The organism is Bradyrhizobium erythrophlei (assembly GCF_900142985.1).
GTDB lineage: Bacteria > Pseudomonadota > Alphaproteobacteria > Rhizobiales > Xanthobacteraceae > Bradyrhizobium > Bradyrhizobium erythrophlei_B.
Genome location: NZ_LT670849.1, coordinates 6,182,137 through 6,237,232 on the forward strand (window position 1 = coordinate 6,182,137; position 55,096 = coordinate 6,237,232).

Annotated in this window: 60 protein-coding genes and 1 tRNA gene (1 of these 61 cut by a window edge); 50 read left to right on the forward strand and 11 right to left on the reverse strand. The window is 61.9% G+C overall.

The annotated features are described in order from the left end of the window. Positions 1–106 precede the first annotated feature (106 nt). Together BUA38_RS29510 and BUA38_RS29515 are read right to left on the reverse strand one after the other, a co-directional pair. Positions 107–1,282, reverse strand: a complete 1,176-nt coding sequence (locus tag BUA38_RS29510) for a hypothetical protein (protein ID WP_072823521.1) — start codon at positions 1,280–1,282, stop codon at positions 107–109. A gap of 49 nt (positions 1,283–1,331) precedes the next feature. Next, positions 1,332–2,111, reverse strand: a complete 780-nt coding sequence (locus tag BUA38_RS29515; RefSeq protein ID WP_072823523.1) for a hypothetical protein — start codon at positions 2,109–2,111, stop codon at positions 1,332–1,334. A gap of 187 nt (positions 2,112–2,298) precedes the next feature. Here BUA38_RS29515 and BUA38_RS29520 point away from each other — a divergent pair, with 187 nt between their 5' ends. After that, entirely contained in the window at positions 2,299–3,924 is a 1,626-nt protein-coding gene (locus tag BUA38_RS29520) for an MBL fold metallo-hydrolase (protein WP_072823525.1), read from the forward strand. Between the two features lie 66 nt (positions 3,925–3,990). Here the strand turns inward: BUA38_RS29520 and BUA38_RS29525 are convergent, their stop codons facing one another. Then, positions 3,991–4,671, reverse strand: coding sequence for a DUF4272 domain-containing protein (locus BUA38_RS29525; RefSeq protein WP_072823527.1), 681 nt, complete (start codon positions 4,669–4,671; stop codon positions 3,991–3,993). 139 nt (positions 4,672–4,810) lie between these two features. Here BUA38_RS29525 and BUA38_RS29530 point away from each other — a divergent pair, with 139 nt between their 5' ends. Both BUA38_RS29530 and BUA38_RS29535 read left to right on the forward strand, forming a co-directional pair. After that, the gene (locus tag BUA38_RS29530; protein WP_072823528.1) at positions 4,811–5,077 is read left to right on the forward strand and encodes a hypothetical protein; all 267 of its coding nucleotides are present in this window, start codon (positions 4,811–4,813) and stop codon (positions 5,075–5,077) included. Positions 5,078–5,169: 92 nt separating this feature from the next. Beyond that, positions 5,170–6,351 carry a cytochrome P450 gene (locus tag BUA38_RS29535; protein WP_156898797.1) on the forward strand — a complete coding sequence of 394 codons (1,182 nt, stop codon included), beginning with the start codon at positions 5,170–5,172 and terminating at the stop codon, positions 6,349–6,351. Positions 6,352–6,438: 87 nt separating this feature from the next. On the opposite strand, the gene BUA38_RS29540 is transcribed toward BUA38_RS29535, so the two are convergent. The 3 genes from BUA38_RS29540 to BUA38_RS29550 are packed head-to-tail and all read right to left on the reverse strand — an operon-like array spanning position 6,439 to position 8,723. Next, a complete protein-coding gene (locus tag BUA38_RS29540; RefSeq protein WP_072823531.1) occupies positions 6,439–7,053 on the reverse strand; it encodes a hypothetical protein in 615 nt (204 codons plus the stop codon). 19 nt (positions 7,054–7,072) lie between these two features. Next, positions 7,073–7,786 carry a hypothetical protein gene (locus tag BUA38_RS29545; RefSeq protein WP_156898798.1) on the reverse strand — a complete coding sequence of 238 codons (714 nt, stop codon included), beginning with the start codon at positions 7,784–7,786 and terminating at the stop codon, positions 7,073–7,075. 40 nt (positions 7,787–7,826) lie between these two features. Continuing rightward, entirely contained in the window at positions 7,827–8,723 is an 897-nt protein-coding gene (locus BUA38_RS29550) for a MipA/OmpV family protein (RefSeq protein WP_072823535.1), read from the reverse strand. A 321-nt stretch (positions 8,724–9,044) separates the two neighbouring features. Between BUA38_RS29550 and BUA38_RS29555 the strand changes: the two genes are divergently transcribed. Together BUA38_RS29555 and BUA38_RS29560 are read left to right on the forward strand one after the other, a co-directional pair. Next, a complete protein-coding gene (locus tag BUA38_RS29555) occupies positions 9,045–9,725 on the forward strand; it encodes a response regulator transcription factor (RefSeq protein ID WP_072823537.1) in 681 nt (226 codons plus the stop codon). Further along, the gene (locus BUA38_RS29560; protein WP_072823539.1) at positions 9,722–11,095 is read left to right on the forward strand and encodes a sensor histidine kinase; all 1,374 of its coding nucleotides are present in this window, start codon (positions 9,722–9,724) and stop codon (positions 11,093–11,095) included. The genes BUA38_RS29555 and BUA38_RS29560 overlap by 4 nt, the downstream gene beginning before the upstream one ends. A 38-nt stretch (positions 11,096–11,133) precedes the next feature. Here the strand turns inward: BUA38_RS29560 and BUA38_RS29565 are convergent, their stop codons facing one another. Then, positions 11,134–11,919 carry an SDR family NAD(P)-dependent oxidoreductase gene (locus BUA38_RS29565; RefSeq protein ID WP_072823541.1) on the reverse strand — a complete coding sequence of 262 codons (786 nt, stop codon included), beginning with the start codon at positions 11,917–11,919 and terminating at the stop codon, positions 11,134–11,136. A 128-nt stretch (positions 11,920–12,047) separates the two neighbouring features. Here BUA38_RS29565 and BUA38_RS29570 point away from each other — a divergent pair, with 128 nt between their 5' ends. Both BUA38_RS29570 and BUA38_RS29575 read left to right on the forward strand, forming a co-directional pair. Next, the gene (locus tag BUA38_RS29570) at positions 12,048–12,752 is read left to right on the forward strand and encodes a histidine phosphatase family protein (protein ID WP_072823543.1); all 705 of its coding nucleotides are present in this window, start codon (positions 12,048–12,050) and stop codon (positions 12,750–12,752) included. Between the two features lie 54 nt (positions 12,753–12,806). Further along, positions 12,807–13,574 carry an SDR family NAD(P)-dependent oxidoreductase gene (locus BUA38_RS29575; protein ID WP_072823545.1) on the forward strand — a complete coding sequence of 256 codons (768 nt, stop codon included), beginning with the start codon at positions 12,807–12,809 and terminating at the stop codon, positions 13,572–13,574. A gap of 12 nt (positions 13,575–13,586) precedes the next feature. On the opposite strand, the gene BUA38_RS29580 is transcribed toward BUA38_RS29575, so the two are convergent. Continuing rightward, the gene (locus BUA38_RS29580; RefSeq protein WP_072823547.1) at positions 13,587–14,810 is read right to left on the reverse strand and encodes a serine hydrolase domain-containing protein; all 1,224 of its coding nucleotides are present in this window, start codon (positions 14,808–14,810) and stop codon (positions 13,587–13,589) included. Positions 14,811–14,985: 175 nt separating this feature from the next. Between BUA38_RS29580 and BUA38_RS29585 the strand changes: the two genes are divergently transcribed. From BUA38_RS29585 to BUA38_RS29655, 15 genes are all read left to right on the forward strand, one after another. Then, positions 14,986–15,061 (forward strand) — tRNA-Trp (locus tag BUA38_RS29585). Positions 15,062–15,211: 150 nt separating this feature from the next. Beyond that, entirely contained in the window at positions 15,212–16,027 is an 816-nt protein-coding gene (locus BUA38_RS29590; RefSeq protein ID WP_072823549.1) for an IclR family transcriptional regulator, read from the forward strand. A gap of 25 nt (positions 16,028–16,052) precedes the next feature. Continuing rightward, positions 16,053–17,186 (forward strand): ABC transporter substrate-binding protein, encoded by a 1,134-nt coding sequence (locus BUA38_RS29595; RefSeq protein WP_172806113.1) that lies wholly within the window; start codon positions 16,053–16,055, stop codon positions 17,184–17,186. Positions 17,187–17,189: 3 nt separating this feature from the next. Then, positions 17,190–18,056 carry a branched-chain amino acid ABC transporter permease gene (locus BUA38_RS29600; protein ID WP_072823553.1) on the forward strand — a complete coding sequence of 289 codons (867 nt, stop codon included), beginning with the start codon at positions 17,190–17,192 and terminating at the stop codon, positions 18,054–18,056. Beyond that, positions 18,053–19,045: a branched-chain amino acid ABC transporter permease gene (locus BUA38_RS29605; RefSeq protein ID WP_072823554.1), complete on the forward strand. Its 993-nt coding sequence runs from the start codon at positions 18,053–18,055 to the stop codon at positions 19,043–19,045. Before BUA38_RS29600 ends, BUA38_RS29605 begins: the two co-directional genes overlap by 4 nt. Continuing rightward, positions 19,042–19,818, forward strand: a complete 777-nt coding sequence (locus tag BUA38_RS29610; protein ID WP_072823556.1) for an ABC transporter ATP-binding protein — start codon at positions 19,042–19,044, stop codon at positions 19,816–19,818. The genes BUA38_RS29605 and BUA38_RS29610 overlap by 4 nt, the downstream gene beginning before the upstream one ends. Continuing rightward, complete coding sequence (locus tag BUA38_RS29615; protein ID WP_072823558.1) at positions 19,815–20,540, forward strand: ABC transporter ATP-binding protein; 726 nt, start codon at positions 19,815–19,817, stop codon at positions 20,538–20,540. Before BUA38_RS29610 ends, BUA38_RS29615 begins: the two co-directional genes overlap by 4 nt. Before the next feature lie 37 nt (positions 20,541–20,577). Continuing rightward, positions 20,578–21,072, forward strand: a complete 495-nt coding sequence (locus BUA38_RS29620; RefSeq protein WP_072823560.1) for a RidA family protein — start codon at positions 20,578–20,580, stop codon at positions 21,070–21,072. Between the two features lie 48 nt (positions 21,073–21,120). Beyond that, on the forward strand, positions 21,121–21,786 hold the full coding sequence (locus BUA38_RS29625; protein ID WP_072823562.1) for a hypothetical protein: 666 nt from the start codon (positions 21,121–21,123) through the stop codon (positions 21,784–21,786). A gap of 145 nt (positions 21,787–21,931) precedes the next feature. Beyond that, positions 21,932–22,309: a hypothetical protein gene (locus BUA38_RS29630; protein ID WP_072826536.1), complete on the forward strand. Its 378-nt coding sequence runs from the start codon at positions 21,932–21,934 to the stop codon at positions 22,307–22,309. 335 nt (positions 22,310–22,644) lie between these two features. Beyond that, positions 22,645–22,836 (forward strand): preprotein translocase subunit SecE, encoded by a 192-nt coding sequence (gene secE / locus BUA38_RS29635; protein WP_072823564.1) that lies wholly within the window; start codon positions 22,645–22,647, stop codon positions 22,834–22,836. A 23-nt stretch (positions 22,837–22,859) separates the two neighbouring features. Further along, entirely contained in the window at positions 22,860–23,393 is a 534-nt protein-coding gene (gene nusG / locus BUA38_RS29640; RefSeq protein WP_072823565.1) for a transcription termination/antitermination protein NusG, read from the forward strand. A gap of 130 nt (positions 23,394–23,523) precedes the next feature. Then, positions 23,524–23,952, forward strand: a complete 429-nt coding sequence (gene rplK, locus BUA38_RS29645; protein WP_072823567.1) for a 50S ribosomal protein L11 — start codon at positions 23,524–23,526, stop codon at positions 23,950–23,952. Positions 23,953–23,958: 6 nt separating this feature from the next. Then, positions 23,959–24,651 (forward strand): 50S ribosomal protein L1, encoded by a 693-nt coding sequence (gene rplA / locus BUA38_RS29650; RefSeq protein ID WP_072823569.1) that lies wholly within the window; start codon positions 23,959–23,961, stop codon positions 24,649–24,651. Between the two features lie 88 nt (positions 24,652–24,739). Then, on the forward strand, positions 24,740–25,687 hold the full coding sequence (locus BUA38_RS29655; protein ID WP_072823571.1) for a 2-hydroxyacid dehydrogenase: 948 nt from the start codon (positions 24,740–24,742) through the stop codon (positions 25,685–25,687). A gap of 13 nt (positions 25,688–25,700) precedes the next feature. On the opposite strand, the gene sigJ is transcribed toward BUA38_RS29655, so the two are convergent. The 3 genes from sigJ to BUA38_RS29670 are packed head-to-tail and all read right to left on the reverse strand — an operon-like array spanning position 25,701 to position 27,481. Beyond that, positions 25,701–26,588 (reverse strand): RNA polymerase sigma factor SigJ, encoded by an 888-nt coding sequence (sigJ, locus tag BUA38_RS29660; protein WP_072823573.1) that lies wholly within the window; start codon positions 26,586–26,588, stop codon positions 25,701–25,703. Next, complete coding sequence (locus BUA38_RS29665; RefSeq protein WP_072823575.1) at positions 26,566–27,111, reverse strand: hypothetical protein; 546 nt, start codon at positions 27,109–27,111, stop codon at positions 26,566–26,568. The genes sigJ and BUA38_RS29665 overlap by 23 nt, the downstream gene beginning before the upstream one ends. Then, the gene (locus BUA38_RS29670; RefSeq protein ID WP_072823577.1) at positions 27,104–27,481 is read right to left on the reverse strand and encodes a hypothetical protein; all 378 of its coding nucleotides are present in this window, start codon (positions 27,479–27,481) and stop codon (positions 27,104–27,106) included. The genes BUA38_RS29665 and BUA38_RS29670 overlap by 8 nt, the downstream gene beginning before the upstream one ends. Before the next feature lie 618 nt (positions 27,482–28,099). Between BUA38_RS29670 and rplJ the strand changes: the two genes are divergently transcribed. The 28 genes from rplJ to rplR all read left to right on the forward strand — a co-directional run. Then, entirely contained in the window at positions 28,100–28,618 is a 519-nt protein-coding gene (gene rplJ, locus BUA38_RS29675) for a 50S ribosomal protein L10 (protein ID WP_072823579.1), read from the forward strand. A 57-nt stretch (positions 28,619–28,675) separates the two neighbouring features. Continuing rightward, a complete protein-coding gene (rplL, locus tag BUA38_RS29680; RefSeq protein WP_072823581.1) occupies positions 28,676–29,053 on the forward strand; it encodes a 50S ribosomal protein L7/L12 in 378 nt (125 codons plus the stop codon). A gap of 417 nt (positions 29,054–29,470) precedes the next feature. Further along, entirely contained in the window at positions 29,471–33,589 is a 4,119-nt protein-coding gene (gene rpoB, locus BUA38_RS29685) for a DNA-directed RNA polymerase subunit beta (protein ID WP_072823583.1), read from the forward strand. A 129-nt stretch (positions 33,590–33,718) separates the two neighbouring features. Continuing rightward, positions 33,719–37,918 carry a DNA-directed RNA polymerase subunit beta' gene (rpoC, locus tag BUA38_RS29690; protein WP_072823585.1) on the forward strand — a complete coding sequence of 1,400 codons (4,200 nt, stop codon included), beginning with the start codon at positions 33,719–33,721 and terminating at the stop codon, positions 37,916–37,918. Between the two features lie 196 nt (positions 37,919–38,114). Beyond that, positions 38,115–40,169, forward strand: a complete 2,055-nt coding sequence (locus BUA38_RS29695) for an FAD-dependent oxidoreductase (protein WP_072823587.1) — start codon at positions 38,115–38,117, stop codon at positions 40,167–40,169. Positions 40,170–40,336: 167 nt separating this feature from the next. Beyond that, entirely contained in the window at positions 40,337–42,319 is a 1,983-nt protein-coding gene (locus tag BUA38_RS29700; RefSeq protein WP_072826537.1) for an ABC transporter ATP-binding protein, read from the forward strand. A gap of 647 nt (positions 42,320–42,966) precedes the next feature. Continuing rightward, positions 42,967–43,338, forward strand: coding sequence for a 30S ribosomal protein S12 (rpsL, locus tag BUA38_RS29705; RefSeq protein WP_011473880.1), 372 nt, complete (start codon positions 42,967–42,969; stop codon positions 43,336–43,338). Between the two features lie 15 nt (positions 43,339–43,353). Further along, complete coding sequence (rpsG, locus tag BUA38_RS29710) at positions 43,354–43,824, forward strand: 30S ribosomal protein S7 (RefSeq protein WP_072823589.1); 471 nt, start codon at positions 43,354–43,356, stop codon at positions 43,822–43,824. 33 nt (positions 43,825–43,857) lie between these two features. After that, positions 43,858–45,930, forward strand: a complete 2,073-nt coding sequence (fusA, locus tag BUA38_RS29715) for an elongation factor G (protein ID WP_072823591.1) — start codon at positions 43,858–43,860, stop codon at positions 45,928–45,930. Positions 45,931–45,969: 39 nt separating this feature from the next. Further along, a complete protein-coding gene (tuf, locus tag BUA38_RS29720) occupies positions 45,970–47,160 on the forward strand; it encodes an elongation factor Tu (protein WP_072823593.1) in 1,191 nt (396 codons plus the stop codon). 84 nt (positions 47,161–47,244) lie between these two features. Next, positions 47,245–47,553 (forward strand): 30S ribosomal protein S10, encoded by a 309-nt coding sequence (gene rpsJ, locus BUA38_RS29725; protein ID WP_072823595.1) that lies wholly within the window; start codon positions 47,245–47,247, stop codon positions 47,551–47,553. A 54-nt stretch (positions 47,554–47,607) separates the two neighbouring features. Further along, entirely contained in the window at positions 47,608–48,342 is a 735-nt protein-coding gene (gene rplC, locus BUA38_RS29730; protein WP_072823597.1) for a 50S ribosomal protein L3, read from the forward strand. After that, positions 48,342–48,962, forward strand: a complete 621-nt coding sequence (rplD, locus tag BUA38_RS29735; RefSeq protein ID WP_072823599.1) for a 50S ribosomal protein L4 — start codon at positions 48,342–48,344, stop codon at positions 48,960–48,962. The genes rplC and rplD overlap by 1 nt, the downstream gene beginning before the upstream one ends. Continuing rightward, on the forward strand, positions 48,959–49,258 hold the full coding sequence (locus tag BUA38_RS29740; protein WP_072823601.1) for a 50S ribosomal protein L23: 300 nt from the start codon (positions 48,959–48,961) through the stop codon (positions 49,256–49,258). The genes rplD and BUA38_RS29740 overlap by 4 nt, the downstream gene beginning before the upstream one ends. Positions 49,259–49,270: 12 nt before the next feature. After that, complete coding sequence (gene rplB, locus BUA38_RS29745) at positions 49,271–50,104, forward strand: 50S ribosomal protein L2 (RefSeq protein ID WP_072823603.1); 834 nt, start codon at positions 49,271–49,273, stop codon at positions 50,102–50,104. 13 nt (positions 50,105–50,117) lie between these two features. Then, complete coding sequence (gene rpsS / locus BUA38_RS29750) at positions 50,118–50,396, forward strand: 30S ribosomal protein S19 (protein ID WP_027536815.1); 279 nt, start codon at positions 50,118–50,120, stop codon at positions 50,394–50,396. A 10-nt stretch (positions 50,397–50,406) separates the two neighbouring features. After that, positions 50,407–50,787 carry a 50S ribosomal protein L22 gene (rplV, locus tag BUA38_RS29755; protein ID WP_072823605.1) on the forward strand — a complete coding sequence of 127 codons (381 nt, stop codon included), beginning with the start codon at positions 50,407–50,409 and terminating at the stop codon, positions 50,785–50,787. Between the two features lie 17 nt (positions 50,788–50,804). Continuing rightward, a complete protein-coding gene (gene rpsC, locus BUA38_RS29760; protein ID WP_072823607.1) occupies positions 50,805–51,512 on the forward strand; it encodes a 30S ribosomal protein S3 in 708 nt (235 codons plus the stop codon). 31 nt (positions 51,513–51,543) lie between these two features. Next, positions 51,544–51,957, forward strand: a complete 414-nt coding sequence (gene rplP, locus BUA38_RS29765) for a 50S ribosomal protein L16 (protein ID WP_072823608.1) — start codon at positions 51,544–51,546, stop codon at positions 51,955–51,957. A gap of 11 nt (positions 51,958–51,968) precedes the next feature. After that, positions 51,969–52,175 carry a 50S ribosomal protein L29 gene (gene rpmC, locus BUA38_RS29770; protein ID WP_072823610.1) on the forward strand — a complete coding sequence of 69 codons (207 nt, stop codon included), beginning with the start codon at positions 51,969–51,971 and terminating at the stop codon, positions 52,173–52,175. Positions 52,176–52,186: 11 nt separating this feature from the next. Further along, positions 52,187–52,435, forward strand: coding sequence for a 30S ribosomal protein S17 (gene rpsQ, locus BUA38_RS29775; protein ID WP_072823612.1), 249 nt, complete (start codon positions 52,187–52,189; stop codon positions 52,433–52,435). A gap of 90 nt (positions 52,436–52,525) precedes the next feature. Next, the gene (gene rplN, locus BUA38_RS29780) at positions 52,526–52,894 is read left to right on the forward strand and encodes a 50S ribosomal protein L14 (RefSeq protein ID WP_072823614.1); all 369 of its coding nucleotides are present in this window, start codon (positions 52,526–52,528) and stop codon (positions 52,892–52,894) included. After that, complete coding sequence (rplX, locus tag BUA38_RS29785) at positions 52,894–53,208, forward strand: 50S ribosomal protein L24 (RefSeq protein ID WP_072823616.1); 315 nt, start codon at positions 52,894–52,896, stop codon at positions 53,206–53,208. Before rplN ends, rplX begins: the two co-directional genes overlap by 1 nt. Then, positions 53,201–53,758 (forward strand): 50S ribosomal protein L5, encoded by a 558-nt coding sequence (rplE, locus tag BUA38_RS29790; protein ID WP_072823618.1) that lies wholly within the window; start codon positions 53,201–53,203, stop codon positions 53,756–53,758. Before rplX ends, rplE begins: the two co-directional genes overlap by 8 nt. A gap of 45 nt (positions 53,759–53,803) precedes the next feature. Then, entirely contained in the window at positions 53,804–54,109 is a 306-nt protein-coding gene (gene rpsN, locus BUA38_RS29795) for a 30S ribosomal protein S14 (protein ID WP_072823619.1), read from the forward strand. A gap of 13 nt (positions 54,110–54,122) precedes the next feature. Continuing rightward, on the forward strand, positions 54,123–54,521 hold the full coding sequence (gene rpsH, locus BUA38_RS29800; protein WP_072823621.1) for a 30S ribosomal protein S8: 399 nt from the start codon (positions 54,123–54,125) through the stop codon (positions 54,519–54,521). A 10-nt stretch (positions 54,522–54,531) separates the two neighbouring features. Beyond that, positions 54,532–55,065 carry a 50S ribosomal protein L6 gene (gene rplF / locus BUA38_RS29805; RefSeq protein ID WP_072823623.1) on the forward strand — a complete coding sequence of 178 codons (534 nt, stop codon included), beginning with the start codon at positions 54,532–54,534 and terminating at the stop codon, positions 55,063–55,065. An 11-nt stretch (positions 55,066–55,076) separates the two neighbouring features. Next, positions 55,077–55,096, forward strand: partial view of a 50S ribosomal protein L18 gene (gene rplR, locus BUA38_RS29810; protein WP_072823625.1) — the 5' portion only. The gene runs 343 nt beyond the window's last position; 20 of the gene's 363 nt are visible here — the first part of the coding sequence; it begins with the start codon at positions 55,077–55,079; the stop codon falls past the right edge of the window.

Here is a 55,096-nt window from a genome sequence, read left to right on the forward strand (position 1 = left end):
CGTAGTCAGGCTTTCGGAGATTGTGCTCCGGAATGTCGCGGACCAAAAATAACAACTAACTTCCGCTCAAAATATCGTCACCTCTACTCGAAGCTCGCCTGCCTCTTCAGAATAACCGGTCCGACGCTAGTCGGGCGCCTTCTCTCAAAGCGGCGAGCTTCGCCCACACCACATCTTCCGCAACACGTCCAGCACCGGCTGAGGTATCAAAACCGCAATCGGTGCCGGCCATCACGCGCGCGGGATCGCCGAGCACCCTGGCGACCCGCTCGATACGCTCGGCGATCACCTCCGGGTGCTCGACAAAATTCGTCGTTGAATCGATGACGCCGGCGACCACGACCTGGTCGTCGGCGATCGCTTTTCCCTGGAGACAGCGCACTTCGTGCGCGTGGCGGGGATTGGCGAACGGCAACACCAGCGCGCCGACATTCATCCGGACGATCAGGGGCAGGATCGTCTCCAGCGCCACGTCGCGGTCGTGCGGTCCCTCATAGTTGCCCCAGCAGACGTGCATACGGACCCGTTCGCGCGGAATGTTGCGCAAACCATCGTTGATGGCGGCGACCACGCGTTCGACAAAGCCCAGGAAATCGCCGAGCGGCCGGTCCTGAAACGAGATGTGATGTTCCAGCGCAAGATCAGGGCAATCGAGCTGAAGCAGAAAGCCCTGATTTGCAATCGCTTCATATTCGACCTGAAGCGCGCGGCCGACCGCGGCGAGGTAGGCGTCGTCGGTGTCGTAATGCTCGTTCTTGATCGCCGCCACCACGATGCCGGGGGAGGGGGCCGTTAAAAACGCTTCCACGAAACCGCTTTTGCCGTCGCGCTTGCGCGCCTCCAGCGCCTCGCGAAAATCTGTGCATTCGCGTACCGCCTCAGTTGCGCCGACATAGTTGATCTCGCCGATCACTTTCGGCGGCGCAAAATTGCTGACCATTTCCTTAGCCGAGTTTTGCTGCTCGAGCGATCGCTTGAATACCGGATAGCCCTCGACGTCGGCGCGCGGCCAGCGCTTCCACGATCCGCCAAAGCCGGTCATGCGGTGGCGGACATGAAGGAAGAAGCCTTCGCGCTGCTGCTCGCCGTTGTTGCCGATGTCTACCCCGGTATCAATCTGCCTGGACACTATTTCCAGCATCGAGGCGTGACCGGCCTGCTCGATCTCGCTCGCATCGACGCTCTCGCCGCGCGAGCGCATGGCGTAGAGTTTCGTCAGCGCGGGCGGCCGCGGCAGGCTGCCGGTGTGGGTGGTGAGAATGCGGTTCTTGCTGCGTTCCATGATGTCCGTCGCTCCGATGGCTTCTTATTATTGTTGTTATTATTGTTGGCTATTTGACGCCGGTTAATTGCATCCATTCTTCCGGCAATGGTTTTTCCTGCTTCTTCATATCAGCTTCCAGCTCGGCGACGCGCTTGGCAGATGACGTCATGGCCTGTGCCGCGGCGCCGTAGCGCTCGACGGTGCGTTGCAGCGGAAAGATGAACTGTCCGGCAACGACCTTGAACGAACCCAGTTCGCTAGACAGGAATGCGATGTATTTGTCGTAGGCGCTATAATAGTCGGCGCGCGCCGCCAATATGAGCGAGATGGCATTGAGCGCCTTGGCCTGTCGTTGTGTAACACCATCCAGAACCTGGCTGGCGATTTCCTTCGGGACATGAAGCGAGACGGTGGCAGAATCGATCTGAGCGCGCTCGGCCTTGAAGATCGCGGCGTAACGCGGAAGAAACGCCCGCGCATTGGCTTCCGCCGTCTTCAGGTCACGACGGAAGGCGTCGAGCTCGTCACGGGTTACCGAGCCGAAATTCGGTTCCTTCGAAACTCGCGCCGGTTCGATCTGGGCCGCCAACTGATCGATGGCAGCTTTCGTGTCGTTAGTTATCCTGAGTGTCTGCGCCATCAGCTTGAGGAGGCTGTTCGAAGGGTGCTGCTTGAGCGCGCTTTCGAGCTGGCTGGGGTTGCCGATCCCCTGCAACGCCGCCTGGCCCTCCTGGGTCGAAAGGCGCTGCTGGTACTTGCCGAGATCGATCGACAAGGAGGCGGCCACCGTCAGCAGTACCAACAGCGAGATCACAGCTATCAGGATGCGGGCGGAGCGTTGGGACATCGGATCAATCGCCAGGACAAACGAGATTTCTGGTGTCGGTGAAAATACACCTGTTGTTGCGCCGCATCGAACTGCCCAAGAGAGATGGCCAAAGAGGTGACCAGAAAACCTTGCCTGTGATACTGTCGATGTCAGTTTAACTCAACGATAACAAGAGCGCCTGTTCTGCGCCGTACGAGAGAATGCCATGCCTTCCATCATATCGGGTTTTGGACGCGTTGCCGCCGCGGCGCTTGCCGGTTTTCTTGCCGTCGCCGGCATCACGTCCGCCAGCGTCGCCGAGCCTTTGTCGCTGGTGACTGCCGCGATCGAAAAGCAGGGTGGAGCGAAGAAGCTCGCCGAAATCGCCACCTTGTCGATCGCCGGAAAGCACAGGCATTGGGATCCCCAGGAGACGCCGGAGCCGGATATCGGCAACCGGCTCGGCGGGGACTCGCGGTTCACGCTCACGATGGACGTCGCGCACGATCGTGAGCGTTACGACTGGGTTCGGTTTCGTATCGCGCCGATGAAGCGCACCTTCATCTATTCGGAAGTGTTTTCGGACAGGCTCGGTTACGTGCTCGGCGAAGACAACATCGTGCTGTCGAAGCAGGCCAAGGAAACAAATCCCTCCCTGCACACCATGAGCGCGTCGCGGGTGATCGCGAGCCTGCGCGAATTCCACCGGCTGTCGCCGCGGCTTCTGCTGGAGATGAAAGACCATCCCGAGCGGCTCGCAGCGCTGCCGGACGAGACGATCGACGGCAAGGTCCTTTCCGTCGTGTCCTACAAGGCCGACGACGCCGAATGGATCGTGCTGTTCGGCGACGATGGTTTACCGGCCCGCATTCGCACCGTCGATGCGGACGGTGTCTGGGGCGATTGCAACTACGACATGATCCTGTCGGACTGGCGCGAGGTCGATGGCGTCCGGTTCGCGTTCAACCAGTCGTTCACCCTCAACGGCCATGAAATTCAGCACATCACGATCGAAGATATCGTCCTCAATCCCGTGCTTGGTGCGGACCTGTTCCGGATTCCAAAAATCGTGACTGATACGTCCGCGAAGCAGAAAGCGCCCGAGCAGGTCAACTATCAATGGATGCTGCGGCGGGCCAACTGGGGCTCGTTCATCGATTCCGATCAGTTGGCCTTCGATCCCGCGGTGGTGCCGGGAAACATCTGGACCCAGGTCAAACCCGGCATCTGGCACATCACCGGCGGCAGCCACCACACGATGGTGGTCGAGATGAAGGATTATCTCGTGGCGTTCGACGCACCGATCGCTAACGAAATGTCACGCATGACGATCGCAGAAGCCGCTCGAAGGTTTCCAGGCAAGCCATTCAAATATCTGGTGTTGACGCACCACCATATGGACCACGTCAACGGCGCGCGGGTGTTTGCCGCAAAAGGCGCCGATCTCGTCTTCCCGACGGGCGACCGGCAATATTTTGCCGCCCAGATGCAGGCGCCCAATCGGGTGCGCAACGACGAACTGTGGCAGAAGCCGCGCGAGGTCGGCCTGATCGAAGTCAGCGAGAAGACCACGCTGACGGATGGGGTGCGCCGGATCGATCTTTACGCGATCGCGAGTTCTCACGCCAAGAGTTCGCTGATCGCCGTGATTCCGGATGCAGACTTCGGCTGGGTCGTCGATCTCTGGTCGCCGACCCGCGATATTCCCGGTGCGCTCGCCTCGCACCGCGAGTTTGTTGCGGGCCTGCGCAAGTTCGGCGTCATGCCGACGTTGTGGGCCGGCGGTCACGGCACGGGCGCTGCGCCGATCAAGCCGCTCGTGGAGGCACTGGATAAGGCCGACAGGAGATAGGCAGGATTAGGGGCGCTAGGTCCGCCTGGCTTTGAAAGAGAGAATTTTGAAAGAGAGAATGAAGTCTTAGGTGTCAGTCGAGACATCATCCCAAGCTTGTTCCAGGTATCCAATAAGCCAGTTCAAAGCGTAGTGCCTTTCTTCTGTCACGTCAGGGTTAAGAGCTGCCGGTATCTGCTGTCCTTGGAGACGGGCGCTTCTAACAGCCCAGTGGTACCTGTAGATCAGGTCGGCCTGATCAAGAATGTCGGCGATCGGACGAAGTTCGGAGTCTTCGATGAACTGAGAGGTTGTCCTTTCGGTCATCGTCGCTACGGCGAATTTCACGTCGCACATCCGAACCGGTTTGCCCAGTTGGGCCACGAAGCCCAATGCCCAAAGCAGGGTCGAGGCGGCCTCATACCTCCAAATGAATTGAACCCGATCGTGCTGCGAGGGGGAATTGTCGAGGACGAAGGCGAGTTCTTTGGGAGTCAGATGTGGCTGGAGTTCGTATGATTTCAGAACCCGTTCCACTACGTCTTCCTCAAGTCCTTCGCCCTTTGCAGCAACGACAAGTAGACAAAGGGCGCGCAGCGCGACCTCTTCTTTGGACCGATTAAGCACCTCAGCCGTCGTCTCAATAACGGGTAAGGAGGCAAGGACAGGTACGCCCTCGGCTTGAAGGACGGTTTCTGATCTGAGCTTTCGGTCAATAGCTTCCGCTGAGATCTCTCCATTCTCAGCTGACGCGCTTTCACCTGTCACGCCAATCCCCCACGCTTGTCAAACCTACAATATCACGAAGCCTCCTCGGCAGCGACAAGATCGAGCATCCCAATCGCGTCTGTCAGACGACAGGCCCTGCCGCAACGAAGTCAGCGAGAAGACCACGCTGACGGATGGGGTGCGCCGGATCGATCTTTACGTGATCGCGAGTTCGCACGCCAAGAGTTCATTGATCGCCGTGATCCCTGATGCAGACTTCGGCTGGGTCGTCGATCTCTGGTCGCCGACCCGCGATATTGCGGGCGCGCTGGCCTCGCACCGCGAATTCGTCGCGGGCCTGCGCAAGTTCGGCGTCATGCCGACGTTGTGGGCCGGCGGTCACGGCACGGGCGCTGCGCCGATCAAGCCGCTGGTGGAGGCGTTGGAGAAGCTTGATAAGAGATAGGTGCGATCCAGCGGTAGGCCACGATTGAACTGTTTTGCGCAGCCTGCCAGTATCCTCCGGCTCGGTACATGCCAGCTCCAACAGGATCACCCATGTCCGCGACCTTGGCTCCCCTGGATGAGACCATCACGATCGCGGAACTCACGCGCGATCCCTATCCGATCTACCGACGCCTCAGAGGCGAAGCGCCTGTTTTACGGGTTAAATCCGTGGGTCGCACCTTCCTCACCAAGGCGGCCGACACCAAATACGTGAAGGACAATGCGGCGTTGTTCAGCTCCGACGACCCGAACACGCCTATGAAGCGTGCCTTTCTAGCTCATACGTTGATGCGAAAGGACCATGACGAGCACCGGGCCGAACGCATGGCGATGATGCCAGCGCTGATGCCGAAGACGATCGAATCCGTTTGGGCGCCGCTGTACGAGAAACTGGCCGCAGCCTATCTTGACCAGCTGCCGCGCGGTGAGGTGGTCGATCTATTTCCCGCTCTTGCAGGACCGCTTGCCGCGCGGATTCTGGCGCATGCGATGGGCGTTCCCGACGCGAGCGATGCGGACATGCAGCGATGGTCGCAGACGTTGATCGACGGCGCCGGCAATTTTGGCTGGACGCCGGGGCCTTTCGATGCGACCGACATAGCCAATGCGGAGATGGACAAATGTATCCGCGCCAACGCCGAACGCGTGCGGGCCGAGCCGGATTCCTCAGCGCTCTCCTTCATGGTGAACGCGAAGAATCCGATTCCGGAAAGCCAGATGATCGCCAATGTAAAGATCGCGATCGGCGGGGGCATCAACGAGCCGCGCGACGCCCTGCTGACGATCCTCTACGGCCTGCTGACAAATCCAGATCAGCTTGACGCCGTGCGCGCAGGCGAGAAATGGCGCTCCGCCTTTGAGGAAGGGGTGCGGTGGGTGGCGCCGATCCAGGCGAGTTCACGGCTCGTTATGGAGGACACGGAGATTCGCGGCTTCTTGATTCCGAAGGGGGACACCGTGATGACCATCCAGGCTTCGGCCAACCGAGACGAAGACGTCTTCGAAGACGGCGAGAATTTCAATGCGCTCCGCGAGCCCAATCCTCACCAGGCCTTTGGCAACGGCCCGCATCATTGCGCGGGGGCGCACCTGTCGCGGCGAACCGTTGGCGCCATCCTGTTGCCAATGCTGTTCGAGCGCTTCCCGAATATGACCTTGGTTGATCCCGCGAGCGTGCGCTGGCACGGATTCGGATTCCGCGGCCCGCTCAATCTGCCGTTGCTCATGCAATAGAACCAGCGCCAGGGCAGGCATTGGGCTGCCCCAGATCGTCCGCAAGTCCCCCACATGCGACAGCCTCCGGCAAGCGAGGGCCATTCATTATTCACCGCTCCGCCCGCGCTCGTGGCTCGTGAAGGCACCCGCGACAACGTCAAAGCTTCGCATAATTGGCTTCCACACCAACGCCGTCAGATACCGTTTCCTCATTTCCGGCGGCGGCATAGGAGCGGCTGCGGCGCGCTCGGACCAGGCGTCGCCTGGCTGCGGCGCATCTGGAGAGAGACCGCCGCGCTCGGGCACCGCGCGGTTCGGGTCAGGCACGACCGTCGCCACCTGGACCGACCTCGGCGTCACGACCGCGTTGCTCTTCAAAGGGTTCTTGTCGCGCGGGACCAGCCGATGCGCCGCCGGCGAAGCGGGCTTGAAGTACTTCCCAGGAGACGGCGGCGGTCCTGCCTTCTCACCACTGTTCGTATCGGCATCACGGTCGGCGACCGTGGTCGCCGTAACGGTGGCGATGACAACCGACGGAGTCTTGGACGCCACGACACGTTCCGGTGCGCCCTCGGGCCCGGCGCTTGCCGGCTCCGCAGCGACCGGCGCCTTCGCAGGAACTGCGCCCGGGAAATAGTGGTGCGTGACATAAGCGGTAGTGACCGTTGCAACGACAGAAAGGAGAAGGTCCAGCAGAAACTTTGACGCAAATTTCCGCATTGCCGCTCTCCTTTTCGCGTTACGGCTTCTGATTGGTGAGATGCAGATCGCTCAGCGCGTTCGGAAGGCTGCGCATGATGAGATCGACAATCGCGCGGCGCAGATTCTCGTCCTGCTCATCGAAGTCAGCGTCGACGAGCCGGCTCGGGCCGGGCAGCCTGACATTCGATGCGTTGTCGAGCGGCCCGGCGGCAAGTTTTTCGATGATGTCGAATGTCTTGCCATCGACAACCCTGATCTCGTAGAGCGCATGAATCTGGCGATATGAGTCCAGAACCGCGCTGTAGGTAATCAGGCCGAGGCCCTCCACCTTCCGGTTGCCGCCGCCGAAATACGCCTTGGCCTTTGTGATCACGACATAGGCGTCAAGCCCTTGTGGTGAGATCTCGGCCTGAACCAGTTTCTTGAACGGATCGCCGCGAACGAGATTGACGGCAGTGACCGGTGACTCCTGGATCGCCGCGAAGGCGGCGCGGGTGTAGGTGACCTGCTGCACCTGGAAACGGCCGCTCAACGCCGCCGTCACCTGCTGGACGACCAGGTCGTCCAGACCCCATGAGCCGATCGGCACGCTTCGAGGGCTGTTGTCCAGAACCATAAACCCTGCCTTTGCAAAGGTGAATTGATCGCCGATCGCCGAGACGATGCCGACGGTCTTGACCGACTTAAGCTTTGCGTCGCGTGTCTCGAACAACGCAAGCGCGCCGCTCGTCAAGACAAGAAGCATGACCATCGTAAGCCCCGCGTATCGACAGCTGGTGCGCATGGTGTTCCTATTGAATTTTGAAGTCGAAGGAGTAGGACGCGCCGATGCCGACGGTCGTCTGGTTCACCGAACCGCGTGCAGTTACTAGCGGGCTCTTTGCGGCGTCGCCGAGCAGTCGATCGTATTCGATGTAGGAATGCACCTCCCACTGCGGATTGATGCGATACTTGACCTGTGCGCCAGCGCCGGCCGACTGTGCGCCGCCCTTGGCGTCGAACACCGGAAGCCCAGTCGCCATCGCTTGAACGGCGTCGATACCGAAATAGGGCGAGACGGCCTTCGTGCTTTCCAATGTGAAGCGCGGGCCGGCCGAAACGGTTATCGCCCGCGTCACCGGCACGATGAAATCCGCCGAAAAGTCGGAGACCACGCCCTGATGGCCTCCGAAGCCCTCGCGGGTCTCGTTGCGCACGCGAAACCAGCTGACGGGAAAATATTCGATGAAGCCGCCAAGCTCGAACGCAGCCTTGACGTCGCCGAGACCGCTGAGCTCGGAATAGCTGCTAGCCTTTCGCGACGACACGAACTTGCCCACCGCGCCCACGCGCAGATCGCCGAAATCGATCAACGCGATGCTTGCGTTATCGCGTGGGCTACGAAACTGATCCACCGAGCCGGCGCGACGGATGGAGAAGATCGGGACCGGGCTGAACAAGCTGTGGTTTGCTCCCTCAAAGTCCGGGCTGTACTGGCCTTCCGCGCCGATCATGACGGTCCAGTTGCCGGACACCGGTGGTAGCAACGGCAGCTCAAAAGGGGGCGCCGGCAAGGTGAATGCCGTTTGAGCTGATGCGCTGTCGAAGACGGTCACCGTCGCGCTGAAGGCTGCGAACGTTGCAGCGAAAAGGGTGCGCTGCGCGCCGCTTGTGGAAAAGCGGAAGGCGGCTTCGATGGCATACTTCATTTGAGGGGGCCTCAGGCCAGCTGATGTGGATTCGAGCCCGCTCCAAATCGCTGACCAACATTGCCCCAAGATTGCCGACCCGAACGTCCGCCGTTGGCGTCATCGAACCGCAGCCAAACATTGCCCGAACATTGCCCGAGCCGAAGCTAATCGTTTTTCTTTATGCGGGACCGGCAGATATCCAATCTGCCCGCAGCTTGCCTTCGCCAGTCCGCGTGCCGTAAGTGAAAGTGTCCATCCAGCCTGAAGCGCCACAATCGGGCCAAAGAGGGAGTGTCACGATCCTCGGTTCCGCTGCCGCCTCTTGCTAGAAAGACCCATGTGCGCTCACTCGTGATCGAAGACGAACCGCAGATCGGCGCCTATCTCAGCCGCTTGCTGATGCAATTGCACAGCGTGGTCGACACCGTCGGCTCGGTTTCGGATGCGCAGCATGCGCTCAGCAATTTCAAATATGATCTGGCGATCGTCGACCGTATGCTGCCCGACGGCGATGCACTTCAAATCGTCACCGCGTTGAGCCAGCTGCCGGAACGGCCGGCCATCATCATGCTCACCGCGAAAGATACCAAGGAAGACGCGATCGAGGGCCTCAACGGCGGAGCGGACGATTATCTCGGCAAGCCGTTCGAGCCGGACGAATTCATTGCCAGGGTGCGTGCCGTGTTGCGGCGGCCGCGGCTTCTTGTTCCACAGGTGCTGGCGTTCGGAAACGTCGAGCTGCACCTCGGTAGCAATGAGGCCGTCGTTGCCGACAACAAGGTCCTGTTGCGGCGGCGCGAAGCCATGATCCTGGGCGCACTGTTGATGCGGCGCGACCGCGTCGTCACCCGCGCCGCCTTGATCGATGAGATCTACGGCTTCGATGACGAGATCGAGTCTAACACGCTCGAAGCGCAGGTCTCGCGGCTTCGCAAGAAGCTCAGCGAGCTTGGCGGCAACGTCGAGATCCGCAGCATGCGGGGCATCGGCTACATGCTCAGGATGGCTCAGAGCCGATGAGGTCGATCGCCAGGACCTTTGCCGTTTCGCTCGGTTTCGCCGCAACGGCCATCTTCATCGCCACGATCACCATCTCCGTCTGGCAGGTCCAGCTGCGGGAATCCGAGCCGATTGCTTGCAGCGTCGCGGCGGGCATTCTCTACGACGCCGCGGTCGTCGACCCCGGCCGCGCGCTGACGATCCACTCCACACGGCGTGTCGAGGAGCTGAAATCCAACAGCCCGAACCTTTGGTATGTCGTGTCCTACGCGAACCTGACCAGCGAGTTCGAGCGGGAACGCAGACCCGCTTTGCCATTCTCGCTCCCCTATCGAGGGCCGATCGGTTTCTCGGTCCTCAATGCGCTCGACCAAAAAAGCACGTTCTGCCTCGCGGTCATCCGGTGGGGCCCCGGCGATCTGGTGGTGATGATCGGAGAGGCGAAAGTCCGCTTCGGTCAGATTTTGAGATCGTTCGTCTTCCGCAATGTCTTCCCGCTTTCGCTGGTGGCCTTTGCCTTTATCCTGATCGTGACCATCGGCGCGCTGCTGTCGGGGCGTTTCGTGGCCCGCGGCATCGAGCGCGTCACGCGGCGTGCGCTCGCGATCGACCCGGCGGCGCCGCAGGGATCGATTGCACTCGATGAGGTCCCCGTCGAGCTCAAGCCGCTGGTCGAGGCGTTGAACCGCGCCTTCGACGAGATCAGCGCCTACATCAAGATGCAGCGCCGTTTTCTCGGCAATGCGGCCCATCAGCTGCGGACGCCGCTCACTTTGTTGCGTGCCAAGATCGAGGATGTGGCCGAACCTCAATTGAAAGTCGCGCTTGTTCGCGACGTGCGCCGCCTGACGTCGCTGGTCTCGGCCATGCTGGACCTAGCGCGGCTGCAAAATCATGCGATCGAAAAGCAGCCCATTGACCTCGCCGTCGTGACGCTGGACGTGCTTGCCGATTTTAGCCCCTCGGCGCTGGACGCCGGGATCGAATTGTCGCTGGAGCAGCCCGAGGAAGGTGCTGTTGTCGTGCAGGGTGTGGAGGCTGCGATCCGCAGCGCGTTGGCGAATCTGGTTGGCAATGCCTTGATCCACGCGCGGGGTGCCAAGCGTATCACCGCGACGTTGGGTTGCGGCGGCGTGTCGATCCGTGATGACGGGGCTGGAATCGCCCCTCACTCTGACGGCAAGCTGACCGAGCCATTCCGAACCGGCAACCTTGCAAGAGAAGGCGCAGGCCTCGGCCTCTCCATCGTTCAGGAGATCATGGCGGCCCATGGCGGCGAGTTGATCATTACGTCGGCTCCGGGAGGCGGAACGACCGCCAGCCTGCGCTTTCCGGAAGCCGATCGCGAAAGGCCCCACCCGGCAAGATCGCTCGGTGTTGAGGTCAGCTAAATTTGGCGGAGCGCGCGAACTTCAGATCACGACCGGAACTAGATCAGCTTGCCCGCATAGGGCATCGACGCGGTGAGGCCGCCATCGACCGGAAAAGCCTGGCCGTTGACATAGGATGCTTCGTCGCTCAGCAAAAACAGGCCCATCGCCGCCAGTTCATGCGGCTGACCGGCGCGCTTCAACGGATTGAGCTGACCGATCTTGTCCTGCGTGCCGCGCTCTTTGGCGCGGTCGAACACCGGCTTGGTCATGCCGGTCTCGATCAGGCCGGGGCACACCGCATTGATGCGCACGCCGGTGCCGGACAACGAATAGGCGGTGGTTTGCACGAGGCTGATGACCCCGGCCTTGCTCGATGCGTAGGGATGACCGCTGGCGCCGGATTTCAATCCCGCGACCGAAGCCGTGCAGAGGATTGCGCCGTGGCCCTGTTTGATCATGTGCGGGCTTGCGTATTTGATCGCGAGAAACGGCCCGATCAGGTTGATGCGCAGGATTTCCTGCCAGTGTTCCACGGTCTGTTCGGCGATCGGCACCAGCCCGCCGCTGACCCCGGCATTGGCCCAGATCGCATCGAGCTTTCCGTAGGTGGAGATGGCCTTGTCAATGAAGGCGATCACGTCCTTTTCGGAACCTGCGTCCGCAAGAACCGCCTCCGCCGTGCCGCCGGCCTTGCGCACCTGATCGACCGTGTCCTTCACGCCCTCGGAGCGATCGACCGCAATCAGCCTGGCGCCTTCCTTGGTGAAGAGCAGCGAGGCCGCACGTCCGATGCCGCTGCCGGCGCCGGTGATGATGACGGATTTGCCTTCGAGCCGGCCCATGTCGTTTCCTTCAGCTTGTTGAACAGCTTTTCGCCTTGCGGAATTTCTAACAAAGTTTCAAACGTCGAAGTGACTTGAGGCCCGAGGGCTCTCTGACGTACCAACGACATTATGTAAGGGTTTTCACGATGTCCAATGCCGGCAAATCAGGAGTCATTACCACGCGATGGTGGTGGGTTCGCCACGCACCGGTGCGCTCCGACGGCGGCAATATCTATGGCCAGACGGACATCGCCTGTGATACCGGCGATCGCTACGTGTTCGAGGCGGTTGCGAAGGTCTTGCCGCGGAGTGCGGTCTGGGTCGCGAGCAGTTTGATGCGCACGCACCAGACGGCGCAGGCGATCTGGGATACCGGCTTTCCGAAACCGGCGACCATGGCGAAGGAGGTGGCCTTCGCCGAACAGAATCTCGGACGATGGCAGGGGATGAACCGTGCCGCGTTTCACGCCAGCCGCCCCGCCGGCAGTGGCTGGTTTGCCGATATTGCCGAGCCTGCGCCCGGCGGCGAAAGTTTCATGGATCTCTACAATCGTGTCTGTGGTGCGATCGCGCGCATCAATGCCGAACATGCCGGCCAGGACGTGATCGCCGTCGGCCACGGCGGCACGATCAAGGCGGCCATCGGCCTTGCGCTCGGGGGCCAGCCTGAAAAAGGGCTGGCCTTTGATATCGATAATTGTTCGGTAACGCGGCTCGATCACATCGCAAGCCCCGCCGTGAATGTCTGGCGCCTGCCGATGGTCAACCAGCAGCCGTGGATGGCGGAGGCAGCCCACGAGGCGATGCATCCGCCGGCGGGGCCGGAAGTGGCGACAAGCAAGCTTGCCTAACCAGCGAATAACAAGCCGGCGCGAAAAGTCGCCGGATCGTGAGGGGAGTGGAACATGAACTTGTTCGATCTATCGGGAAAAGTCGCCATCATCACCGGCTCGTCGCGCGGTATCGGGCGCGCAATTGCCGAACACATGGCCTATCACGGCGCCAGGGTCGTGATTTCCTCGCGCAAGCAGGCAGCCTGCGACGAGGTCGCGAAAGCCATCAACGACAAGTCCGGCAAGCAGGTCGCGCTTGCAGTTGCCGCCAATATTTCGACCAAGGACGATCTGAAACATCTTGTCGAGGAAACCAACCGCGTCTTCGGACCCATCGATACGCTGGTCTGTAACGCCGCGTCGAATCCCTATTACGGGCCGCAGGCCGGAATTTCGGACGACCAGTTCCGCAAGATTCTCGACAACAACATCGTCGCCAACCACTGGCTGATTTCGCTGGTCGTGCCGCAGATGATCGAGCGCAAGGACGGCTCGATCACCATCATCTCCTCGATCGGCGGCTTGAAAGGATCGACCGTGCTCGGCGCTTACGCGATTTCCAAGGCCGCCGACATGCAGCTCGCTCGCAACCTTGCGTGCGAATATGGCCAGCACAATATCCGCGTCAACTGCATCGCGCCCGGCCTGATCAAGACCGATTTTGCCCGCGCGCTCTGGGAAAATCCGGAGACGTTGAAAGCATCGACCGCGCGTTCACCGCTGCTGCGGATCGGCGAGCCCGACGAGATTGCGGGAGCTGCGGTGTTTCTCGCTTCCCGCGCCGGCACGTTTACGACCGGCCAGACCATCGTGATCGATGGCGGCGCGACGATCAGTTGACGGTGTTTTCCGTCATTCCATCGCCGCGTAGACGAGGTTGCGGACCAGCGTGCGGGTGTAGACGCGCTGGCCGGGGGCCTGCGACATGAAGATGGCAAACAGGTCTTCCTTCGGGTCGATCCAGAAAAACGTGCCGCCCATGCCGCTCCAGAAGAACTGGCCGACCGAGCCCGAAAATGGCGCGATGCCGGATTGGGTGCGGACGCCAAAGCCGAGGCCAAAGCTGTGTCCGGGCTGGGTGAGCGTGCCCTGGATCTTCACGCTTGCGTCGAGGTGATCCGACGCCATGAATTCCAGCGTCTTGCGGCCGATGATCCTGGTGCCGTCGAGTTCGCCGCCATTGAGCAGCATCTGGCAGAAACGCGCATAGTCCATCGTTGTGGAAACCAGCCCGCCGCCGCCGGATTCGATCACCGGTTTTTCGAGCATGCTGAACAACTGCACCTTGTCGCCGGTCCAGGGGTCGGCCGCGAACGGTTCGGCCAGCCGGTGCGCGTTCTCGGCAGCCGTGTAGAAGGCGGTTTCGTTCATTTGCAGCGGCGCCAGGATACGCTCGGTGAGGAATGCGCCGAGCGATTTGCCGCTGACGACTTCGATCAGCCGGCCGAGGATGTCGGTCGAGCGGCTGTAGTTCCATTCGGCGCCGGGCTGGCAGATCAGGGGGAAACTCGCCACCAGCGCCGCATGCTCGGCATTGTCGATCTTCCGGCTGCGCACGCGCGATTGCTGATAGAGCTGTTGGACCAGGCCGTTGCCGGTGTGTTCGTAGGTGATGCCGGAAGTGTGGCGGAGCAGATCCTGGATCGTGATCGCCCGCGCGAGCGGCACCAGTTCGAGCCTGCCGTTGTTCTCGATGCCGACTTTCTGGTTGGCAAATTCCGGAATGAATTTGGGAAGCGGGTCGTCGAGCAGGAACTGGCCTTCCTCGAGCAGCATCATGACGCCGATCGATACGATCGGCTTGGTCATCGAAAAGATGCGGAAGATCGTCTCGCGGGTCATGGCGGCGGACTGCGCCGGGTCCTGCTTGCCGAGTGCGTCGAACCAGCCGATCTGGCCGCCGCGCGCGACCATGATCGTGGCGCCCGGCATGGTTCCCTTGTCGATCTCGCGCTGAAAGACGTCCGACATCCGTTGCAGGCGAGCGGCCGACAGCCCGAGCGACTCAGGTTTGGCCTGCGGCAAGGGCGGGGTTTGCGGGCCAGGGGCCTGGCGGGTCGCGGTCTGCGCGGTCATGACGGTCTCTCTTTATATCTGTGCGGTTGTCGCCTTCGGCAGGCTTTTGGCCTTGGAACGGCCAAGCCCAAGATCAATTCGGGGTTTAAGGATGCCACCGGACGCTTCGCCCTTGCAATCCGCCCCTGCGCTATGCTTGAAACGGCCCGGATCGGACGGCGACGCCGGTCCGTACAGGAGTGTAGCTCAATTGGTAGAGCACCGGTCTCCAAAACCGGGGGTCGCAGGTTCGAGCCCTGCCACTCCTGCCAGCGCGTAAGCGGCTCGCCGACCTTCACAGCTCAAATATCGAACTCGTTCTCCGCAATCTGACGCGAAGCGGCACTTGCGCTCTTGCCGTTGCCAGTTGACCGATCTGCAACCCTGTTGCAGATTGCAATCAGGTTGCAGCGGGTGGGCGAATGCCGGTTACAGCGGTCGATCATGCCATGGCCATTCTGGAACGGCTCGCCGACGAGCCGGGTGGCCTGTCCGTCACCGGCCTCGGCCGGCATATCGGCGTCAATAAAGGCTCGATCGCCCGCGTTCTCATTTCGCTGCAAGGCACCGGCCATGTCGTTCAGGATGCGGTGACCGAGCGGTATTCGCTGTCGCTGAAGACGGTCTCGATTGCGCATCGCTACATGGATCGTCTCGGATTTCCGGCGCTGATTCAGCCGGTGCTGAACGAGCTGTCGGCCGCGACCGGCGAACTTGCGCAACTCTCGGCCTGCGACCGAGATCGGCTCTACGTCATCGCCAAGGCCGAAGGCGAGAACAGGATCCGGATTGAATCGCTGCTGGGCCGCGAAATCGCGCTGCATGCGAGCGCCACCGGCAAAGCGTGGCTGAGCGGCATGGCGCGTGATCAGGCGATCCGAATTCTCAGCACCTCGTCGCTGGTGAAGCTGACGCCGAACACGGTGACCGACCTCGTCAAACTCGAGCGCGAACTCGATAAGACCCGAATACGCGGCTACGCGCTTCAGCGCGAAGAACTGATGGACCATATGTCCGCGCTTGCTCTCCCGGTCTGCCGCACCGCGGAGAAATTTCCGGTAGGCGCGCTGGTGGTTGCCGCGCCGACCTTCCGTTTTCCCGAAACGCGAATCCCTGAAATCCGCGCGCTGGTGCAGGAGGCTGCAGTGCGCATCGGCGCGCTCTGGCCGCCAGGCGCCGTGCACCTGCCGCTCGGCCCGGCCAGCGCGAAGACCGCACCCGATTTTTCGACCGTATAGAATCCTTCAAACCGGAGGTACGATCTTGTTTTCATTTCGCTGTTTGGTGCCCGCTACCATTGCTGCCGTTGCATTGACCTCGCCGGCATTCGCGGCCGACAAGATCCCGCTCGGTCTGGTCGCGCCGACCTCCGGCTCCGTTGCGCTTGATGGCCAACAGCAGGTTGCGGGCGCGAATTTCGCGGTCGACGAGTTCAACAAGGCCGGCGGTCTGGGCGGCAAGCAGGTCGAACTCTTTGTCGAGGACGGCGAATGCAAGCCGGCCTCATCGACGGCGGCTGCGGAAAAGCTCATCACGCGCAACGAAGTGGTGGCGCTTGCGGCCGCGTTTTGCAGTTCGGCGACCAAGGCGGTGCAGCCGATCGCCGAAAAGTATCAAGTGCCGGTCGTCAACGGCATCTCGTCAGACCCGTCGCTGACCGATCCGCTGCGGCCGTGGTTCTTCCGTACCAAAATCCACAACGTCACCCGCGGAAAGTACTACGCGAAATTCATCGCCGAGGATATCAAGCTGAAGAAGCTCGCGGCGATTGCGGTTGACGATGATTTCGGCCGTTCGGCCGTGACCGCTTTCACGCCGGTGCTCAAGCAATACGGCGCCGAGTTCGCGCTGGTCCGCTACTTCAAGCATGGCGAGGTCAATTTCATCTCGCTTCTGAACGCGGCCAAGGAGACCGGCGCCGACGGCCTGTTTCTGGTTGGCGAAGCGCAGGACGGTGCGCTGATCATGAAGCAGTATTATCAGCTCGGGCTGAAATTGCCGGTGGTCGCGCTCGGCTCGTTCAACACGCCGCAATTCTTCGATGCCGCTGGCTCGGCTGCCGAGGGCGTCTACAATGCGGAAGTCTGGGGCGAGGGCGTCGACAATGCCGCGGCCAAGCAGTTCGTGTCGGCATGGCAGGAAAAGAACAAGGGCTATCCCGGCCTTTACGCACTGTCGGGCTATGTCGAGCTGCGAACGCTTCTCGAAGCGATGAAGAAGGCCGGCAGCACCAATCGCACCAAGCTCAAGGAAGCTCTGGAGGGCCTGAGCTGGGACAGCCCGATCGGAACCATCAAGTTCGATGCCAAGCATCAGGCGTTGACGTTGATGTTTGTGACCAGGAACGAGGGCGGCAAGGGCGTCGTGGTCGCGACCTTCGACACCTCGAAGGACTGACCGGTGCTGCAGGATCTCGCCAGCGGGCTGGCGATCGGCCTTGCTTACGCGCTGATAGCGCTCGGTCTGAGCCTGATCTTCGGCGTCCTGCGCATCATCAATTTCGCGCATGGCGAATTCTATATGCTCGGCGGTCTGATGCTCTATTCGCTGACCAGCCGCGGCTTCAGCTTCTTTCCGTCGCTGGCGGGCGCGGTGTTCGGCACCATGGTGGTGGCGATCGTGATCGACTGGTGCGTGCTGAAACCGCTTCGACGATCCGATGAGGTGACGATTGCGCTCGCGACGCTCGGGCTTTCAATTTTTCTCGCCAATGCCGCGCTGGTGATCTGGGGGCCGGTGCCGCACCAAATTCCAAGTCCGTTTTCGATGGATCCTTTGGTATTGCCGGGCGGCGTCTACCTGAGCCGGCTGGAATTGTTCGGAGCCGCTGTGACCCTCGTCATCATGGGCGCCATGCATCTGGTGTTGCAGCACACGTCGGTCGGACGGCAGATGCGGGCGGTGGTGCAGGACCGTGATGCGGCCGCGGTCGTCGGCCTCAATGTCGATCTGATCTACCGCATGACGTTTGCTGTCGGCTGCGGGCTTGCGGCCGTCGCCGGCGGGCTGCTCGGCACGATGTTTCTTGTCTACCCGGCGATGGGCTTGCAGGCCGTCCTGAAAGCCTTCGCGGTCGTGGTGATCGGCGGCATGGGCAGCTTCTCCGGTGCAGTCGCCGGCGGATTGCTGCTTGGGCTCGCCGAGTCTATCGGCGGCGCGTGGCTGCCATCCGGCTACAAGGACATCGTGGCCTTCATCATGATCGTGGCCGTGCTGGCCTTGCGCCCGCAGGGGCTGCTTGGCGCGAGGCAGGTGCGGATTCGATGAACCGGCCGCTCGTGCTCGGATGCGTGGTCGCCGTCGCCGCTTTGGCGGCGGGTTGCGTACTGCCGAGCCTGATCGGACCGTATTTCATGCGGCTTGTAATTTTCTCGCTGATCTATGCGCTGCTCGCTTTGTCGCTCAATCTCACGCTCGGATTTCGTGGCGAGCTATCGCTCGGCCACCAGACCTTCTTCGGCGTCGGCGCCTATGCGGCGGCGATCCTTGCCACCACCTACGAATGGCCGTTGCTGCTGCTCTTGCCGGTAGCGGCGGCCTGCGCGGCGATCACCGCCTTTGCCATCGGGCTTGTCGCGCTTCGCATGCGCGGTCCATATTTCGCCATCGTGACGCTGAGTTTTGGCGTGATCGCGCAAATCCTTGCCGTCAATCTCGTCGATCTCACTAACGGCCCGATGGGAATTTCCGGCATCGGCGCCACGCCTTCCAGCTATCTCGGGTTCACCGTTCCCTGGCGCAGCGACATCGTCTGCTACGGGATGCTGGTGGTTCTGGTGTTCCTGTCGGGCCTCGTCACGTTTACGCTGCGCGAATCGAAATTCGGCCGCGCCTGGCGTGCGCTGCGAGATCACGAGGACCTTGCCGCCGCGATCGGCATTCCGGATTTCCGCATGGACCTGCTGGCGCTCGTCATCAGCGCGGCGATGGCGGGCGTCGCCGGTGCTGTGTACGCCTTCTACACCTCGGTGGTCGCTCCGGATGACGTGTTTTCGTTCGCGATCGTGATCGCGATGCTGATCCCGGTGGTGCTTGGCGGCCGCGGCACCATCGTCGGCCCGATCGTCGGAGCCTTCATCTATGCTTTCGCGCCCGAATATTTGCGCATCGCGCAGGACTGGCGGCTGCCGATCTTCGGGCTTTTGCTGGTGCTGCTGGTCATTCTCGCACCGGAAGGTCTTGTGGTGCTGGCGCTGCGGGCGCCCGCAAAACTGCGCGCGCGTTTCCGGCAAGGTGCGGCGGAGGCCGGGGAATGAGCGCACCGGCCACCGCCTTGCTGAGCGTGCGCGACCTCTCTGTGCGGTTCGGAGGTCTCATCGCCGTGGGCGAGGTGACCTTCGATATCGGCGAAGGCGAGATCGTCAGTCTCATCGGACCGAACGGCGCCGGCAAGACCACCACGATCAATGCGATCACCGGTTTTGTTAATCCGACCGCGGGCTCGGTTCGCTTCGCCGGCGGAGAGATCGTTGGACGCCGGCCGGAACAGGTCGCTGCCGCCGGCCTGGTGCGCACCTTCCAGAACGCGGCAATGTTTGGAAGCATGACGGTTGCCGAAAATCTGGCGGCGGGACGTTTCATCACCCAGCGCACCGGCGTGTGGCAGACGCTGTTTCGAAGCCCGGCCTTTGCGCGCGAGGAGCGGGATATCGGCAAGCACGTCGATGAACTCGTCGATCTGCTCGGGCTCGGTGCCCGGCGCGCTTCGACGGCGCGCGATCTGCCGTATGGCGAGCAGCGCGTACTCGGCCTTGGCATTGCGCTGATGGCGCAGCCAAAGCTCCTTGTGCTGGACGAGCCGGCCGCCGGTCTCAGTCCGGATGAGGCGCGCGCCATGGGCCGCCTGATCCGCAAACTCCACGGGCTCGGGACCACCGTGCTGCTGATCGAGCACAACATGTCGCTGGTGATGTCGATCTCGGACCGGGTGATCGTATTGAAGCAGGGGCGCAAACTTGCGGAAGGAGCGCCCGAAGTCGTGCGCAAGCATCCCGAAGTGGTCGAAGCCTATCTCGGAGCCGAGGCATGAGGCTTCTCGACGTCGAAGGGCTCGAAGTCTCCTATGGCGCGGTGCGTGCGCTGCGTGGTGTCGACCTTTATGTCGACAGCGGCGAGATCGTCGGACTGGTCGGGGCCAATGGCGCCGGCAAATCCACTTTGTTGCGCGCGATCTCCGGCCTCGTCAAAGTGCACAGCGGCAGTGTGAGATTCTCCGGCGCAGAGCTCGGCCGCGCCGCGACGATGCGCATCGTTGCCGCCGGCATCGCGCATGTGCCTGAAGGCCGGCGCGTCTGGCCCGACATGAGCGTTGCCGAAAACTTAAAGCTTGGCGGCGTCATCGCCGGCGGCAATACCGAGGCCGAGCGGCTGGAACGCGCTTTAACCCTGTTTCCCGAATTGCGCGACCGTCTCAGGCAAAAAGCGGGGACCTTGTCCGGCGGCGAACAGCAGATGCTGGCGATCGGCCGTGGCCTGATGAGCCGGCCAAAACTTCTGATGCTGGATGAGCCTTCGCTCGGTCTGGCGCCGGTAGTCGTGCAGCGGCTGAAGGAACTGTTTGCGACGCTGAAACGGGACGGGCTCACCATCCTGCTCTCCGAACAGAATGCGCGGCTCGCCTTGGGCGCGACCGATCGCGCTTACGTGCTGGCGGAGGGACGCATTTTGACCAGCGGCACCCCGCACGATCTTCTCGAAAACGCGGATCTGATCTCGGCCTATCTCGGCGAAAGCACCGAGCCGGCGGGTTGAGCGGATTCTTCTTCGAATAACCAGGGAGGAAAACGTCATGGCCACGGAAGGAAACGCGAAAACATCCGCATCGCCGTCGGCGCGTCTGGCGCAGATGGGACTGACGCTGCCCTCGGCGGCGCAGCCTTCGTTCAACTATGTGCCGGTCGCGGTCGAGCGGGGCATCGCCTATGTCAGCGGCCAATTGCCCAAGGTCAACGGCGAAGTCCGCCTTCAGGGCCGGCTGGGCGAGGGCATTTCGATGGAACAGGGCAAGGAAGCGGCGCGAATTTGCGGCATCCAGGGACTGGCGTGCCTTGCCGAAGCGCTCGGCTCGATCGATCGGGTCGCGCGCATCCTGCGCGTCTCCGGCTTTGTGTCGAGTGCGCCCGGCTTTTTCCATCAGCCCGCGGTGATCGATGCCGTCAGCGAGCTGATGGTTGAAGTGTTCGGCGAGGCCGGCCGTCACGCCCGCTCCGCGATCGGTGTGGCCGCATTGCCGCGAAACGCGCCGGTCGAGGTCGAACTGATCGCGTCCGTCCACGAAGATTAACCGCCACGTTTCATCCAGACCATCGCCACTCCAACCAACGAGCATGAAATGGCCCAAACAAGTTTTTGCCTGCGCATCTATCACGATCACCTGACCGAAGGCGCTGAGGCGACACTGCCGAAAGCCCGCCGCGTCATCTATTGCGTTTCGGGGCAGGCGAGCTTGTCGGCTCCAGGCAAAACCCAGACGATCATCGGCGATCAGGCGTTTTTCTCCGACGGCGAATGCACGGTGCGCGGGGACGGCGAGGGCGCACGGTTATGGCGTTGGGAACTCGTCGCGATGAGCGAGCCGCGCGGAGAAATTCACGCCAAGGGGATCAAGAGTTTCGATGCCGGCAATTACGAGATCGAGCTCGACACCTCGATCAAGCGGCTGATGCGGCTTGATCGCGTGAGTTTCCCGCTCGGCGGCGAAGCGCTCACGCATATCCACGCGGCGCCCGGCGTGCGCTGTCAGCTCATGGGAAATCTTAGGGTTGATTCTGTGGGACATCGCACTCGGTTTTGGCCCGGCGACAGCTGGGTCGAGCATGGTCCCGACCAAGTCTATGCGAAGGCATCCGAGAAGGAGCTGTCGGCCTTCGTGCGCGTCATGATCGTGCCAGAGGAATACAAGGGACGCTCGACCATTACCTACGTCCGCCCCGAGGACAAGGACAAGCCGAAGTCGCAGAGCTACACGCGCTATCTCGAGGAACCGATCACGCTTTGAGATAGGTCTTATTTTAGCAATCTGTTCCTTTCGCTTCAGCGCAGCTGGAACTTGAGGGAACAAGGGAACGAACGGCTCTGGCCGGCGATTGTTTGTCACCCGAGTGATCGGGTTCATCTTCATGCAAGTGAAGGGAGTAATCCTGATGAGACTGACAACGCTGGCCTTGGGCCTTACGGCGGCGTGCCTCGCCACGGCGGCTTCGGCCCAAACGGTTAACCTGACGGGCACCTATCGGTGCATCCAGATGTGCCGGGACGGCGCGATCGGCGCACCCACCTTCGTCACGCAGAACGGCGATGCCGTGAATCTGACGACGGAAACCGGCGAATCCTATCGCGCCTGGCCGGACTGGAACGCACCCGCCAGCCGGCTCTGGATCGAGGCGAGGGGCGAAAGCGCTGTCTATTCGCCCGATGGCATGCGCATCCAGTTTGACGACGGTCGCGTCTGGCAGCGTGTGATCGGGCCGCCGGTCGGTGTGACGGTCGGGCGCGCGCCCGTCGTCTATTACGGCAGGTAGCTTAAGCTGGCATCGAGGCTGGGCATGGCGCGGCAAAGTCGTGCTGTGTCCAGCTTTGACCCATGCCGCAAAGCCGTTGAATCCCCGGCCTTTATTTACTGTCCTTGCCGGATCGGTCAGACCGGCTGCCTTGACCTTTAGCCCCTTCCGCAGTACATAGCCGCCACCTGCTGTCGGCCCGTTAACCGCGGATATCCGGCGCGGCTTTGAAATCCCCGAACAATCGAGCCCGCGTGCCGGCTCAACCTTCAAGAGAGGGCTGGGCGCGATAGGTCTGTTCGGATTCTTGCGTTTAACATTTTGGTTCGTCTGACGACGGATACGGATATCTGACGATGGCGACAAGCCCGTTCAAGTTCTTGCAGGAGGTGCGCTCGGAGACCGCCAAGGTCACCTGGCCGACCCGCCGCGAAACCATGATCACCACCGCAATGGTGTTCGTGATGGTCGCGCTCGCCTCGATCTTCTTCTTCTTCGCCGATCAGATCATCCGATATGTGATCACGCTGCTCCTGGGCATCCACTGATGGCAAGCACCGCAACACAACTCATGGATAAGCGCTGGTACATCGTCCACGCCTATTCCAATTTCGAAAAGAAGGTCGCCGAGTCGATCCGCGAGCAGGCCAAGCAGCGCGGGCTCGAGGAATTGTTCGAACAGGTGCTGGTGCCGATCGAGAAGGTCACGGAAGTACGCCGCGGCCGCAAGATCGATGCGGAACGGAAGTTTTTCCCGGGCTATGTCCTGGTCAAAATGAAGCTGACCGACGAGGCGTTTCATCTGATCAAGAATACCCCGAAGGTGACGGGCTTCCTCGGCGCTGAAAACAAGCCGATGCCGATTTCGGAAACCGAAGCGATGCGCATCCTGCACCAGGTGCAGGAAGGCGTGGAACGCCCGAAGGCGTCGGTGTCTTTCGAGATCGGCGAGAACGTGCGCGTGGCGGATGGTCCGTTCGCCTCGTTCTCCGGCGTCATCGAGGAAATCGACGAGGCGCGTTCGCGTGTGAAGGTCGCGGTGTCGATCTTCGGCCGCGCCACGCCGGTCGAACTGGAATTCGGTCAGGTCGAAAAGGTGGCCTGATTGGACCTGGAGGCGGCAACGTCTCCATTGAAGAGGACGTGGGAGGAGAGGGCGGTTGCCAGCCGCACCTGAACCGCACCACGAACCTGAAACCGCCGGTCTTTCGAGGTCGGCACAACAGGAGTGAGAAATGGCAAAGAAAGTGACCGGATACCTGAAATTGCAGGTGCCGGCCGGAGCGGCCAATCCGTCGCCTCCGATCGGTCCCGCGCTTGGTCAGCGCGGTCTCAACATCATGGAATTCTGCAAGGCGTTCAACGCGCAGACGCAGAAGGAAGAAAAGAACACCCCGATCCCGGTGATCATCACCATTTACGCGGACCGTTCCTTCACCTTCGAGATGAAGACGCCGCCGATGTCCTTCTTCCTCAAGAAGGCCGCCAAGATCGAGTCCGGCTCGAAAGCGCCGGGCCGCGACAAGGCCGGCAAGGTGACCAAAGCGCAAGTGCGCGAGATCGCCGAGAAGAAGATGAAGGATCTCAATTGCGACACCATCGAATCGGCCATGAAGATGGTCGAGGGCTCGGCCCGCTCGATGGGTCTGGAAGTTGCGGGGTAATCGGCGATGACAATCGGAAAACGCACCAAGAAGGCCCGCGAGGGCGTCGACCGCGAGAAGCTCTATCCGCTCGCGGAGGCCGTCAAGATGGTCAAGGAACGCGCGAAAGCGAAGTTCGACGAGACCGTCGAGATCGCCATCAATCTCGGCGTCGATCCCCGTCACGCCGACCAGATGGTCCGCGGCGTGGTGACGCTGCCGAACGGCACCGGCCGCACCTTGCGCGTCGGCGTGTTCGCGCGCGGCGCCAAGGCGGACGAAGCCAAGGCTGCGGGCGCTGACGTCGTCGGCGCCGAAGACCTCGTCGAGAAGGTGCAGGGCGGCACGATCGATTTCGACCGCTGCATTGCCACCCCCGACATGATGCCGCTGGTCGGCCGTCTCGGTAAGGTGCTCGGCCCGCGCGGCATGATGCCGAACCCGAAGATCGGCACGGTGACGATGGACGTCACCGCGGCCGTGAAGGGTGCCAAGGGCGGCTCGGTCGAGTTCCGCGTCGAGAAGGCCGGCATCGTCCAGGCCGGCATCGGCAAGGCCTCGTTCTCGGAAGAGAAGCTCGTGGAAAACGTCAAGGCGCTCACCGATGCGGTTGCCAAGGCGAAGCCCGCAGGCTCCAAGGGCACCTACATCCAGCGCGTGGCGGTTTCCTCCACCATGGGACCGGGCGTGAAGGTCGAGCCGGGCAGCATTCTCGGCTAAACATTTTAAATGGCGGATCGAGAAAAAGAGCGGGATCGGGCAACCGGTTCCGCTCTTTTTGCTTGGTGGATTTGGAGAGGATGAGCAGATGCCCGAAAAGGTATTGATCTATTCGAAATTCCCCAAGGCGCTGATGGTGCGGATCGGGCAGCGCTTCGAGCTGTTGGACGCAGCCGGCAAGCCGCCGCTCGAGGTCTTCGCGAAGGAGGAGCTTTCCTCCGTTCGCGCCATGATCACCGCCGGTGGCACGCAGTTGCCCGGCAGCGTCATGGACACGCTGCCTTCGTTGCGCGCGATCATCTGCTACGGCACCGGCTATGACGGTGTCGATCTGGTCGCAGCGAAGGAGCGCAACATCGCCGTTGGCAACAGTCCGGGCGCGAACGCCGCAAGCGTCGCCGATCTCGCCGTCACGCTGATGCTTGCCGCGACCCGGCGGATTCTTCCCGCAGACGAATTCGTCCGCAACGGCAACTGGGCGGCGGGCAAGCCGTCGCCGCTGTTGCGCGCGCTGTCCGGCAATCCCGGCCGCCGCATCGGTGTTTACGGCATGGGCGAGATCGGCCGCAAGATCGCAGGCCGCGTCGCGGCGTTCGAAACCGAAGTCGGCTATTTCAGCCGCACCCGCTACGACCTGCCGTATCGTTACTTCGAGAGTCTGGAAGCGCTCAGCGAATGGTGCGGCGTGCTGATGATCGCGGTGCGTGCCGGCGCGGAGACGCATCGCGTCGTCGATGCGAACATCCTGCAAAAGCTCGGCAGCGAAGGTTACGTCGTCAATATCTCCCGCGGCTCGGTCATCGACGAGGCGGCCTTGATTGCGGCTTTGCAGAACAACACGATCGCCGGCGCCGGCCTTGACGTGTTCGAGAAGGAACCGCATCCGCCCGGCGCGCTGACCGCGTTTCCGAACGTGGTGCTGACCCCGCATATCGGCGGGCATACGCAGGACGCGCACGCCGCGATGCAGGACTGCGTGGTCGCCAATCTCGACGCGTTCTTTGCCGGTCAGCCGCTGGCCTATCCGGTGCGCTAACTCCGCCAGAGACCTAGTGGGGCAACGAGCTAGCTGCGTAACGAAGCTTGTCGGGATTGCGCACCAGATAGACCGCCGCGATCTTCTCGCCGTCGATGCTGACACTCAAGGTGTGATCGAGTTCACCGTCGAGATAGAGCAGCGCGCCGATGCTGCCGTTGATCATCGCGGGCTCGATGCGGATGTCGCGGTGCGCATTCTTGCCGGCCACGCCAATGAAGAAACGTGCGATCTTGTCGGCGCCGTAGAGGGGATTGAGCGCGGCCGATTTGCGCCCGCCGCCATCGGTCACGGCGACCGCATCTTCGCGCAGCAGGCCGGTCAGCCGCGACAGGTCGCCGCTGGCCACGGCTTCCACAAAGGCCTTCAACAGATGTTCATGGCTGTCTGGTGCTGCGGCAGGCAGCGGCCGCTCGTCGCGCACCGCGCGGCGGGCCCGTGTCGCCAGTTGCCGGCAGGCCGGTTCGCTGCGGTCGATCATGGCGGCGATCTCGGAGAACGGAACCTCGAAGACGTCGTGCAGCAGGAAGGCGGCGCGCTCCTGCGGCGACAGCCGGTCGAGCGCGAGCAGCAGCGCGAAAGAAAGGTCGTCGGCGAGTTCGGTCGCTGCATCCGTCGCGAGGCCGTCGGTGTCGAAGACCGGTTCCGGAAGCCAGGGGCCGACATAGATTTCGCGTTGGGCCTTGGCGCTTTTGAGCCGGTCGAGACAGAGCCGTGTCACGACCGTGACGAGAAAGGCCTCCGGATTGCGCACGTCATCGGCGTCCGCGAAACGAAGATAGGCATCCTGCACCACGTCCTCGGCATCGCTCCGGCTGCCGAGCATGCGATAGGCAAGCCCTAGCAGCCGGCGCCGGTACGGCGCAATCGGATCGCCTTCATGCGGCTTGCTTGACGACATCGATCTGTTTTCCGTCAACCGAAATTCGGCGGCATTCCTTGGCGTAGCCGAGGGCTGCCTTCATCATTGGAAACATCCGGCCCATCTGGAGCGCGAAGGTCAAGTCGATCACGCCTTTCTGGCCCCAATGGGCGCGGATGGCGTCGCGATGTTCGTCTTCATCGGCGGACCGCCGCACGATGGCATCCGCAAAACGGAACGCGAGCACGACATCGTCGCTCATGGCGCGGACATCGCGACGCACGACGGCCTCGATCTGGTCTTTCGGCACACCGGCCTCAAGCGCCATGTCGACGACAAGCTGGGCGCAGGGTCCGCAATCTTCCGCCTTGGTGCCGGTGATGCCTGCGGCAAAGCTCGCTTCGATCGGAATCACTTCGCGATGACGTGAGGCCTTCATCAGCGGAGCAAACTTGAAAAAGGCGGCAGGCGATTCATCGAGCAGCATTTCGAGATAGCTCGTGTCGTAGGAATAGTGCTTGCTGTAACGGCGCAAGAGACAGCGTGCGAACCAGCTACGCATGATGTTCTCCTCTCGTGGGGAAGGCGGAATAGAGGGCGATCGCGGATGGGAGCACCACGGCAACGACGTCGAAGGCGGTGTGATGGTCGTGGCCCGATACGATCGCCACGAGGTGAATCAGGCCATGGACGGCGAGAAAGCCCGCGCCCGCGACCGCTGCCGGCCAATAGACCGGCCGCCAGGCGCGAATGGCGAGCACAAGGCCTGAAACCAGGAACGCGGCGCCGATGTCCTGCACAAAGTGCGGGTTGAACGGACTGGTCTCGGTCGCTCCCGGTACGCTTTGGTACCAGAGGGGGCCGGCGACCAGCATCATCAGGCCATTGGCGATATTCGCGACGCCGAGGATCGCTGCTATCAATCTCTTCATGTGGGCTCCTCCCCCTCAGACGAGTGAGGGAGGGCTGGTGTGACGGGCGGGATGAAGATTTTTGGGGTATTTCTGGCCCGCTCAGCCTGCGCCAAATTAGCCCTTGGCAAGCCGAAAAAGACCCGTTAAAGAGGCCGCTTCCGGACGTGCTGGCTATCGCTGGCGCGTCTGTGCTCGCTTTCCGAAAGAGAACGAATAGGAGACCTTTCCTTTCAGGACATTCCGCTTGGATGCTCGAAAGGAAGGGAAAGCTATCGTTTGAGAGGAAATCGGGCTGGGGCAGGCCGGTTTTACCTGCTTGCCTTGATCCTGTCCAAGACTGCGGGCGCCCGCGATAAACGAAAGTTTTTCAACGGCTTAATCGTATGGCCTGCATAGACGGGTGAAGACCAGATTTCGCTCCGTTTGACGGGTTCCCCGTTCCTCGGAGATTTGGTTCGAACCTCGACACCCCGCTGGCCCGCAAGGCCTTCGGGAGGGCAGGCGTTTCAATGTCGTTCTGCCCGACGCGTCCTTGAAGAGTGCAATGTCTTTCAGGTCTGTGTGACGGCGGGACGATGGGTGCAACCCGGCGGTCCTGCCTCTGGCTGAAGGACCGCCAACCGGAGAGAGCTTGCTGTGGAAAGAGCGGCAAAAAAGGGCGCTGTCGAGGAGCTGAATGGTCTGTTCAAGACCACCAGCGTCGCGATCGTTGCTCATTATTCCGGCCTTACCGTTGCCCAGATGCAGAAACTGCGCATGCAGATGAAGCAGGCTGGCGCCTCGGTGAAGGTCTCGAAGAACCGTCTCGCCAAAATTGCTCTTGAAGGCACTGACGTCGTTGCTATCGGCTCCCTGCTGAAGGGGCCGACCGTGATCGCGACTTCCAATGATCCGGTAGCAGCGCCGAAGGTTGCCATCGAATTCGCCAAGGCGAACGAACAGTTCGTCATTCTCGGCGGCTCGATGGGTAAAACCGTCCTGAATGTTGACGGCGTGAAGGCGCTTGCCTCGCTGCCGTCGCTCGATGAACTGCGCGGCAAGATCGTCGGCCTGCTCGTGGCGCCGGCGACCAAGCTTGCTCAGTTGTCGAATGCGCCCGCGGCCAAGCTCGCGCGCGTCATTCAGGCTCATGCCTCAAAGAGCGAAGCGGCCTGACCCTTCGCCAAACAGTAACAACCTGGTTCGAACCAATACGTTTAAGGAAACAGATCAATGGCTGACTTGCAGAAGATTGTTGACGACCTCTCGAGCCTGACCGTGCTCGAAGCGGCCGAACTCGCCAAGCTCCTCGAAGAGAAGTGGGGCGTCTCCGCGGCTGCGGCCGTGGCGGTAGCCGGCCCGGCGGCCGGCGGTGGTGCTGCGGCACCGGCGGAAGAGAAGACCGAATTCACGGTCGTTCTGGCCGCCTCCGGCGACAAGAAGATCGAGGTCATCAAGGAAGTGCGCGCCATCACCGGCCTCGGCCTCAAGGAAGCCAAGGACCTCGTCGAAGGCGCTCCGAAGCCGGTCAAGGAAGGCGTCAACAAGGAAGAAGCCGACAAGATCAAGGCCCAGCTCGAGAAGGCTGGCGCCAAGGTCGAGCTCAAGTAATTCGCGTCACCAAGACCCCGCCGGGTTCCGCCCGGCGGGCGTCCTACACGAGAAAGTGTGGGGATTGGCGGGGATACCCCTCGATTTTCCACGATCGCCGTCCCATATCGGGTCGGCAGCACGAAAACACGGCAGGCAGAGGGGACCGCAAGGTTTCGCCGCAAGCCGTTGGGAGATAGGCAATTTCGGGCTTTGCAGTCCGTAACGAAGCGGTTTTAGACGTGCGGGTGCGTTAGAGCGCCCCGCGCGTCGCTTTGCGTTCTTTGGATAGCGGAACTTTCGATTCAGGACTTCAGCGTCCTGCGAGAGGCGAGCCGTCGAGGGGACGAAAACGAAATTCAACTCCGAAGGCGATTTTGACATCACCGCTTTCGGAAAGGTTCGCTCCCTCCAGGGCGACGATAACGAGAGGCCACGATGGCGCAGCAGACGTTCACCGGTCGCAAACGCGTACGCAAGTTTTTCGGACACATCAAGGAAGTCGCAGAGATGCCGAACCTCATCGAGGTTCAGAAGGCGTCTTACGACCAGTTCCTGATGGTTGACGAGCCCCCGGGCGGCCGGCTCGACGAAGGCCTGCAGGCGGTCTTCCGTTCGGTATTCCCGATTTCGGATTTCTCCGGCACCTCGATGCTGGAATTCGTCCGCTACGAATTCGAGCCGCCGAAATACGACGTTGATGAGTGCCGCCAGCGCGGCATGACCTTTGCTGCGCCGCTGAAGGTGACGCTGCGCCTGATCGTGTTCGATATCGATGAGGAAACCGGCGCGAAGTCGGTGAAGGACATCAAGGAGCAGGACGTCTACATGGGCGATATCCCGCTCATGACGATGAACGGCACCTTCATCGTCAACGGCACCGAGCGCGTCATCGTCTCCCAGATGCACCGTTCGCCCGGCGTGTTCTTCGACCATGACAAGGGCAAGACGCATTCGTCCGGCAAGCTGCTGTTTGCCGCGCGCGTGATTCCGTATCGCGGTTCCTGGCTTGACATCGAGTTCGACGCCAAGGATATCGTCTATGCGCGTATCGACCGCCGCCGCAAGATTCCGGTGACGTCGCTGATGTTCGCGCTCGGCCTCGATGGCGAGCAGATCCTTTCGACCTTCTACAAGAAGATCAGCTACAAGCGCGCCAAGGAAGGCTGGCGCGTGCCGTTCGACGCCACCCGCTTCCGCGGCTACTCCACCATCAACGACCTGATTGATGCCGACACCGGCAAGGTGGTGCTGGAAGCCGGCAAGAAACTCACCGTGCGCGCGGCACGCCAGCTCCAGGAAAAGGGGCTGAAGGCGCTGCGCATGTCGGATGAGGAATTGGTCGGCAACTACCTTGCCGAGGACCTCGTCAATCCGAAGACCGGTGAAATCTATGCCGAAGCCGGCGAGGAAATCACCGAGAAGCTCCTGAAGGCGCTGAACGAGCAGGGCTACAAGGAACTGCCGATCCTCGACATCGACCACGTCAATGTCGGCGCCTATATCCGCAACACGCTGCATGCCGACAAGAACATGACGCGTGAAGACGCGTTGTTCGACATCTATCGCGTGATGCGTCCCGGCGAGCCGCCGACGCTGGATTCGGCCCAGGCGATGTTCCAGTCGCTGTTCTTCGATTCCGAGCGCTACGACCTGTCCGCCGTTGGCCGCGTCAAGATGAACATGCGCCTCGATCTCGACGCGCCGGACACCCAGCGCACGCTGCGCAAGGACGACATCCTGGCCGTCATCAAGACGCTGGTCGACCTGCGCGACGGCAAGGGCGAGATCGACGACATCGACCATCTCGGCAATCGCCGGGTGCGCTCGGTCGGCGAACTCATGGAGAACCAGTACCGCATCGGTCTGTTGCGCATGGAGCGCGCGATCAAGGAGCGCATGTCGAGTGTCGATATCGACACCGTGATGCCGCAGGACCTGATCAACGCGAAGCCGGCGGCTGCCGCCGTGCGCGAGTTCTTCGGCTCCTCGCAGCTCTCGCAGTTCATGGACCAGACCAACCCGCTGTCGGAGATCACCCACAAGCGGCGCCTGTCGGCGCTTGGCCCGGGCGGTCTGACCCGCGAGCGCGCCGGCTTCGAGGTGCGCGACGTGCACCCAACGCATTACGGCCGTATCTGCCCGATCGAAACGCCGGAAGGTCCGAACATCGGCCTGATCAATTCGCTCGCGACGTTCGCGCGCGTCAACAAATACGGCTTCGTCGAAACGCCTTATCGCAAGGTCAAGGACGGCCGCGTCACCGACGAGGTGGTCTATCTCTCCGCGATGGAGGAGGGCCGTCACCACGTCGCGCAGGCCAACGTTGCGCTCGATAACCGCGGCCGCTTCACCGACGATCTCGTGGTCTGCCGCCACGCCGGCGAAAACGTCATGCTCGCGCCCGACAAGGTCGACTACATGGACGTGTCGCCGAAGCAGCTCGTCTCGGTCGCTGCTGCGCTGATCCCGTTCCTCGAGAACGACGACGCCAATCGCGCGCTGATGGGCTCGAACATGCAGCGTCAGGCCGTGCCGCTGGTGCGCGCCGAAGCGCCGTTCGTCGGCACCGGCATGGAAGGCGTGGTCGCCCGTGACTCGGGCGCTGCGATCGCCGCCCGCCGCACCGGCGTGATCGACCAGATCGACGCCACCCGTATCGTGATCCGCGCCACCGAGGATCTCGATCCGACCAAGTCGGGCGTCGATATCTACCGGCTGATGAAGTACCAGCGTTCCAATCAGTCGACCTGCATCAACCAGCGTCCGCTGGTGAAGGTCGGTGACGTCGTCAAGAAGGGCGACATCATTGCCGACGGTCCCTCGACCGATCTCGGCGAGCTGGCGCTCGGCCGCAACGTGCTGGTCGCGTTCATGCCGTGGAACGGCTACAACTTCGAAGACTCGATCCTGCTCTCCGAGCGGATCGTGAAGGACGACGTCTTCACCTCGATCCACATCGAGGAGTTCGAGGTGATGGCCCGCGACACCAAGCTGGGCCCTGAGGAAATCACCCGCGACATTCCGAACGTTTCGGAAGAAGCACTGAAGAACCTCGACGAAGCCGGCATCGTCTACATCGGCGCCGAAGTCCGTGCCGGCGACATCCTGGTCGGCAAGATCACGCCGAAGGGCGAAAGCCCGATGACGCCGGAAGAAAAGCTTCTGCGCGCCATCTTCGGTGAAAAAGCCTCCGACGTCCGCGACACCTCGCTGCGCGTGCCTCCAGGCGTGCAGGGCACGATCGTGGAAGTCCGCGTCTTCAACCGCCACGGCGTCGACAAGGACGAGCGTGCGCTGGCGATCGAACGGGAAGAGATCGAGCGTCTGGCCAAGGACCGCGACGACGAACAGGCGATCCTCGACCGCAACGTCTACAGCCGTCTGGCCGAGCTCCTGGAAAACCGCCAGGGCATCGCCGGTCCGAAGGGCTTCAAGAAGGACACCAAGATCACGCGTGCCGTGCTCGAAGAGCATCCGCGTTCGCAGTGGTGGATGTTTGCGTCGCCCAACGACAAGCTGATGGCCGAAATCGAGGCCATGCGGAAGCAATACGACGAGTCGAAGAAAGGGCTTGAACAGCGCTTCCTCGACAAGGTCGAGAAGTTGCAGCGTGGCGACGAGTTGCCGCCCGGCGTGATGAAGATGGTCAAGGTCTTCGTCGCGGTGAAGCGCAAGATCCAGCCCGGCGACAAGATGGCCGGCCGTCACGGCAACAAGGGTGTGGTGTCCAAGATCGTGCCGATCGAAGACATGCCGTTCCTCGAGGACGGTACCCACGCCGACATCGTGCTCAATCCGCTCGGCGTGCCTTCGCGCATGAACGTCGGGCAGATTCTCGAAACCCATCTCGGCTGGGCGTGCGCCGGTCTCGGCAAGCGCATCGGCCAGACGGTCGATGCTTACCTCGCCAAGCAGGACACCAAGCCGCTGAAGGAGACCTTGAAGAAGATCTACGGCGATGAAGAGACGATCAAGACGCTCAACGACGGCGAATTGCTCGAACTCGGCCGTAATCTCAGCCACGGCGTGCCGATCGCGACGCCGGTGTTCGACGGCGCCAAGGAAGCCGACATCGAGGAGATGCTGAAGATGGCAGGCCTCGACGCGTCGGGCCAGTCGACGGTCTATGACGGACGCACCGGCGATCCCTTCGACCGCAAGGTGACGGTGGGCTACATCTATATGCTCAAGCTGCACCACCTCGTGGACGACAAGATCCACGCGCGATCGATCGGTCCGTACTCGCTCGTCACCCAGCAGCCGCTGGGCGGCAAGGCGCAGTTCGGCGGCCAGCGCTTCGGCGAAATGGAAGTCTGGGCACTCGAGGCTTACGGCGCCGCCTACACCTTGCAGGAAATGCTGACGGTGAAGTCGGACGACGTCGCCGGCCGCACCAAGGTGTACGAGGCGATCGTTCGCGGCGACGACACGTTCGAGGCGGGTATCCCCGAATCCTTCAACGTGCTGGTCAAGGAAATGCGTTCGCTCGGTCTCAACGTCGACCTGCACAACTCGAAGGTTGGGCCGGCGCCGACGTCGGAGGCGGCCGAGTAAGCAAAGCTATCGTACCCGGCGCGTCATCGCGCCGGGTATTCGCAGTCCGCGCTTTCGGTAGGGCGCGTGTGGCTGAATCAGGAATTTCGAATTTGCTGCCGGTGACGATCGGCACGCGAGGAGAAGACGATGAACCAGGAAATTATGAATCTGTTCAACCCGACGACGCCGGCTCAGGTCTTTGACCAGATCCGGATCTCGATCGCGTCGCCGGAAAAGATTCTGTCGTGGTCCTATGGCGAAATCAAGAAGCCGGAGACCATCAACTACCGTACCTTCAAGCCGGAGCGCGACGGCCTGTTCTGCGCCCGCATCTTCGGGCCGATCAAGGACTACGAGTGTCTGTGCGGCAAGTACAAGCGGATGAAGTACAAGGGCATCATCTGCGAAAAGTGCTCGGTCGAGGTCACGCTGTCGCGCGTCCGGCGCGAGCGCATGGGCCATATCGAGCTCGCGGCGCCCGTTGCCCACATCTGGTTTTTGAAGTCGCTGCCGTCCCGCATCGGCCTTCTGCTCGACATGACGCTGAAGGATCTCGAGCGGATTCTGTACTTCGAATACTACGTCGTGCTTGAGCCGGGCCTGACCTCGCTCAAGGACCGCCAGCTGTTGTCGGAAGACGAATACCTGAAGGCGCAGGACGAGTTCGGCCAGGATTCCTTCACCGCCATGATCGGCGCGGAGGCGATCCGCGAGCTGCTGAAGGGGCTCGACCTCGAGAAGCTCGAGACCACCTTGCGCGCCGAGATGCAGGAGACCGACTCCGACATCAAGCACAAGAAGCTCGCCAAGCGGCTGAAGATCGTCGAGGCCTTCCGCTATTCCGGCAACAAGCCGGAGTGGATGATCCTGACCGTGGTGCCGGTGATTCCGCCGGACCTGCGGCCGCTGGTGCCGCTCGACGGCGGCCGCTTTGCGACCTCGGACCTCAACGACCTCTATCGCCGCGTCATCAACCGCAACAACCGCTTGAAGCGGCTGATGGAGCTGCGCGCGCCTGACATCATCATCCGCAACGAAAAGCGCATGTTGCAGGAAGCGGTCGACGCCCTGTTCGACAACGGCCGCCGCGGCCGCGTCATCACCGGCGCCAACAAGCGTCCGTTGAAGTCGCTCGCCGACATGCTCAAGGGCAAGCAGGGCCGTTTCCGCCAGAACCTGCTCGGCAAGCGCGTCGACTATTCCGGCCGTTCGGTGATCGTGGTCGGTCCCGAGCTGCGCCTGCACCAGTGCGGCCTGCCGAAGAAGATGGCGCTCGAACTGTTCAAGCCGTTCATCTATTCGCGGCTCGACGCCAAGGGCCTGTCGACCACGGTGAAGCAGGCCAAGAAGCTGGTCGAGAAGGAGCGTCCGGAGGTCTGGGATATCCTCGACGAGGTCATCCGCGAGCATCCGGTGCTGCTCAACCGCGCGCCGACGCTGCATCGTCTCGGCATTCAGGCGTTCGAACCGGTCCTGATCGAAGGCAAGGCGATCCAGCTGCATCCGCTGGTCTGCGCGGCGTTCAACGCCGACTTCGACGGCGACCAGATGGCCGTGCACGTTCCGCTGTCGCTGGAAGCGCAGCTCGAAGCGCGCGTGCTGATGATGTCGACCAACAACATCCTGCATCCCGCGAATGGTCAGCCGATCATCGTGCCGTCGCAGGACATCGTGCTCGGCCTCTATTATCTCTCGATCATGCGCGAAGGGCTGCCCGGCGAGGGCAAGCTCTACGGCGAAATGGCCGAGATCGAGCATGCGCTGCACTCGAAGGTCATCCACCTGCATACCAAGATCAAGTATCGCTGGGAGGGCCTCGACGAGGAAGGCAAGCAGGTCAAGCGCTGGATCGAGACCACCGCCGGCCGCGTCATGCTCGGCAACGTGCTGCCGAAGTCGACGAAGATTTCGTACGACATCATCAACAAGCTGATGACCAAGCGCGAAATCTCCGGCGTGATCGATCAGGTCTACCGCCACTGCGGCCAGAAGGAGACGGTGATCTTCTGCGACCGCATCATGGCGCTCGGCTTCTACAATGCGTTCAAGGCCGGCATTTCCTTCGGCAAGGACGACATGGTGGTGCCGCACGGCAAGTGGAAGATCGTGGAGACCACGCGTACGCTGGCGAAGGATTTCGAGCAGCAGTACAACGACGGTCTGATCACCCATGGCGAGAAGTACAACAAGGTCGTCGACGCCTGGTCGAAGGCGACCGAGGAAATCGCCAAGGAGATGATGAAGGAAATTTCCGCGACCAAGAAGAACGCCAAGGGCGTGGAAGCCGACATCAACTCGATCTACATGATGGCCCACTCCGGTGCGCGTGGTTCGCCCGCGCAGATGCGTCAGCTCGCCGGTATGCGCGGCCTGATGGCGAAGCCCTCGGGCGAGATCATCGAGACGCCGATCATTTCCAACTTCAAGGAAGGCCTGTCGGTGCTCGAATACTTCAACTCGACCCACGGCGCCCGCAAGGGCCTCGCGGACACCGCGTTGAAGACCGCCAACTCCGGTTACCTGACCCGCCGTCTGGTCGACGTCGCGCAGGACTGCATCATCAATTCCGATGACTGCGGCACCAAGCTCGGCATCAAGATGCGCGCCATCGTCGATGCCGGCACCGTGGTGGCCTCGCTCGGCTCCCGCATCCTCGGCCGCACCGCGGGCGAGGACCTGCGCGACCCGACGTCAAGCAAGGTAGTCGTGAAGCGTGGCACGCTGATGGAAGAAAGCCACGTGGAAGCCATCCATCAGGCTGGCATCCAGGAGGTGAAGATCCGCTCGGCCCTGACCTGCGAACTCGTCAACGGTATTTGCGCCAAGTGCTACGGCCGCGATCTGGCCCGCGGCACGCCGGTCAACCATGGCGAAGCGGTCGGCGTCATTGCGGCGCAGTCGATCGGCGAGCCGGGCACCCAGCTCACGATGCGTACCTTCCACATCGGCGGTGCGGCACAGATCAACGAACAGTCGTTCGTTGAATCGAACTTCGACGGCAAGGTGACGATCAAGAACAAGGCGATCGCCCGGAACAGCGAAGGCTACCCGGTCGCGATGGTCCGCAACATGGTCGTTGCGATCTCGGACGCCGACGGCACCGAGCGTGCCACCCACCGTATCCAGTACGGCGCGCGCATGCACGTCGACGAGGGCGACACGGTCAAGCGCGGCCAGCGCATTGCCGAGTGGGATCCTTATACCCGCCCGGTGCTGACCGAAGTCGAAGGCACGATCGGGTTCGAGGATCTGGTCGAAGGCCAGTCGATCTCGGAGACGCTCGACGAGTCGACCGGTATCGCCAAGCGCGTCGTCATCGACTGGCGCACGACGCGAGGCGGGGCCGACCTGCGGCCTGCGATCGTCATCAAGGGCAAGGACGGCAAGGTCCTCAAGCTCGCGCGTGGCGGCGACGCCCGCTACATGCTGTCCGTCGACGCCATTCTGTCGGTGGACACCGGCTCCAAGGTCAAGCCGGGCGACATCCTCGCCCGTATCTCGACCGAAAGCGCCAAGACCCGCGACATCACGGGCGGTCTGCCGCGCGTGGCCGAACTGTTCGAAGCGCGCAAGCCGAAGGACGCGGCGATCATCGCCGAGATCGCCGGCACGATCCGCTTCGGTCGGGACTACAAGAACAAGCGCCGTCTCTCGATCGAGCCGTTGGACAAGACCGAGGAGCCGCGCGAGTACCTGATCCCGAAGGGCAAGCACATCCACTTGCAGGACGGCGACATCGTCGAAAAGGGCGATTTCATCGTCGAGGGCAATCCGGCTCCGCACGACATCCTGGCGATCAAGGGCATCGAGGAACTCGCGGCCTATCTGGTCAACGAAATCCAGGAGGTCTACCGGCTGCAGGGCGTGCTCATCAACGACAAGCACATCGAAGTGATTGTTCGTCAGATGTTGCAGAAGGTGGAAATCACCGATCAGGGTGACACCGACATGATCTCGGGCGAGCAGATCGACAAGATCGAGTTCGACCAGCTCAACGCCAAGGCGAAGGAAGAGGGCAAGAAGCCCGCCACGGGAACGCCGGTTCTGCTCGGCATCACCAAGGCGAGCTTGCAGACCCGCTCGTTCTTCTCGGCCGCCTCGTTCCAGGAGACCACCCGCGTGCTCACCGAAGCCGCCGTCAACGGCAAGGTGGACCCGCTGGAAGGCCTCAAGGAGAACGTCATTGTCGGCCGCCTGATCCCGGCCGGCACGGGCGCCTCGATGGCCAAGATCCGCGAAGTCGCGATGAAGCGAGACAAGCTGATCCTCGACGAGCGCGAAAAGCAGGCTGCGATTGTGCCGGCGGCGCCGGAAGTCGAGCCCCTGGCATTGCCGCCGGCCGAATAGGCCGCTCAGTACCCCGCAAGACTACGGAAAGACCGGCGAAAGCCGGTCTTTTTGCTATTTTCTGGCTATTCTGCTTCACTTAAGAGGGTTCGTTCATCTTTCCTTCAGGGAAAAAAGCGCTTGATCTCAAGTAACTTAGTTCGGCGCCTGGGGAGGGCAGCCGACGACGGCGGGGGCCGGAAACTACCGGAAACATATGTTGGATCTAGCAATTGTAGGCGGTGGGCCTGGCGGCCTGATGAGCGCGTGGTACCTGAAGAAGAAGCTGGGGGACCTTTGCCGCGTCACGATCTTCGAGGCGTCCGATCGACTGGGAGGCAAGGTCCTCACCGGCCGGTTCGATTCCGCGCCTGCGATCTATGAAGCAGGCGTAGCCGAAATCTACGACTACTCGATGACGGGCCCCGATCCGCTGCGCGAACTGATCCAGCATTTCGGCCTGCAAACGATCCCGATGGATGCCGAGCAGGTGCAACTCGACGGTGAGCTGCTTCACGACGTCGCAGGCATGCGCCGCAAATACGGGGCCAAGACCGCGGACGCGATCGAGGCGTTCCGCAAGCGTTGCGCCAAGATGGTGTCGCCGAACGAGTATTACGAAGGCATCGGCGCCCACGACAACGAGCATCCCTGGGCCTACATCACCGCCGAAGAGCTGCTCGACCGCGAGGTCGACGATCCCACTGCCAGGCGCTTCTTCAAGACGATGGCGCGCTCGGACATCGCGACCGAGAACCACAACACCAACGGCCTCAACGCGCTGAAGAACTACGTGATGGATATCGATGGCTATATCGGCCTCTATTCGATCCAGAACGGCAACGACCAGTTGATCGAATGCCTGCAGTCAGAAGTCGATGCCGACATCCAACTCAATCATCGCGTCCTCAAGGTCGGCAAGACCGACGGCGGCCGCTACCGCCTCAAGATGATGAACGGCAAAGGACCGGAGAGCCGGGATTTCGATCTCGTGCTGATGTGCCTGCCGCATTCCTGGCTCGCCACCATGGGCTGGGATGGCGAGGCGTTGCGCCAATCGATGGTCAAGCACGTCTCATATTTTGACCGCCCGGCGCATTACCTGCGCGTCTCGATCCTGTTCGACGAGCCGTTCTGGGGCGACAAGATCCCGGGTGCATGGTTCATGTCGGAGGCCTTTGGCGGCTGCTGCGTCTACAACGAAGGCGCGCGCCACAATGTCGGCCGTCACGGCGTCCTCAACTGGCTGATCGCCGGTTCAGATGCGCTTGCTTTCGCCAACCTGGACGATCAGGCGCTGATCGATGCCGCGCTGAAGTCGCTGCCGGCTTCGCTTGGCGACGCGCGTGCGCATTTCGTCGAGGGCAAGACGCATCGCTGGCTGTCGTCGGTCAACGCGCTTCCGGGCGGTCTTCCGGCGCGCGACGTCATGACCAACCATCGGCCGGACCCCAAGCAGCATCCCGGCCTGGTGGTGGTCGGCGATTACCTGTTCGATTCGACGCTGAACGGCCTGCTCGATTCCTCGGACGCTGCGACCGACATCATCCTGACCGAAATGATGCGGTTGCGCCGCGAGCGCGGTACAAACGGCCATCCGCCGTCCGACAAGATCGATCGCGGCTACTTCGAGAACTATCGCGGGCTTGGGCCGTATCGCGAGGTCTGGAGCCGCTTTACCGATCCGGCCTATCTGAGCGACCTGATCAAGATCGTCTGGAACAGGGCCAAGGGTTACAAGCTCCTGATTGCAGGATCGGCCAGCGGCGAGCTCGTCGGCGCGCTGCGGGCGCGCGGCATCGACGCCTGGGGCGTCGAGAACAACCGCGCCATTCACACCAAGACGCCGAAGGAGCTGAAAAAGTTCAACCAGCTCGGATCGATCACCGATCTGCCGTTCAAGCCCGGTGAGTTCGATTTCGTGTTCGAGACCAGCCTTTGTCACGTTGCCGAAAACCGCGTGGTGAAAGCCATCCGCGAACTCAACCGCGTTGCCAAAACCGGTGTGATTTTCGGCTCGGTGACCTCGGACATGCCGGCTGCCCTGATCGATCGTTATGATCTGTTGCGGGGTGTGAAGAAGCTCGGCACGTGGTGGGAGTGGTCGGAGTTGTTCTTCAGCAACGGTTTCGATCTTTCGATGCATCGCCGCGACTGCACCGATGCGCTGTGGGCGGCGACGCTTGCCGCCAACAAGGGGCCCGGCGAGTGGTACGCCGATTCCGAATCCTTGCGTTATTCGTTCTTCGACAAGATCGAAGAGGACGACTAATTGCAGCGGAGCCGCAGTGTTTGCACCGCAAGCGGAAAGTGGACGCCGACGGTAAGGTTACTTGCACCAAAATTTTTGCTGAACGCAATCTGATCGCATAGGATGGAGGGGTCACGTTCTCCTCTTCCTTTGCGGTCATGCCTGGCCGTGCAGCTTCGGTTGGTTTCATGGTTTCCAGGCCTTCCTCTCCGGGTGATCCTGTCGCAGCGTCCGCGGATGCTGCCGATCCCTTGGCGGCCGAGAAGAAACTGGCCGCCAGCCTCGACGCAAAGCTGCCGCCGGACGATGAGGAAGAGGACGACGAGGAAAGCGAGCTTGAGCTCGATGACGATGACGACGAGGAACTCGCCGTCTATACCGCCCGTGAAGCGGCCGGCGCGCTGGCGACGATCTACGCTTTCGTCAAACCCTACCTTGGCAATTACAAGAAGCTGATTGCGTTTGTCGGTCTCGGCGTTCTGGTCGAGACGCTGTTCAACGTGATCATGCCGCTGAGCCTGAAATTCCTGATCGACGACGCGCTCGGCGAGGAAGACTTCGAAGCGCTGATCCGGATTCTTTCGGTGCTGGCGGTGGCCGGCATCATCACCTCGATCGTCGCGATCTGGTACGAGCGATGGGACGCCCGGCTTGGAGCCGCGGTGCTCTCCGACGTGCGGACGCGGCTGTTCGACCACCTTCAGAATCTGCCGGTGGCGTTTTTCCAGCGTACCAAGCGCGGCGAGATCCTGTCGCGGTTTTCGGTCGACATGGCCGCCTTTGAGGGATCGGTCAAAGGTTTTTCCAGCTACGCCGCACTGCCGTTCCTGGAATTGATCGCGGGCATCATCCTGATGCTGTTCCTGAACTGGCAGTTGGCTGCGATCTCGCTTCTGGTGTTTCCGATCACGCTGATCGGCCCGCGTATCATCACGCCGAAAGCGGTGCAGGCCAATTACGAGCAGAAACTCAACGAAGCCTCGCTGCTCGGCATGGTGCAGGAAAACATCGCGACACAAGCGGTGGTCAAGGCCTTCATGCTCCAGCGCAAGACGCTCGGCTGGTTCACGCTACGCAACGACGAGGCGCGGCGGAAAATTGCGTCTGCCGCGTTTCTGTCGACCATGGTCGAGCGCACCGTGACGGTCTCGGTCCTGCTGCTGCACCTCGTGGTGCTCGCGATTGGCGCCTATCTCGCCACCAAGGGCCAGATCACCGTGGGAACGTTCGTCACCTTCGAGAGTGCATTCTGGGAGGTGTCCTACAACATTGCCCACGTCATGCACTTCATTCCAGTGTCGATCTCGTCGGCCGCCGCCGTGCGGCATATCCAGGAATTGCTGGACGAGCCGACCCGCGGCGCCGATCGTCCCGGCGCGCCCGACTTGCCGCGCATCAGCCACGACATCTCGTTCGAGCGCGTGACCTTTCAGTATGACGGCAGCGAGACACCAGTTCTCGATGGGCTTAGCCTCAAGCTCGATGTCGGCAAGACCATCGCTATTGTCGGGCCGAGCGGCTCGGGCAAGAGCACGCTGCTCAACCTGATCCTGCGGCTATACGTGCCGGACGAGGGACGGGTCACGATCGATGGCGTCGATATCCGCAAAGTGACGCGCGAGTCCTTGCGCCAGAGTATGGCGGTGGTGTTCCAGGAGAACATGCTCTTCAACATGTCGATCCGCGAGAACATCCGGCTCGGCAAGGAAGGGGCCACCGACAAGGAAGTGGAGGAGGCGGCGCGCAAGGCCGAGATCCACCGTTACATCATGAGCCTGCCGCAGAAATACGACACACAGGTTGGCGAGCGTGGCGATACGCTATCGGGCGGCCAGCGCCAGCGCGTTGCGATCGCGCGGGCGATCGTGCGCGACCCCTCGATCCTGCTTCTGGACGAGGCGACGTCGGCGCTCGACCAGACCACGGAAGCGGCCATCAACAAGACCCTGATGAAGCTCGCCCGGGGGCGGACCATGCTGTTTTCGACCCATCGGCTGACCTCGGTGGTCGATATGGACGAAATCATCGTGATTTCCGGCGGCAAGGCGATCGAGCGAGGCACCCACAACGAGCTGTCGGCGAAAGGCGGGATGTACCGTCAACTCTGGGACGACCAGAGCCTCAAGCAGCATCAGGCCGCGGATGACGACGACGAGGAGGACGACGACTGACCCGCCCAGGCTGCTAGGATTGTGGTTGAGCTACAGCACAATCTTTAGATGCTGATTTGCCATTTAATATCCGGGTAAAAATCACTCGGCGGCGCCCTCCGCGGCTGGCGAGGTGCTTCCAGCAGTGTCAGCGACGAGGGGGCCGGCGCGCGATTTCCGTCTATGGCAGAAGCGCTTCTTCAGCACATCTCACCTGACGTTTCGCCTTGACTTGGCCGTCTCGCACCGATAGAACCCGCGCACTCAACGACAGGCGGTGAGCTTCGCTTGCGTCGGAACGGACCACCCCCTCGGCCCTCTTGTTTTAAAGGGTTCGGGACGGGCACCAACCTCGACGAATGTCGCTCAAACGCTGTCGAATATAGCTAGGCAATGCCGTATCGACCTCAATTTTCGCGGGCACATCCCTGCGGAATTGATCGGGTACATGACCTCAGGCGAAGCTTGTTCGGCTGACTTCCGAATCGAAGCGTAGCTTGCGGTCCTCTGTGGTGTCGAAGCGCTTTCTGCTCAGGGATGAGCGGTTGGCGCGATTTCGCTTTGCGCGGATGTTTTCTGCGCAAGGTGCAGGGTGGGACTTCTGCAAGTCCCGAACGAATTTCTCGAAACCGTTCTCGGTTTCGTGCGAACTGAAGGGTGAAGGCTACATGCCGACGATCAACCAACTGATCGCAAGTCCGCGCGTCGTCCAGAAGTCGCGCAAAAAGGTGCCCGCGTTGCAGCAGTCGCCGCAGAAGCGGGGCGTCTGCACGCGCGTCTACACCACGACGCCGAAGAAGCCGAACTCGGCGCTGCGCAAGGTCGCCAAGGTGCGCCTGACCAACGGCTTCGAGGTCATCGGCTACATCCCGGGCGAAGGCCATAACCTTCAGGAACACTCCGTGGTCATGATCCGCGGCGGCCGCGTCAAGGACTTGCCCGGCGTGCGCTACCACATTCTCCGCGGCGTCCTCGATACGCAGGGCGTCAAGAACCGTAAGCAGCGCCGTTCGAAGTACGGCGCAAAGCGTCCGAAGTAATCGGGAACAGATTAGATGTCGCGCCGCCATTCCGCTGAAAAACGTGAAGTGCTTCCGGATCCCAAGTTCGGAAACATCATCATTACGAAATTCATGAACTCGGTGATGTACGCCGGGAAGAAATCGGTCGCCGAAGGCATCGTCTACGGTGCGCTCGGCATGATCGAGGCCAAGACCAAGCAGAGCCCGCTCACGGTGTTCGAGCAGGCGCTGGAAAACGTGATGCCGACCATCGAGGTCCGCTCGCGGCGCGTCGGCGGCGCCACCTATCAGGTGCCGGTCGAAGTTCGTTCGGTCCGCCGCCAGGCGTTGGGAATTCGCTGGCTGATCTCGGCCGCGCGTGAGCGCAATGAAAAGACGATGACGGAGCGGCTGTCGGCCGAGCTGCTCGATGCATCGAACAATCGGGGGAACGCCGTCAAGAAGCGTGAAGACGTGCACCGGATGGCGGAAGCCAACCGCGCCTTCTCGCACTACCGCTGGTAACGGCGAAACGTCAGGACCCCAAAGGAACAACCCATGCCCCGCCAACATGCCATCGAGGACTACCGCAACTTCGGTATCATGGCGCATATCGACGCCGGCAAAACCACGACCACCGAACGCATCCTCTATTACACCGGCAAGAGCCACAAGATCGGCGAAGTGCACGAAGGTGCCGCGACGATGGACTGGATGGAGCAGGAGCAGGAGCGTGGCATCACCATCACGTCGGCTGCGACCACCGCGTTCTGGAACGGCAAGCGCCTGAACATCATCGACACCCCCGGCCACGTGGACTTCACCATTGAAGTCGAGCGTTCGCTGCGCGTGCTCGACGGCGCGGTTTGCGTGCTCGATTCCAACCAGGGCGTCGAACCCCAGACCGAGACCGTCTGGCGTCAGGGCGACAAGTACAAGGTTCCGCGCATCGTCTTCGCCAACAAGATGGACAAGACCGGCGCCGACTTCTTCAAGTGCCTTTCCGACATCGTCGACCGCCTCGGCGCCAAGCCGATCGCGATCCAGTTGCCGATTGGCGCCGAGAACAACTTCAAGGGTCTCGTCGACCTCGTGAAGATGAAGGGCATCATCTGGAACGACGAATCGCTCGGCGCGAAGTTCGACTATGTCGACATCCCGGAAGATCTCGTCGATCAGGCCAAGGAATACCGCGAGAAGATGGTAGAAGCCGCCGTCGAGCTCGACGACGACGCTCTCGCAGCATTCCTCGACGGCAAGGAGCCGGATGAGGCGACGCTGAAGCGGCTGATTCGTAAAGCGGTGTTGACCGGCGCCTTCTATCCCGTGCTGTGCGGCTCGGCCTTCAAGAACAAGGGCGTGCAGCCGCTGCTCGACGCGGTCGTCGACTATCTGCCGTCGCCGATCGACGTGCCCGCGATCAAGGGCACCGACGAGGATGGCAACGAAATCATTCGCAAGGCGGACGACAAGGAGCCGCTCGCGCTGCTCGCGTTCAAGATCATGGACGACCCCTTCGTCGGCACCATCACCTTCTGCCGCATCTATTCCGGCACGCTCATCTCGGGTACCGGCGTCATCAATTCGACGCGTGACCGCAAGGAACGTATCGGCCGCATGTTGCTGATGCATGCCAACAACCGCGAAGACATCAAGGAAGCCTATGCCGGCGATATCGTCGCGCTGGCGGGCCTCAAGGAAGCGCGCACCGGTGACACGCTGTGCGATCCGTCCAGGCCTGTGATCCTGGAAAAGATGGAATTTCCGGAGCCGGTCATCGAGATCGCGATCGAGCCGAAGTCGAAGGCCGACCAGGAAAAGCTCGGCATCGCACTGGCGAAACTTGCGGCGGAAGATCCGTCGTTCCGCGTGTCGACCGATCAGGAGTCCGGCCAGACCATCCTCAAGGGCATGGGCGAACTTCATCTCGACATCAAGGTCGACATCCTCAAGCGCACCTACAAGGTCGACGCCAACATCGGCGCGCCGCAGGTGGCGTTCCGCGAGCGTGTCACCCAGCGGGTCGAGCACAGCTACACCCACAAGAAGCAGACCGGCGGTACCGGCCAGTTTGCCGCGGTCACGATCATCGTGGAGCCGAACGAGCCTGGCAAGGGCTACGAATTCGAGTCCAAGGTCGTTGGCGGCGCGGTGCCGAAGGAATATATCCCCGGCGTCGAAAAGGGCCTGGAGAGCGTGCTTTCGTCCGGTGTGGTCGCGGGCTTCCCGATCGTGGATATCAAGGTTCAGCTGATCGACGGCAAGTATCACGACGTCGACTCGTCGGCGCTCGCGTTCGAAATCGCGACCCGCGCCTGCTTCCGCGAAGCGCTGCAGCGCGGCAAGTCGGTGCTGCTCGAGCCGATCATGAAGGTCGAAGTGGTGACGCCGGAAGACTACACCGGCTCGGTCATCGGCGACCTGAATTCCCGGCGCGGCCAGATCCAGGGTCAAGACATGCGCGGCAATGCCAACGTCATCAACGCGATGGTGCCGCTCATGAACATGTTCGGCTACGTCAATAACCTGCGCTCGATGAGCCAGGGACGTGCCACCTTTACGATGCAGTTCGACCACTACGCGGAAGCGCCGGCAAACGTGTCGGCGGAAGTCCAAAAGAAGTTTGCCTGATTGTCGTTGGCGGCAGCTAACGATTGAACGGAGAGTCAAATGGCCAAAGCAAAATTTGAACGTAATAAACCGCACTGCAACATCGGAACCATCGGTCACGTCGACCATGGCAAGACGTCGCTGACGGCAGCGATCACCAAGATCCTGGCCGAAACCGGCGGTGCAACGTTCACAGCGTACGATCAGATCGACAAGGCGCCGGAAGAGAAGGCGCGCGGCATCACGATCTCGACCGCTCACGTCGAATACGAAACGCAGAACCGTCACTACGCCCACGTCGACTGCCCCGGCCACGCCGACTATGTGAAGAACATGATCACCGGCGCGGCGCAGATGGACGGCGCGATCCTGGTCGTGTCGGCCGCTGACGGCCCGATGCCGCAGACCCGTGAGCACATCCTGCTCGCCAAGCAGGTCGGTGTGCCGGCGATGGTCGTGTTCCTCAACAAGTGCGACATGGTCGACGATCCGGAACTGCTCGAACTCGTCGAGCTCGAAGTTCGCGAATTGCTCTCGAAGTACGACTTCCCGGGCGACAAGATCCCGATCATCAAGGGTTCGGCTCTCGCCGCCCTCGAAGACAAGGACAAGAAGCTCGGCCACGACGCGATCCTCGAACTGATGAAGAATGTCGACGAGTACATTCCGCAGCCGGAGCGTCCGATCGACCAGCCGTTCCTGATGCCGGTGGAAGACGTGTTCTCGATCTCCGGCCGTGGCACCGTGGTCACCGGCCGTGTCGAGCGCGGCGTGATCAAGGTCGGCGAGGAAATCGAGATCGTCGGTCTGCGCGCGACGCAGAAGACCATCGTCACCGGCGTTGAAATGTTCCGCAAGCTGCTCGATCAGGGCCAGGCGGGCGACAACATCGGTGCGCTGCTCCGCGGCACCAAGCGCGAGGAAGTCGAGCGCGGCCAGGTGCTGTGCAAGCCGGGTTCGGTCAAGCCGCACACCAAGTTCAAGGCCGAGGCCTACATCCTCACCAAGGAAGAGGGCGGACGTCACACCCCGTTCTTCACCAACTACCGGCCGCAGTTCTACTTCCGCACCACCGACGTGACCGGTGTCGTGCACCTGCCCGAAGGCACCGAAATGGTGATGCCGGGTGACAACATCGCGATGGAAGTGCACCTGATCGTGCCGATCGCGATGGAAGAAAAGCTTCGCTTCGCGATCCGTGAAGGTGGCCGCACCGTCGGCGCCGGCGTCGTCGCAAGCATCATCGAGTAAGAAGCGAATAGGGAATGGCGAGTAGCGAGTGGGTTGATCCATTCGCTGTTCGCTACTCGCCACTCACTAAGAAAGATAACGGCAATGAACGGCCAGAATATCCGCATCCGCCTCAAGGCGTTCGACCATCGAATCCTCGATACGTCGACGCGTGAGATCGTGAATACGGCAAAACGGACCGGCGCCCAGGTTCGCGGACCCATTCCGCTGCCGACGCGACTGGAGAAGTTCACCGTCAACCGTTCGCCGCATGTCGACAAGAAGAGCCGCGAGCAATTCGAGATGCGCACGCACAAGCGCCTTCTCGACATCGTCGATCCGACACCGCAGACCGTGGACGCGCTGATGAAGCTCGATCTGGCGGCCGGCGTCGACGTCGAAATCAAGCTCTAACCCTTTAAGCCCGTCCGCAACGTTTGGCGGACAGAAAGAACAGGAAGCACGCCGATGCGCTCCGGAGTGATCGCACAAAAGGTCGGGATGACGCGGGTCTTTACAGAGGCCGGCGAGCATATCCCTGTGACCGTGCTCAAGCTCGGTAATTGCCAGGTGCTCGGTCACCGCACGACCGAGAAGAACGGTTATGTCGCGCTTCAGCTCGGTTCGGGCGAACGCAAGACCGTCTACATGCCGAAGGCAGAACGCGGCCAGTTCGCGGTCGCCAAGGTCGAACCCAAGCGCAAGCTCGCCGAATTCCGCGTGTCGGAAGATGCGCTGATCCCGGTTGGCGCCGAGATCCAGGCCGATCATTTCGTAGTCGGCCAGTTCGTCGACGTTACCGGCACCTCGGTCGGTAAGGGCTTTGCCGGCGGCATGAAGCGCTGGAATTTCGGCGGTCTGCGCGCCACCCACGGCGTGTCGGTCTCGCACCGTTCGATCGGTTCGACCGGTGGCCGTCAGGACCCCGGCAAGACCTGGAAGAACAAGAAAATGCCCGGCCACATGGGCGTCGATCGCATCACCACGCTCAACCTTCGCGTCGTCCAGACCGATGTCGAGCGCGGCCTGATCCTGGTCGAGGGCGCCGTTCCTGGCTCCAAGGGCGGATGGATCTCGGTGCGCGACGCCGTCAAGAAGCCGCTTCCGAAGGAAGCTCCGAAGCCCGGCAAGTTCAAGGTCGCAGGCGGCGAGCAGGCTGCCGAAGCGCCGGCCCAAGAAACTGCCCAGGCGGAGGGCGCGTGATGGAACTGAAAGTAACAACGCTTGAAGGCAAAGCGGCCGGTTCGGTGCAGCTTTCCGACGGGATCTTCGGTCTCGAGCCGCGCAAGGACATCATCCAGCGCTGCGTGCAGTGGCAGCTCAACAAGCGCCAGGCCGGTACGCACAAGGCCAAGGGCCGCGCCGAAATCTGGCGCACCGGCAAGAAGATGTACAAGCAGAAGGGCACCGGCGGCGCCCGTCACGGCTCGGCCCGCGTGCCGCAGTTCCGCGGCGGTGGCCGTGCGTTCGGTCCCGTGGTGCGCTCGCACGCCACCGATCTGCCCAAGAAGGTCCGTGCGCTCGCGCTTCGCCACGCGCTCTCGGCCAAGGCCAAGGACGGCAGCCTGATCGTCATTGACAAGGCCGCGCTCGAAGCCGCCAAGACCAAGGCGCTGGTTGGACACTTCTCCAGCCTCGGCTTGACCAGCGCGCTGATCATCGACGGCGCCGAGCTCCATGCCGGCTTCTCGACCGCCGCGCGCAACATTCCCAATATCGACGTGCTGCCGATCCAGGGCATCAACGTCTACGACATTCTCCGCCGCGAGAAGCTGGTGCTGACCAAGGCGGCGCTCGATGCGTTGGAGGCGCGCTTCAAATGAAGACTATCGATCCGCGCTTCTACGACGTCATCGTCGCTCCCGTCGTCACCGAAAAGGCGACGATGGCCTCCGAGCACAACAAGGTGGTGTTCAAGGTCGCGAGCAAGGCTACCAAGCCCCAGATCAAGGAAGCCGTCGAAAAGCTGTTCGACGTCAAGGTCAAGAGCGTCAACACGCTGGTCCGCAAGGGCAAGACCAAGACCTTTCGCGGCAGTTTCGGTTCGCAGTCGGATGTGAAGCGGGCGGTCGTGACCCTTGAAGAGGGCCACCGCATCGACGTCACCACCGGACTATAAGGCGGCACAGTCATGGCACTTAAAACATTCAATCCAACGACGCCGGGCCAGCGCCAGCTGGTGATGGTCGATCGTTCGACCCTCTACAAGGGCAAGCCGGTCAAGACGCTGACCGAGGGCAAGCACTCCTCGGGCGGCCGCAACGCGACCGGCCGCATCACGGTGCGCTTCCGCGGCGGCGGCCACAAGCAGGCCTACCGCGTCGTCGACTTCAAGCGCACCAAGGTCGATATGCCCGCCACCGTCGAGCGGCTGGAATACGATCCGAACCGCACCGCCTTCATTGCGCTGGTGAAGTATACCGACGGCACCCAGGCCTACATCCTGGCGCCGCAGCGGCTCGCCGTTGGCGACACCGTCGTCGCCGGCAACTACGTCGACGTGAAACCGGGCAATGTCATGCCGCTCGGCAACATGCCGGTCGGCACCATCGTCCACAATGTCGAACTGAAGATCGGCAAGGGCGGCCAGCTCGCACGCTCGGCCGGCACCTACGCCCAGGTCGTCGGCCGCGACCAGGACTACGTGATCGTTCGCCTGAACTCCGGCGAACAGCGCCTGGTTCACGGCCGCTGCACCGCCACCATCGGCGCGGTGTCGAACCCCGACCACATGAACATCTCGATCGGCAAGGCCGGCCGTAATCGCTGGCTTGGCCGCAAACCGCATAACCGCGGTGTTTCGATGAACCCGATCGATCACCCGCACGGCGGCGGCGAAGGCCGCACCTCGGGCGGCCGCCACCCGGTCACTCCGTGGGGCAAGCCGACCAAGGGCAAGAAGACGCGGTCGAACAAGTCGACCAACCGATTCATTCTCATTAGCCGCCACAAGCGGAAGAAGTAAGGAACGCCGGACAATGGTTCGTTCAGTCTGGAAAGGCCCGTTTGTTGAGGGATCGCTGCTCAAGAAGGCAGACGCCGCACGTGCGTCAGGCCGTCATGACGTGATCAAGATCTGGAGCCGTCGCTCGACCATCCTGCCGCAGTTCGTCGGCCTGGTGTTCGGCGTCTACAACGGCCAGAAGCACGTGCCGGTCTCGGTGAACGAGGAAATGGTCGGTCACAAGTTCGGCGAGTTCTCGCCGACGCGGACCTTCCACGGCCATTCGGGCGACAAGAAAGCCAAGAAGGCTTGAGGATTAAGCGATGAGCAAACCAAAGCGCGAACGGAGCCTCGCCGATAACGAGGCCAAGGCGGTCGCCAGGATGCTGCGGGTCAGCCCGCAGAAGCTCAATCTTGTTGCGCAGTTGATTCGCGGCAGGAAGGCATCGGCGGCGCTTGCGGACCTGCAGTTCTCGCGCAAGCGGATCGCGGTCGACGTCAAGAAGTGCCTGGAATCGGCAATCGCCAACGCCGAAAACAACCATGACCTCGAGGTCGACGATCTCGTCGTCGCCGAGGCGCATGTCGGCAACGGCATCGTGATGAAGCGTTTTGCCCCGCGCGGCCGTGGCCGTTCGGGTCGGGTTTTCAAACCGTTCTCGCAACTGACGATCGTGGTTCGTCAGGTCGAGGCGAGCGCTTAAGGGCGCGGGAGAATACGATGGGTCAGAAAATCAATCCGATCGGGCTGCGTCTCGGCATCAACCGGACTTGGGATTCCCGCTGGTTTGCCGGCAAGAACGAGTACGGCAAGCTGCTGCACGAGGACGTCAAGATCCGCGAGATCCTGCACAAGGAGCTCAAGCAGGCGGCTGTCGCCAAGATCGTGATCGAGCGCCCGCACAAGAAGTGCCGCGTCACCATTCACTCGGCGCGTCCGGGCGTGGTGATCGGCAAGAAGGGCGCCGACATCGACAAGCTGCGCAAGAAAGTCGCCGACATCACGGATTCCGACGTCGTCATCAACATCGTCGAAATCCGCAAGCCCGAACTCGATGCGACCCTGGTCGCCGAATCGATCGCCCAGCAGCTCGAGCGCCGCGTCGCGTTCCGCCGCGCCATGAAGCGCGCCGTGCAGTCGGCGATGCGTCTGGGCGCCGAAGGCATCCGCATCAACTGCTCGGGTCGTCTGGGCGGCGCCGAAATCGCGCGCATGGAGTGGTACCGCGAAGGCCGCGTGCCGTTGCATACGCTTCGCGCCGACATCGATTATGGCGTAGCGACCGCGTTCACGACCTTCGGCACCTGCGGCGTCAAGGTCTGGATCTTCAAGGGCGAGATTCTCGAGCACGATCCGATGGCCCAGGACAAGAAGATGGCCGAAGGCGAGAGCGGACGTCCGCCCCGTCGCGATAACGCTGCGGCCTAAGAAGTTACGGAAGGTTTGAGGGCTTAACGCCATGATGCAACCAAAGAAAACGAAGTTCCGGAAAGCGCATAAGGGCCGCATCCACGGCACCGCGACTTCGGGCGCGACGTTGTCGTTCGGCCAGTACGGCCTGAAGGCGATGGCGCCCGAGCGCGTCACGGCGCGTCAGATCGAGGCCGCCCGCCGCGCGCTAACCCGTCACATGAAGCGCGCCGGCCGGGTCTGGATCCGCGTATTCCCGGACGTTCCGGTGTCGAAGAAGCCGGCCGAAGTGCGCATGGGCTCCGGCAAGGGTACGCCTGAATTGTGGGTCGCTCGCGTCAAGCCCGGCCGCGTGCTGTTCGAAATCGATGGCGTGACGGTGCAGACCGCCAAGGAAGCGCTCTCGCTCGCCGCCGCCAAACTGCCGATCAAGACGCGCTTCGTCGCGCGCATTGCGGAATAGGGAACAGCGCCATGGCTGAGATGAAGACTGCCGATATCCGCGCGATGAGCCCCGACCAGATGGACGACGCCGTCCTCAATCTGAAAAAGGAGCGCTTCAACCTGCGCTTCCAGCGCGCCACGGGGCAGCTGGAAAACACCTCGCGGATGCGTGAAGCGCGCCGCGATATCGCCCGTATCAAGACGGTCGCCGCGCAAGCGCGCGCCAAGAAGAAGTAAGGGATAGGCCAATGCCGAAACGTCAACTGCAAGGCGTGGTCGTCAGCGACAAACAAGCCAAGACGGTTGTGGTGCGCGTCGATCGCCGCTTCACCCATCCGATCTACAAGAAGACGATCCGCCGCTCCAAGAACTACCACGCGCACGACGAGGGCAATGAGTTCAAGCCGGGCGATACCGTGTGGATCGAAGAGAGCAAGCCGATCTCGAAATTGAAGCGCTGGACCGTGGTCCGGGGCGAACATCAGAAAACGGCCTGAGATGTTGAAGCCTGGCCCAGCCGGGCAACGACTTGTCAGGAAAATTTTAAGCGCGACTTTGCGCAAGCAGAAAGAGGACGAGGTGCATCAATGATTCAGATGCAGACCAACCTCGACGTGGCCGACAATTCAGGCGCACGCCGTGTCATGTGTATCAAGGTGCTCGGAGGTTCCAAGCGCCGTTACGCCACCGTGGGCGACATCATTGTCGTATCGATCAAGGAAGCGATTCCGCGCGGCAAGGTGAAGAAGGGCGACGTGATGAAGGCCGTGGTGGTGCGGGTCCGCAAGGACATCCGCCGTCCCGACGGCTCGGTCATCCGCTTCGACCGCAACGCCGCCGTCCTGATCAACAACCAGGCCGAGCCGGTCGGCACCCGTATCTTCGGGCCCGTGCCGCGCGAGCTGCGCGCCAAGAATCACATGAAGATCATTTCGCTCGCGCCGGAGGTGCTGTGATGGCTGCCAAGATCCGGAAAGGCGACAAGGTCGTCGTGCTGGTCGGCCGCGACAAGGGCCGCACCGGCGAGGTGTTCGAGGTGCGTCCCGACGAGAACAAGGCGCTGGTGCGCGGCGTCAACCTCGTCAAGCGCCACCAGAAGCAGACCCAGAACCAGGAAGGCGGCATCATCTCGAAAGAGGCGCCGATCAACCTGTCCAACATCGCGATCGTCGGCAAGGACGGCAAGCCGACCCGCATAGGTTTCAAGATTCAGGCGGATGGCACCAAGGTACGCATCGCCAAGCGCTCGGGAGCAGAGATCGATGGCTGAGACCGCATACACTCCGCGCCTGCGCGCGGACTATGACAAGCGCATCCGCGGCGCGATGACCGAGCAGTTCGGCTACGCCAACTCGATGCAGGTGCCGCGTCTGGACAAGGTCGTGCTCAACATGGGCGTGGGCGAAGCCGTCAACGACCGCAAGAAGGCGGAACTTGCCGCCGCCGACCTGTCGTTGATCGCCGGCCAGAAGGCGGTTGTGACCTATTCGCGCATCGCGATTTCGACCTTCAAGCTGCGTGAAAACCAGCCGATCGGCTGCAAGGTCACGCTGCGCAAGGCCAAGATGTACGAATTCGTCGATCGTCTGGTGACCGTGGCGCTGCCCCGCGTGCGCGACTTCCGTGGTCTCAACCCGAAGAGCTTCGACGGCCGCGGCAACTATTCGCTCGGCATCAAGGAACACATCATTTTCCCCGAAATCGACTTCGACAAGTCGGGTGAATCGTGGGGCATGGACATCACGGTGTGCACCACCGCGAGCAACGATGAAGAAGCTAGGGCATTGTTGACCGCATTCAATTTCCCGTTCCGGCAGTGAGACGCTGAAACAGCCTCTCAAACGCGGAACCAGAAGGAGCCAGGCATGGCAAAGAAGAGTTCAATCGAGAAGAACAACCGGCGCAAGCGGATGTCGAAGAACGCCGCTCCGCGGCGCGCGAAGCTGAAGGCCATCATCGCCGACAAGACCAAGCCGATGGAAGAGCGGTTCGCGGCGACGTTGAAGCTCGCCGAGATGCCGCGCAATTCGTCGCCGACCCGGATTCGCAACCGTTGCGAACTGACCGGCCGTCCGCGCTCGAACTATCGCAAGAACAAGCTATCCCGCATCGCGCTGCGTGAACTCGGCTCCAAGGGCCTGGTTCCCGGGCTCGTGAAGTCGAGCTGGTAAGGAGGGTCGGTCCATGTCAACGCACGATCCGATCAGCGATCTCATCACCCGCATCCGCAACGCGCAGATGCGTTCGAAGTCCAAGGTCTCGAGCCCCGGCTCGAAGATGCGCGCCAACGTGCTCGAGGTGCTGAAGACGGAAGGCTACATCCGTGGCTACGCCAGCGTCGAGCATTCCTCTGGACGCAACGAGCTCGAGATCGAGCTGAAGTATTTCGACGGCGAGCCCGTGATCCGCGAGATCGAGCGGGTGTCCAAGCCCGGGCGTCGCGTTTACGCCTCGGTGAAGAACCTGCCGCGCGTCAACAACGGGCTCGGCATTTCGGTGTTGTCGACGCCGAAGGGAATCATGGCTGACCACGAAGCGCGCGAGGCGAACGTGGGCGGCGAGATTCTCTTTACGGTGTTCTAAGGAGAAAACGATGTCACGTATCGGCAAAAGGCCTGTGACGATCCCCTCGGGCGTTACCGCAACCGTCCAGGGGCAGACCGTGAAGATGAAGGGGCCGAAAGGCGAGCTCTCCTTCATCGTGCACGACGATGTCGAGGTAAAGTTCGAGAACGGCCAGGTGAAAGTGGCGCCGCGCCACGAGACCAACCGCGCCATCGCGCTGTATGGCACGGCGCGTGCGCAGGTCGCCAATCTCGTGCTCGGCGTCACCAAGGGTTTTGAGAAGAAGCTCGAGATCAACGGCGTCGGCTATCGCGCCGCGTTGCAGGGCAAGAACCTGCAGCTCGCGCTTGGTTACAGCCACGACGTGGTCTATCCGATCCCGCAAGGCATCACGATCGCCGTGCCCAAGCCGACCGAGATCACGATTACCGGCAATGACAGCCAGCGCGTCGGCCAGGTCGCAGCCGAAATCCGCAGCTATCGTCCGCCGGAGCCCTACAAGGGCAAGGGCGTGAAGTACGCCGACGAATTCATCTTCCGCAAGGAAGGCAAGAAGAAGTAACGGAGCCGGTCATGTCGAGAATGAAAGCTAC

What these genes read in the sequence shown, in the direction of transcription:
- BUA38_RS29510 (WP_072823521.1), bottom strand. Translation starts at nt 1,282, where the DNA reads ATGGAACGCAGCAAGAACCGCATTCTCACCACCCACACCGGCAGCCTG.
- BUA38_RS29515 (WP_072823523.1), bottom strand. Translation starts at nt 2,111, where the DNA reads ATGTCCCAACGCTCCGCCCGCATCCTGATAGCTGTGATCTCGCTGTTG.
- BUA38_RS29520 (WP_072823525.1), top strand. Translation starts at nt 2,299, where the DNA reads ATGCCTTCCATCATATCGGGTTTTGGACGCGTTGCCGCCGCGGCGCTT.
- BUA38_RS29535 (WP_156898797.1), top strand. Translation starts at nt 5,170, where the DNA reads ATGTCCGCGACCTTGGCTCCCCTGGATGAGACCATCACGATCGCGGAA.
- BUA38_RS29540 (WP_072823531.1), bottom strand. Translation starts at nt 7,053, where the DNA reads ATGCGGAAATTTGCGTCAAAGTTTCTGCTGGACCTTCTCCTTTCTGTC.
- BUA38_RS29545 (WP_156898798.1), bottom strand. Translation starts at nt 7,786, where the DNA reads ATGGTCATGCTTCTTGTCTTGACGAGCGGCGCGCTTGCGTTGTTCGAG.
- BUA38_RS29550 (WP_072823535.1), bottom strand. Translation starts at nt 8,723, where the DNA reads ATGAAGTATGCCATCGAAGCCGCCTTCCGCTTTTCCACAAGCGGCGCG.
- BUA38_RS29560 (WP_072823539.1), top strand. Translation starts at nt 9,722, where the DNA reads ATGAGGTCGATCGCCAGGACCTTTGCCGTTTCGCTCGGTTTCGCCGCA.
- BUA38_RS29565 (WP_072823541.1), bottom strand. Translation starts at nt 11,919, where the DNA reads ATGGGCCGGCTCGAAGGCAAATCCGTCATCATCACCGGCGCCGGCAGC.
- BUA38_RS29570 (WP_072823543.1), top strand. Translation starts at nt 12,048, where the DNA reads ATGTCCAATGCCGGCAAATCAGGAGTCATTACCACGCGATGGTGGTGG.
- BUA38_RS29575 (WP_072823545.1), top strand. Translation starts at nt 12,807, where the DNA reads ATGAACTTGTTCGATCTATCGGGAAAAGTCGCCATCATCACCGGCTCG.
- BUA38_RS29580 (WP_072823547.1), bottom strand. Translation starts at nt 14,810, where the DNA reads ATGACCGCGCAGACCGCGACCCGCCAGGCCCCTGGCCCGCAAACCCCG.
- BUA38_RS29590 (WP_072823549.1), top strand. Translation starts at nt 15,212, where the DNA reads ATGCCGGTTACAGCGGTCGATCATGCCATGGCCATTCTGGAACGGCTC.
- BUA38_RS29605 (WP_072823554.1), top strand. Translation starts at nt 18,053, where the DNA reads ATGAACCGGCCGCTCGTGCTCGGATGCGTGGTCGCCGTCGCCGCTTTG.
- BUA38_RS29610 (WP_072823556.1), top strand. Translation starts at nt 19,042, where the DNA reads ATGAGCGCACCGGCCACCGCCTTGCTGAGCGTGCGCGACCTCTCTGTG.
- BUA38_RS29615 (WP_072823558.1), top strand. Translation starts at nt 19,815, where the DNA reads ATGAGGCTTCTCGACGTCGAAGGGCTCGAAGTCTCCTATGGCGCGGTG.
- BUA38_RS29620 (WP_072823560.1), top strand. Translation starts at nt 20,578, where the DNA reads ATGGCCACGGAAGGAAACGCGAAAACATCCGCATCGCCGTCGGCGCGT.
- BUA38_RS29625 (WP_072823562.1), top strand. Translation starts at nt 21,121, where the DNA reads ATGGCCCAAACAAGTTTTTGCCTGCGCATCTATCACGATCACCTGACC.
- BUA38_RS29630 (WP_072826536.1), top strand. Translation starts at nt 21,932, where the DNA reads ATGAGACTGACAACGCTGGCCTTGGGCCTTACGGCGGCGTGCCTCGCC.
- secE (WP_072823564.1), top strand. Translation starts at nt 22,645, where the DNA reads ATGGCGACAAGCCCGTTCAAGTTCTTGCAGGAGGTGCGCTCGGAGACC.
- nusG (WP_072823565.1), top strand. Translation starts at nt 22,860, where the DNA reads ATGGATAAGCGCTGGTACATCGTCCACGCCTATTCCAATTTCGAAAAG.
- rplK (WP_072823567.1), top strand. Translation starts at nt 23,524, where the DNA reads ATGGCAAAGAAAGTGACCGGATACCTGAAATTGCAGGTGCCGGCCGGA.
- rplA (WP_072823569.1), top strand. Translation starts at nt 23,959, where the DNA reads ATGACAATCGGAAAACGCACCAAGAAGGCCCGCGAGGGCGTCGACCGC.
- BUA38_RS29655 (WP_072823571.1), top strand. Translation starts at nt 24,740, where the DNA reads ATGCCCGAAAAGGTATTGATCTATTCGAAATTCCCCAAGGCGCTGATG.
- sigJ (WP_072823573.1), bottom strand. Translation starts at nt 26,588, where the DNA reads ATGTCGTCAAGCAAGCCGCATGAAGGCGATCCGATTGCGCCGTACCGG.
- BUA38_RS29665 (WP_072823575.1), bottom strand. Translation starts at nt 27,111, where the DNA reads ATGCGTAGCTGGTTCGCACGCTGTCTCTTGCGCCGTTACAGCAAGCAC.
- BUA38_RS29670 (WP_072823577.1), bottom strand. Translation starts at nt 27,481, where the DNA reads ATGAAGAGATTGATAGCAGCGATCCTCGGCGTCGCGAATATCGCCAAT.
- rplL (WP_072823581.1), top strand. Translation starts at nt 28,676, where the DNA reads ATGGCTGACTTGCAGAAGATTGTTGACGACCTCTCGAGCCTGACCGTG.
- rpoB (WP_072823583.1), top strand. Translation starts at nt 29,471, where the DNA reads ATGGCGCAGCAGACGTTCACCGGTCGCAAACGCGTACGCAAGTTTTTC.
- rpoC (WP_072823585.1), top strand. Translation starts at nt 33,719, where the DNA reads ATGAACCAGGAAATTATGAATCTGTTCAACCCGACGACGCCGGCTCAG.
- BUA38_RS29695 (WP_072823587.1), top strand. Translation starts at nt 38,115, where the DNA reads ATGTTGGATCTAGCAATTGTAGGCGGTGGGCCTGGCGGCCTGATGAGC.
- BUA38_RS29700 (WP_072826537.1), top strand. Translation starts at nt 40,337, where the DNA reads ATGGTTTCCAGGCCTTCCTCTCCGGGTGATCCTGTCGCAGCGTCCGCG.
- rpsL (WP_011473880.1), top strand. Translation starts at nt 42,967, where the DNA reads ATGCCGACGATCAACCAACTGATCGCAAGTCCGCGCGTCGTCCAGAAG.
- rpsG (WP_072823589.1), top strand. Translation starts at nt 43,354, where the DNA reads ATGTCGCGCCGCCATTCCGCTGAAAAACGTGAAGTGCTTCCGGATCCC.
- fusA (WP_072823591.1), top strand. Translation starts at nt 43,858, where the DNA reads ATGCCCCGCCAACATGCCATCGAGGACTACCGCAACTTCGGTATCATG.
- tuf (WP_072823593.1), top strand. Translation starts at nt 45,970, where the DNA reads ATGGCCAAAGCAAAATTTGAACGTAATAAACCGCACTGCAACATCGGA.
- rpsJ (WP_072823595.1), top strand. Translation starts at nt 47,245, where the DNA reads ATGAACGGCCAGAATATCCGCATCCGCCTCAAGGCGTTCGACCATCGA.
- rplC (WP_072823597.1), top strand. Translation starts at nt 47,608, where the DNA reads ATGCGCTCCGGAGTGATCGCACAAAAGGTCGGGATGACGCGGGTCTTT.
- rplD (WP_072823599.1), top strand. Translation starts at nt 48,342, where the DNA reads ATGGAACTGAAAGTAACAACGCTTGAAGGCAAAGCGGCCGGTTCGGTG.
- BUA38_RS29740 (WP_072823601.1), top strand. Translation starts at nt 48,959, where the DNA reads ATGAAGACTATCGATCCGCGCTTCTACGACGTCATCGTCGCTCCCGTC.
- rplB (WP_072823603.1), top strand. Translation starts at nt 49,271, where the DNA reads ATGGCACTTAAAACATTCAATCCAACGACGCCGGGCCAGCGCCAGCTG.
- rpsS (WP_027536815.1), top strand. Translation starts at nt 50,118, where the DNA reads ATGGTTCGTTCAGTCTGGAAAGGCCCGTTTGTTGAGGGATCGCTGCTC.
- rplV (WP_072823605.1), top strand. Translation starts at nt 50,407, where the DNA reads ATGAGCAAACCAAAGCGCGAACGGAGCCTCGCCGATAACGAGGCCAAG.
- rpsC (WP_072823607.1), top strand. Translation starts at nt 50,805, where the DNA reads ATGGGTCAGAAAATCAATCCGATCGGGCTGCGTCTCGGCATCAACCGG.
- rplP (WP_072823608.1), top strand. Translation starts at nt 51,544, where the DNA reads ATGATGCAACCAAAGAAAACGAAGTTCCGGAAAGCGCATAAGGGCCGC.
- rpmC (WP_072823610.1), top strand. Translation starts at nt 51,969, where the DNA reads ATGGCTGAGATGAAGACTGCCGATATCCGCGCGATGAGCCCCGACCAG.
- rpsQ (WP_072823612.1), top strand. Translation starts at nt 52,187, where the DNA reads ATGCCGAAACGTCAACTGCAAGGCGTGGTCGTCAGCGACAAACAAGCC.
- rplN (WP_072823614.1), top strand. Translation starts at nt 52,526, where the DNA reads ATGATTCAGATGCAGACCAACCTCGACGTGGCCGACAATTCAGGCGCA.
- rplX (WP_072823616.1), top strand. Translation starts at nt 52,894, where the DNA reads ATGGCTGCCAAGATCCGGAAAGGCGACAAGGTCGTCGTGCTGGTCGGC.
- rplE (WP_072823618.1), top strand. Translation starts at nt 53,201, where the DNA reads ATGGCTGAGACCGCATACACTCCGCGCCTGCGCGCGGACTATGACAAG.
- rpsN (WP_072823619.1), top strand. Translation starts at nt 53,804, where the DNA reads ATGGCAAAGAAGAGTTCAATCGAGAAGAACAACCGGCGCAAGCGGATG.
- rpsH (WP_072823621.1), top strand. Translation starts at nt 54,123, where the DNA reads ATGTCAACGCACGATCCGATCAGCGATCTCATCACCCGCATCCGCAAC.
- rplF (WP_072823623.1), top strand. Translation starts at nt 54,532, where the DNA reads ATGTCACGTATCGGCAAAAGGCCTGTGACGATCCCCTCGGGCGTTACC.